Annotated in this window: 46 protein-coding genes and 1 pseudogene; 21 read left to right on the forward strand and 26 right to left on the reverse strand. The window is 45.3% G+C overall.

The features are described 5' to 3' along the window. Positions 1-343: 343 nt before the first annotated feature. The gene (locus QUA03_RS10050) at positions 344-2,584 is read right to left on the reverse strand and encodes a hypothetical protein (RefSeq protein ID WP_333211810.1); all 2,241 of its coding nucleotides are present in this window, start codon (positions 2,582-2,584) and stop codon (positions 344-346) included. Between the two features lie 844 nt (positions 2,585-3,428). Here QUA03_RS10050 and QUA03_RS10055 point away from each other — a divergent pair. Further along, entirely contained in the window at positions 3,429-3,944 is a 516-nt protein-coding gene (locus QUA03_RS10055; protein ID WP_333211718.1) for a phycobiliprotein lyase, read from the forward strand. 25 nt (positions 3,945-3,969) lie between these two features. Here the strand turns inward: QUA03_RS10055 and QUA03_RS10060 are convergent, their stop codons facing one another. The 4 genes from QUA03_RS10060 to QUA03_RS10075 all read right to left on the reverse strand — a co-directional run bounded on the left by QUA03_RS10060 (position 3,970) and on the right by QUA03_RS10075 (position 9,733). After that, positions 3,970-4,641: a hypothetical protein gene (locus QUA03_RS10060; RefSeq protein WP_333211719.1), complete on the reverse strand. Its 672-nt coding sequence runs from the start codon at positions 4,639-4,641 to the stop codon at positions 3,970-3,972. 104 nt (positions 4,642-4,745) lie between these two features. Beyond that, entirely contained in the window at positions 4,746-7,274 is a 2,529-nt protein-coding gene (locus QUA03_RS10065; protein ID WP_333211721.1) for a DUF3769 domain-containing protein, read from the reverse strand. A gap of 299 nt (positions 7,275-7,573) precedes the next feature. Next, positions 7,574-7,690 (reverse strand): photosystem II reaction center protein I, encoded by a 117-nt coding sequence (locus QUA03_RS10070; protein ID WP_106151135.1) that lies wholly within the window; start codon positions 7,688-7,690, stop codon positions 7,574-7,576. 78 nt (positions 7,691-7,768) lie between these two features. Continuing rightward, on the reverse strand, positions 7,769-9,733 hold the full coding sequence (locus QUA03_RS10075; protein WP_333211723.1) for a hypothetical protein: 1,965 nt from the start codon (positions 9,731-9,733) through the stop codon (positions 7,769-7,771). A 182-nt stretch (positions 9,734-9,915) separates the two neighbouring features. Here QUA03_RS10075 and QUA03_RS10080 point away from each other — a divergent pair, with 182 nt between their 5' ends. Further along, positions 9,916-13,620 carry an alpha-mannosidase gene (locus QUA03_RS10080; protein ID WP_333211725.1) on the forward strand — a complete coding sequence of 1,235 codons (3,705 nt, stop codon included), beginning with the start codon at positions 9,916-9,918 and terminating at the stop codon, positions 13,618-13,620. A gap of 119 nt (positions 13,621-13,739) precedes the next feature. Here QUA03_RS10080 and QUA03_RS10085 read toward each other — a convergent pair whose 3' ends face one another. After that, positions 13,740-14,327: a cytochrome b gene (locus QUA03_RS10085; RefSeq protein ID WP_333211727.1), complete on the reverse strand. Its 588-nt coding sequence runs from the start codon at positions 14,325-14,327 to the stop codon at positions 13,740-13,742. Between the two features lie 128 nt (positions 14,328-14,455). Continuing rightward, a complete protein-coding gene (locus QUA03_RS10090) occupies positions 14,456-14,668 on the reverse strand; it encodes a hypothetical protein (RefSeq protein WP_333211729.1) in 213 nt (70 codons plus the stop codon). Between the two features lie 296 nt (positions 14,669-14,964). Between QUA03_RS10090 and QUA03_RS10095 the strand changes: the two genes are divergently transcribed. Both QUA03_RS10095 and QUA03_RS10100 read left to right on the forward strand, forming a co-directional pair. Further along, a complete protein-coding gene (locus tag QUA03_RS10095; RefSeq protein ID WP_333211730.1) occupies positions 14,965-18,918 on the forward strand; it encodes a PAS domain S-box protein in 3,954 nt (1,317 codons plus the stop codon). Positions 18,919-18,941: 23 nt separating this feature from the next. Further along, positions 18,942-19,172, forward strand: a complete 231-nt coding sequence (locus tag QUA03_RS10100) for a hypothetical protein (protein WP_333211732.1) — start codon at positions 18,942-18,944, stop codon at positions 19,170-19,172. 76 nt (positions 19,173-19,248) lie between these two features. Here QUA03_RS10100 and QUA03_RS10105 read toward each other — a convergent pair whose 3' ends face one another. Genes QUA03_RS10105 through QUA03_RS10120 form a run of 4 tightly spaced genes read right to left on the reverse strand, consistent with a single transcriptional unit; the run spans position 19,249 to position 23,705 of the window. Then, positions 19,249-22,524: a tetratricopeptide repeat protein gene (locus tag QUA03_RS10105; protein ID WP_333211734.1), complete on the reverse strand. Its 3,276-nt coding sequence runs from the start codon at positions 22,522-22,524 to the stop codon at positions 19,249-19,251. A 42-nt stretch (positions 22,525-22,566) separates the two neighbouring features. Beyond that, positions 22,567-22,890 carry a hypothetical protein gene (locus QUA03_RS10110; protein ID WP_333211736.1) on the reverse strand — a complete coding sequence of 108 codons (324 nt, stop codon included), beginning with the start codon at positions 22,888-22,890 and terminating at the stop codon, positions 22,567-22,569. 17 nt (positions 22,891-22,907) lie between these two features. Further along, positions 22,908-23,489 carry a hypothetical protein gene (locus QUA03_RS10115; RefSeq protein WP_333211738.1) on the reverse strand — a complete coding sequence of 194 codons (582 nt, stop codon included), beginning with the start codon at positions 23,487-23,489 and terminating at the stop codon, positions 22,908-22,910. After that, complete coding sequence (locus QUA03_RS10120; RefSeq protein WP_333211740.1) at positions 23,490-23,705, reverse strand: hypothetical protein; 216 nt, start codon at positions 23,703-23,705, stop codon at positions 23,490-23,492. It abuts the gene before it with no gap. A 213-nt stretch (positions 23,706-23,918) separates the two neighbouring features. Here QUA03_RS10120 and rpiA point away from each other — a divergent pair, with 213 nt between their 5' ends. The 3 genes from rpiA to QUA03_RS10135 all read left to right on the forward strand — a co-directional run bounded on the left by rpiA (position 23,919) and on the right by QUA03_RS10135 (position 27,129). Beyond that, a complete protein-coding gene (rpiA, locus tag QUA03_RS10125; RefSeq protein WP_333153978.1) occupies positions 23,919-24,635 on the forward strand; it encodes a ribose-5-phosphate isomerase RpiA in 717 nt (238 codons plus the stop codon). A 340-nt stretch (positions 24,636-24,975) separates the two neighbouring features. Further along, positions 24,976-26,160 (forward strand): aldo/keto reductase, encoded by a 1,185-nt coding sequence (locus QUA03_RS10130; protein WP_333211742.1) that lies wholly within the window; start codon positions 24,976-24,978, stop codon positions 26,158-26,160. 213 nt (positions 26,161-26,373) lie between these two features. Beyond that, positions 26,374-27,129 (forward strand): Fe-Mn family superoxide dismutase, encoded by a 756-nt coding sequence (locus QUA03_RS10135; protein WP_333211744.1) that lies wholly within the window; start codon positions 26,374-26,376, stop codon positions 27,127-27,129. Positions 27,130-27,195: 66 nt separating this feature from the next. On the opposite strand, the gene rsmG is transcribed toward QUA03_RS10135, so the two are convergent. After that, positions 27,196-27,939 (reverse strand): 16S rRNA (guanine(527)-N(7))-methyltransferase RsmG, encoded by a 744-nt coding sequence (rsmG, locus tag QUA03_RS10140; RefSeq protein WP_333211746.1) that lies wholly within the window; start codon positions 27,937-27,939, stop codon positions 27,196-27,198. Positions 27,940-28,050: 111 nt separating this feature from the next. Beyond that, positions 28,051-28,722, reverse strand: coding sequence for an energy-coupling factor ABC transporter ATP-binding protein (locus tag QUA03_RS10145; protein WP_333145528.1), 672 nt, complete (start codon positions 28,720-28,722; stop codon positions 28,051-28,053). 423 nt (positions 28,723-29,145) lie between these two features. On the opposite strand from QUA03_RS10145, the gene QUA03_RS10150 reads away from it, so the two are divergent. From QUA03_RS10150 to QUA03_RS10160, 3 genes are all read left to right on the forward strand, one after another. Next, positions 29,146-30,162, forward strand: coding sequence for a Sll0314/Alr1548 family TPR repeat-containing protein (locus QUA03_RS10150; protein ID WP_333211748.1), 1,017 nt, complete (start codon positions 29,146-29,148; stop codon positions 30,160-30,162). Positions 30,163-30,177: 15 nt separating this feature from the next. Further along, entirely contained in the window at positions 30,178-30,630 is a 453-nt protein-coding gene (locus tag QUA03_RS10155) for a DUF3531 family protein (protein WP_333038358.1), read from the forward strand. A 195-nt stretch (positions 30,631-30,825) separates the two neighbouring features. Beyond that, a complete protein-coding gene (locus QUA03_RS10160; RefSeq protein ID WP_333211750.1) occupies positions 30,826-31,260 on the forward strand; it encodes an NUDIX hydrolase in 435 nt (144 codons plus the stop codon). Positions 31,261-31,408: 148 nt separating this feature from the next. On the opposite strand, the gene QUA03_RS10165 is transcribed toward QUA03_RS10160, so the two are convergent. Then, positions 31,409-31,774 (reverse strand): phage holin family protein, encoded by a 366-nt coding sequence (locus QUA03_RS10165; protein WP_333030414.1) that lies wholly within the window; start codon positions 31,772-31,774, stop codon positions 31,409-31,411. 21 nt (positions 31,775-31,795) lie between these two features. Continuing rightward, a complete protein-coding gene (ychF, locus tag QUA03_RS10170) occupies positions 31,796-32,887 on the reverse strand; it encodes a redox-regulated ATPase YchF (RefSeq protein WP_333211752.1) in 1,092 nt (363 codons plus the stop codon). A 121-nt stretch (positions 32,888-33,008) separates the two neighbouring features. Here ychF and QUA03_RS10175 point away from each other — a divergent pair, with 121 nt between their 5' ends. Beyond that, positions 33,009-33,365, forward strand: coding sequence for a hypothetical protein (locus QUA03_RS10175; RefSeq protein ID WP_333211754.1), 357 nt, complete (start codon positions 33,009-33,011; stop codon positions 33,363-33,365). A gap of 133 nt (positions 33,366-33,498) precedes the next feature. Here the strand turns inward: QUA03_RS10175 and QUA03_RS10180 are convergent, their stop codons facing one another. Further along, entirely contained in the window at positions 33,499-33,747 is a 249-nt protein-coding gene (locus QUA03_RS10180; RefSeq protein ID WP_333211756.1) for a gamma-aminobutyric acid A receptor, epsilon-like protein, read from the reverse strand. Positions 33,748-34,274: 527 nt separating this feature from the next. On the opposite strand from QUA03_RS10180, the gene QUA03_RS10185 reads away from it, so the two are divergent. From QUA03_RS10185 to QUA03_RS10195, 3 genes are all read left to right on the forward strand, one after another. After that, the gene (locus QUA03_RS10185; RefSeq protein ID WP_333211758.1) at positions 34,275-35,168 is read left to right on the forward strand and encodes a C39 family peptidase; all 894 of its coding nucleotides are present in this window, start codon (positions 34,275-34,277) and stop codon (positions 35,166-35,168) included. 117 nt (positions 35,169-35,285) lie between these two features. After that, complete coding sequence (locus tag QUA03_RS10190; protein ID WP_333211760.1) at positions 35,286-35,831, forward strand: hypothetical protein; 546 nt, start codon at positions 35,286-35,288, stop codon at positions 35,829-35,831. A gap of 64 nt (positions 35,832-35,895) precedes the next feature. Further along, positions 35,896-36,537: a lysozyme gene (locus QUA03_RS10195; protein ID WP_333211762.1), complete on the forward strand. Its 642-nt coding sequence runs from the start codon at positions 35,896-35,898 to the stop codon at positions 36,535-36,537. Between the two features lie 172 nt (positions 36,538-36,709). On the opposite strand, the gene QUA03_RS10200 is transcribed toward QUA03_RS10195, so the two are convergent. From QUA03_RS10200 to QUA03_RS10220, 5 genes and pseudogenes are all read right to left on the reverse strand, one after another. Next, positions 36,710-37,381, reverse strand: a complete 672-nt coding sequence (locus QUA03_RS10200; RefSeq protein ID WP_333211763.1) for a hypothetical protein — start codon at positions 37,379-37,381, stop codon at positions 36,710-36,712. 27 nt (positions 37,382-37,408) lie between these two features. Further along, entirely contained in the window at positions 37,409-38,215 is an 807-nt protein-coding gene (locus tag QUA03_RS10205) for a mannose-binding lectin (protein WP_333211765.1), read from the reverse strand. Positions 38,216-38,239: 24 nt separating this feature from the next. Next, a complete protein-coding gene (locus QUA03_RS10210; RefSeq protein ID WP_333211766.1) occupies positions 38,240-39,193 on the reverse strand; it encodes a CHAT domain-containing protein in 954 nt (317 codons plus the stop codon). A gap of 62 nt (positions 39,194-39,255) precedes the next feature. Then, complete coding sequence (locus tag QUA03_RS10215) at positions 39,256-41,301, reverse strand: caspase family protein (RefSeq protein ID WP_333211768.1); 2,046 nt, start codon at positions 41,299-41,301, stop codon at positions 39,256-39,258. Between the two features lie 256 nt (positions 41,302-41,557). Further along, a pseudogene (locus QUA03_RS10220) lies at positions 41,558-42,400 on the reverse strand (IS630 family transposase). Positions 42,401-42,884: 484 nt separating this feature from the next. Here QUA03_RS10220 and QUA03_RS10225 point away from each other — a divergent pair. The 3 genes from QUA03_RS10225 (at position 42,885) to QUA03_RS10235 (ending at position 46,416) form a co-directional block, all read left to right on the forward strand. Then, entirely contained in the window at positions 42,885-44,435 is a 1,551-nt protein-coding gene (locus QUA03_RS10225; protein ID WP_333211770.1) for an aminotransferase class I/II-fold pyridoxal phosphate-dependent enzyme, read from the forward strand. 99 nt (positions 44,436-44,534) lie between these two features. After that, a complete protein-coding gene (gene cbiT, locus QUA03_RS10230; RefSeq protein ID WP_333211772.1) occupies positions 44,535-45,128 on the forward strand; it encodes a precorrin-6Y C5,15-methyltransferase subunit CbiT in 594 nt (197 codons plus the stop codon). 370 nt (positions 45,129-45,498) lie between these two features. Further along, the gene (locus QUA03_RS10235) at positions 45,499-46,416 is read left to right on the forward strand and encodes a phosphatidate cytidylyltransferase (protein WP_333211774.1); all 918 of its coding nucleotides are present in this window, start codon (positions 45,499-45,501) and stop codon (positions 46,414-46,416) included. A gap of 142 nt (positions 46,417-46,558) precedes the next feature. Here the strand turns inward: QUA03_RS10235 and QUA03_RS10240 are convergent, their stop codons facing one another. Then, positions 46,559-47,389 (reverse strand): DUF2993 domain-containing protein, encoded by an 831-nt coding sequence (locus QUA03_RS10240; protein WP_333211775.1) that lies wholly within the window; start codon positions 47,387-47,389, stop codon positions 46,559-46,561. A gap of 579 nt (positions 47,390-47,968) precedes the next feature. Between QUA03_RS10240 and QUA03_RS10245 the strand changes: the two genes are divergently transcribed. Together QUA03_RS10245 and QUA03_RS10250 are read left to right on the forward strand one after the other, a co-directional pair. Then, positions 47,969-48,763, forward strand: coding sequence for a pseudouridine synthase (locus QUA03_RS10245; protein WP_333211812.1), 795 nt, complete (start codon positions 47,969-47,971; stop codon positions 48,761-48,763). Next, complete coding sequence (locus QUA03_RS10250; protein WP_333211777.1) at positions 48,760-49,641, forward strand: RodZ domain-containing protein; 882 nt, start codon at positions 48,760-48,762, stop codon at positions 49,639-49,641. The genes QUA03_RS10245 and QUA03_RS10250 overlap by 4 nt, the downstream gene beginning before the upstream one ends. A 134-nt stretch (positions 49,642-49,775) precedes the next feature. Here QUA03_RS10250 and malQ read toward each other — a convergent pair whose 3' ends face one another. The 4 genes from malQ to QUA03_RS10270 form a co-directional block, all read right to left on the reverse strand. Then, entirely contained in the window at positions 49,776-51,284 is a 1,509-nt protein-coding gene (gene malQ, locus QUA03_RS10255) for a 4-alpha-glucanotransferase (RefSeq protein WP_333211778.1), read from the reverse strand. Between the two features lie 462 nt (positions 51,285-51,746). Next, positions 51,747-51,872, reverse strand: coding sequence for a photosystem II protein Y (locus QUA03_RS10260; RefSeq protein WP_333053037.1), 126 nt, complete (start codon positions 51,870-51,872; stop codon positions 51,747-51,749). 175 nt (positions 51,873-52,047) lie between these two features. After that, on the reverse strand, positions 52,048-52,806 hold the full coding sequence (locus tag QUA03_RS10265) for a MinD/ParA family protein (protein WP_333081123.1): 759 nt from the start codon (positions 52,804-52,806) through the stop codon (positions 52,048-52,050). A 74-nt stretch (positions 52,807-52,880) separates the two neighbouring features. Continuing rightward, on the reverse strand, positions 52,881-54,671 hold the full coding sequence (locus QUA03_RS10270) for a CHASE2 domain-containing protein (RefSeq protein WP_333211779.1): 1,791 nt from the start codon (positions 54,669-54,671) through the stop codon (positions 52,881-52,883). 336 nt (positions 54,672-55,007) lie between these two features. On the opposite strand from QUA03_RS10270, the gene QUA03_RS10275 reads away from it, so the two are divergent. Then, positions 55,008-55,748 (forward strand): DUF928 domain-containing protein, encoded by a 741-nt coding sequence (locus tag QUA03_RS10275; protein WP_333211781.1) that lies wholly within the window; start codon positions 55,008-55,010, stop codon positions 55,746-55,748. A 141-nt stretch (positions 55,749-55,889) separates the two neighbouring features. Further along, positions 55,890-56,627 carry a DUF928 domain-containing protein gene (locus QUA03_RS10280; protein WP_333211783.1) on the forward strand — a complete coding sequence of 246 codons (738 nt, stop codon included), beginning with the start codon at positions 55,890-55,892 and terminating at the stop codon, positions 56,625-56,627. The last annotated feature ends 112 nt before the right edge of the window (positions 56,628-56,739 follow it).

The following is a 56,739-nucleotide window of genomic DNA, read 5'->3' on the forward strand; positions in this document are numbered from 1 at the left end:
ATAGAGATAGGTTTTGGCTTGTTGAGCGCAGAGGATTTTTCCGCTGGCTTGGAGTGAGCGAATCCTTTACTCATACCCATAAACTTTTCCTTACCTTGATGACTTAGCTTTGAGGCATTATAGAACCGTTAATGACGAGGGGGATCCCTGTGTATTTTGTTTTTTTTGTCAAGTACAATTTATACCAAATTAGATGAGCTTACCCTGCGGAAAGACTGCGATCGATGGGTATTGACGCGGAATAATTGTAGACTTGATTGGGGCAAAGGGCGATCGCACTTTTAAATTTTAGCAAAAGTGCGATCGGCATAATAACTAATGACTAATGACTAATGACTAATGACTATTTCCCCTCTTCTAACCTCAAAAAATGCACCTGTCCCGAAGCTTCCGCCACTACGATTGTCACCCCATCAGGTGCAATAGCGCAAGCTTTCAAAGCACTATCTCCCCTGAAACTAGCAATTACTTCTCGACTTAACAAATCCCAAACTTTGAGAGTATTATCGTCCGAAACAGAAATTGCCTTTGTTCCCATAGTCGCCACAGATGTTACCGCATCAGCATGACCTACCAAAGTAAAAACTTCTTTTCTACTTGACAAATCCCAAACTTTCAAATTGTGTTCCCGCCCGCCAGAAATCGCCCATTTGCCATCCGCCGTAACTGCCACAGCATTCACAAAACTCTCATGACCTTTGAGAGTGAAAAGTAGATTTTTGACGGCTAAATTCCATAAATTTGCCAAAATATTCTTTTCTTTTCCCAAACTCCAAATTTTCAGAGTTTGGTCGCCGGAAGCCGAAATAACCCGCTTGCTGTCGGGAGTAACTGCCACAGCTTTTATCCCGTCCTCATGACCTGAAAAAGTAAAAAGTTCCTCTCCTGTTTCTAAACTCCAAACTTTAATAGTTTTGTCTCCCGAACCGGAAATCGCCATCGTTCCGTCCGCAGTCACTGCCACAGAATTTACCCAGTCTGTATGACCAGTGAAAGTAAAGATTTCTTTTCCGGTTTCTAGACTCCAAACTTTCACAGTTTTGTCGCCGGAACCCGAAACTATTTGCTTGCTATCCGGTGTTATTGCGATCGCTTTTACCCAATCTTGGTGTCCAGAAATAGTAAAAATTTCCTGTCCGTTTTTGAGATTCCAGACTTTAATGCTGTTGTCTCCTGAACCGGAAATCGCTTTCGTACCGTCCGCCGTCACTGCTACAGCATTTACCCAGTCATCGTGACCTGCAAATGATAAATTTTCTTTGCCTCTTTCTAAGTGCCAAACTTTGAGAGTTTTGTCAGAGGAACCAGAAACTATCCGCTTGCCGTCGGGGGTAACAGCCACAGCATTCACTGGGGCGATGTGATTGGTAAAAGTGAAAAGTTCTTCTTTTGTTTCCAGATTCCAAACTTTCAGCGTTTTATCACCGGAAGCCGAAATGACCCGTTTGCCGTCGGGACTGACTGCCACAGCTTGAACGAAACTGCTGTGTTTTCCTAAAGTGAAAAGTTGCTTTCTTTCTGACAAACTCCAGACTTGAACTGTTCCGTCGTAACTGCCGGAAATTATGAGTTCGCCGTCGGGAGTAACTGCTACACTTTTTACCCAGTCTTCATGACCCGTGAGAGTAAAAACTTCTTTTCCAGTTTCTAGGTTCCAGACTTTCATGCTGTTGTCTCCCGACCCGGAAATCAACCGTTTGCTATCATGAGTTACGGCTACGGACTGGACAAAACTGCTGTGACCTTTGAAGTTAAAAATTACTTCTCTGCTTGTCAAATCCCAAACTTTAATACTGCCATCCCAAGAACCTGAAATTACTCGCTTGCCGTCAGGAGTTACTGCTACTGCTTCTACGGCAAAAGTATCGCCTGCAAAGGTAAATATTTCTGTCCCTGTTTCTAAATCCCAAATTTTAATTGTATTGTCCCAAGAACCGGAAATTACTTTAGTGCCGTCGGGGGTGACAGCTACAGCATTGACGTAGGTAAGATGACCTTTGAGGGTGGCAAGTTCTTCTCCTGTTTCTAAGTGCCAAATTTTGAGATTGTGGTCAGAGGAGGCAGAAATTGCCCGCTTGCCGTCGGCGGTGATTGCTACAGCTTGTACCCAGTCTGTATGTCCGGTGAGGGTACGCAACAATCTCCCGCCAGGAGGGGTAAAGCTGGGCGTTAGCGGTCGCATCCAGGGGGTTGTTTGGTGTTGTGCCTGTGCTAGCATTGCTTGAATTTCTGGACTTTCAAAGCGCATCAAGCGGGCTATTAGTTGGGTGGCTAGTTGGCTTTTATCTGTGGCTAGAATGTGGGCAGACAACCGAATTGCTTCTTGGATTAATTTGAGTTGGTCGGCTTTTTTCTCTGAGATAATATCGGGACTTGTTGCTAAATCGTAATCTTCTATGAGCGCCTGTACTCCCGATGCTGACAGCTTGGCTTTAATAAAGTTGTAATCTGTTAGTAAGCTGTATAATTTTTCGCAGTCTGAATTCGCTGCTAGCTGACTTGGCAGGATTTCCAGGTAGTGCGTCTGTTCTGCGGGCTCCATTTTATCCAGCCCTTGTTTAAACTCGGTCATAAATTTACGGATGTGTTTTTTAAATGTATGCGATCGCTAGCTGTACCCTACCGAAAAGCCGATCGAGAATCTTTTCTCTTGACTTAGCATGACATATTTGAATGCTATGTGCTACGGGCTTGCTGTCCTTGGTTTGGTGATGGTTCGATGAATTGCTTGTTTTTTAGTCGGAGTCTGCTTTGAGAATTTTCAAGCAGTGCGATTACAATAAATCGTCGCTAATATAATTAAACTCAGCAACGCCCAATTTACCGATCAATTGACAAAAGCTCACATATATCGTTGCTTTTCTTAACATAGCTGGTGTTTGGGCGATGATGGTCGATCGATCAGCACTGTCAATCGATTTTAGATTTTAGATTTTAGATTTTAGATTTTAGATTTTAGAGTTGGCCCCACGGATAAATTCGGGGGGCAAGTTTCTCGGAGACAAGTTTTTTATTTCTGGACGGATGAATCCGGGGGCTTGTATCCTGGATGCTTTCGGTCAAAGCTAAAAAATTTCAGGTATCGTAATCCTATTTAAAGTGCGAAAAAGACCTTTTATAACGAAATATGATGGCGGATGCTCTAATTTTCTGTCAAGTCGGCCGCATCAGCGAGGCAGATGTCCCCCCTGGTTGGGTTTCGTACCAGGGCGGCATCTGCAATCTGTTTCACCCAAAGCTCTCAGAAAGCTTTGCAGGTGCGCCCCCTTCCTCTAAAATATAGAAAAGGACTTGCACTCTTAAACCAGGTTTCTAGACAAAATCATTGGTTTGACCGCTAGGTACGTAGGAAGAAACCGGGTTTCTGACTCCATAGCGCGCAAGTCACGATCGCAAATAAAGCAGTATTGACTTTAGAGACAAATTTCATGGATGTTATCGAGTTTTTCGAGTTAAGTGCAGGCAAATGGTTTTCTCAGCGTACCGTACACAATCTCAATTCTGGGGAATTGCAGGCCGGTAAATCCGACCTCAAAATAGAACTACTGACAGCTAGCGATGCAGCAGTCGTCAAACTTTGCCAACAACACTCGATTAACCCGGCTTCAACTGGGCTAACCAGCGTTCGGATTAGTTGGGACGGTATTCCCGATCGCGACAAAGCTAAACAAATCGGTTCTACAATACTAGCGATCGTACCAAATCCCGACAATCCAAGCGAAGGTAAAGTGTTGCAAGACAAGGGTAATAGTCGCTACGTGATGGGCGAGGACGTGCTGACATTGATTACAGAATCAGACACCCTCCATGCCGAAGAAAGGCTGTGGTATCTCATGCCCAATTTGCGGCTACGGACTAGCTTTGTTAAACAAGCTAACGGTACGGAACAAGCTTCTTTTTGTTCGGAAATTCGGATGGGAGTAACTGCCCCAAGCGAAAAGTGAAAAATAACTATCTAGTACGCAAAGTTTACACTCTATTTCTGTTTTCTCCCTTCTTTCTTCGGCCTTCTTTGGCAATCGCTTTTAACTTGGTATGAAAATCAGTGTGTTTGACAACTGGGAATGATTTTGCCACAGGTTTGTCCGCTAATTTTTGCTCGGCTTCGGCTCGATCGGCGAGGGCGGTAACAGCCACATCTTCATATACAACAAATTCTGTATTTTCTTTTGTGCGATCGTCGGCTGCGGGCAATTTTCCTGTTTCCTCTGCCTCTGTGTTTGGGACTTCTGCATGAAGCGCCACATCAAGTTGCGCCTCTGATATCCCAAGCAAATGTAACTCTGCGGCAGTTACTTTGGATTCCGGGTCCGATAAAAGTATATCTTCCTGTGGTAGTTGAGCAGCATTTTCCCCGGTTAAATTTTGAGGAAAATTATTGCATACCAAGCGTTCAAACTCGCGATTGAAATGATAGAGAGGTTGACCTATCCGATGCCACATACTCAATAGCTGTCCCACAGAAACAGCCTTGTAGCGGCCTTGGTAAAGCGCTTCAACCACTGCTAAACGCAGCCAATAGCCGGGATACTTGGTCAGCCATTCACCCGCCAATTTCTCGGCTTTTTTGCCACCTAGGTCAAAACCGTAGTGAACCAGCAGAGCCGCTGCTTGTGCAGATATTGCGGTCACTTCTGTCATTTGTTGACTGTTATCTGTTGACTGTTATCTGTTGACTGTTATCTGTTGACTGTTGACTGTTGGTTCCAAATTCCCAATGACCAATGCCCAATTAGCAAATTGAATTAATCGGATAAACGCACCCCTCCTTCTACAGTTCGCGCGTCCCCGGAAAAAGGTTCGGGAGTCCCATTCCAGTTGAAGTCGCTAACTCTAAAAGTCAGGCTGCCGACTTGACGCTCAGGATTAAAACGCAAAATGATTGCGTAGCTGCGGCGACTGTATTCTAAAGTGTAATTCGTACTGATTGTTTCCCCGCTTTCTAAATTAATAGCACTTTGAAATCCAACTCGAAAGCCTCCGTAAACTTGCTGGACAAGTCCAAAAGACAGGACTCTCAAATCTACTAAGCGATCGAATAAAAACGGCGATATACCGTCCCGTCCCACCTGGGTATAAGTCACGTTAAACCCAGTGTAATCGAGGAAAGGGCGGGAGAAATGGCCGAACTGCCCTTGAATGCCGACGCTGCCGGCGAGCGAATTTTGTCTGTCGCCACTGCTGTAATAAGTTCCAACCCCCCGGAGTCCCAAGGCCAGTTGCAAGAAAGGAACCACCGGCGTCCGCGTATACCTCAAACCCTGGGTAGGAGTGCGGGGTAGCGGTTCGCCCTCCCACAGGTTGAAACCGCGACTCAAGGCAAAGCTGAGCTGGGAACGCCCCAGATCGACGCGGTTGTTTTCCCGCACTGGTTCGAGCAAGTCTGCTCGATCGGTGTCAGCATTGATAAATTGATACCCAGCTTGGTAGCTGAGATTGATGCCCGTGCCTCCGAGTGGGATGACTGGGGAAGTCAGGACTGCGCCGAGACTGCTCTGCACGGTTTGATAGCCCAGAGAACCGTTAAACAGTCGATCGCGATAACTGTATTCTGCTGCCAGAGTGTGAGTGCCGATCAACTGCCGCAGGCGCAAATTCCCCCGAAAGCTGTCTTCCGGCAAATTGGGGAAATCTTCAAAACTCAGAAATATTGCCGATCCGTCCAGGCTGGTGCGCGGGCCGAGACTAGCGCGTAACCTCGCTTTCAGCCCGTAGCTGTCGGGAGAAAATGGATTACCGCCGTTCTCTGCCACGAGCCGCTGGAGGTAAATTTGGGGCGTCAGGGTCAGCCGCACCGGCCCGTTTTGCAACACCTCAAAACCGCACTCGGCATACAAACCGCCTCTGTCCCCCCCGTCGTAGCCAAAGGTCAAACACGGGCCGTTTTGCTGCCGGCTGTCAAACACTTGCCTGCGGGGATACACGGGTATTTTCACGCGGTTGTCGAACACCAAGCGGGGTTTAGTTGTGACTAATTCCTCTGCCGTGGGCGAAATCCTTCTAATCGTCGCCGTCCGGGCCCTGTATTCAAATTCCGGCGGGGAAAACGGGTCGTTAGTAAGCCGAATGTTGGTTGCTACCCTCGCGCCGTCTGGCAGGAGTTCGATGCGTTCTGCTTCAAAGCGGATGCGGTTGACGGCACCGACCACTTGGGGGGCTGCTAGCTGTCCGCCTCCGCCGATAGTCACTGTAGCAGCGCCGGGGGATTTGACTCCGCGCAGGGGCTGCTGGCTGGTAATTCGATCACTCAGAGGCTGTTCAAGAATCGTCCCGGCACTGATATCTGTCGGCAGTGTGGGAGTCAATTCGCTACCTGCTGCGGGCAGGAATATTTCGCCCCTGGCTTGTTCGACTGCGCCGCTGTTGAGGCCGAGATTGAACTCCATCCGCTGACCGCGCACTACTTGTTGGCCGCGGGTATAGGCGACATTGCCGGATGCTACCACTTGGCGGGTGACTAAGTTGATGATCGCCCGATCGGCATCAATCACAGTTTGCCGGAATCGCACAACGACATTACCAACCGCCGTGACAATTTGCTGCTGGTCGTCGAATTCTTGGCTGTCGGCCTTAACTTCGATAGTATCGGCCGGAGTGACCGGAAAAGGAACCGTCCGCTGAGAAGGCGCGGTGCGGACTCCCGGCGCGGCTGGTTTAGGTTTCGGTGTCGGCGCAGGGGGTGTTCTGGGTGCGGGGGCAGTTCCTGGTGTGGGAATGTCGAACTGCTGTTGCCCGCTTGGTGCTGGTTCTAGCGCGGGTTCTGGAACGGGAATTTCAGCAGGTTCGGGAGAGTTATCTTCTAACTGCCGGCCTTGGGCCTGATACCAACTTTCCTGCTTTCGGACAACATTCCCCTCCTGTTGTTTCTGGGCCTCTGCGGTTCGTTTTCGATTGCGAATGGCAACGGCATTTTCTACCGAACCCAATGGGTAAGCCGTAAACGAGGAATCTTTCGGAGTTTCCGCAGTTTCGGGTTCTCTCACAGGGGCCTGACGCTGAAATCCCACCACTGCCTCGCCGCTTTCCACTGCAGCTAAGGGGTCGGCGATTTCTGGAAGCTGGTCGGTGGCTGGGGTGGTGCCCCGGAGTGGGGCTGCGGGTTCTTCTGGGGCCGGTGTGGGTTCTGGCTGAACGATATCTGGGCTTGGTTCCGGTATTTCTGTGGGGTTGCGGAGGGTGTCTCCATCGCCGGCCGCGACAGTGAGGGCGACTTTTTTTGGTTTTGCGATGTAGATGATGCCAGGGGGTTCTGGCGGCGGTACCGGATAGGGCATAGTTACAACAGGTAAGTCATCCGATTTTAGATTTTAGATTTTAGATTTTAGATTTTATAGGGTGCAAATTATTGAAAATTTTGCATCTAGAAGGCAACTGTTTAAACATTAATCTGATATCTAAAATTCCCCGTGGCTTTGGCGCGCCGGAATAGGGCTGCTTTCAGAAGTTGCTTTCGCCACAAGATAACCTCGCTGGCGGTGCGAGGTCAAGTTTTGTCCGACTAATTTTCGCGGGTTTGTCGGCTGTTGCAGGGGCTGCGGTGGCGCGCCCCTACTCTGCGGGCGAGATAACTTGTTTATTCCATGTCTCTGCGGTTGGGGTTCCGGGCTGGGTCATTGGACAAAAATCCAAATACAAACAGGGAAACAAAAAATAGGACAACTACATTAACTACGATTTTGAGGGTTAGCACTGTGGGAGTCTCCAAAGATGGCATAATACTGAGCTGATTTGCTGCTGTTGCGGCAACTTTTTTATCATAAGCTAAAGATTAGTCAATTTTATCTTTGCTTTTGAGGATTTTGGGCAAGTTGATTTTTGCCCAATTCCATAGTTGCTCGGCGATGTTTTCTAGCCGCAGCATAACTCGATCGAGCCATTCGAGCACTTGTTCTAGGGGGTGCTTAATGTATCCCATCGATTCTGCTTTTGTTTCTAAGTAGTCGTCTTCTGCTGGGACGCCTGCGCTGGGATTTTTGGCTTCTGCTGTGGCGGGGGTTGCGGCGGTGTATCTGCTAGTTTGGGCGGTGATTGCTGGAGAGTGGTTGTTTTGTCGGGTGTTCGGGTTTGTGTTTTTTGGCACTTGGGTTTCCTGTGCACGCCCTGGGGTTGATTCTGCTGCGAGTGCAGAGCTATTTTTTTGAGTAACTGCTAAATCAGATAAATCAGATGCTGTTTGGGGTTGACTTGTTGGGCTTTTTGTCAGCAAGCTCTGTTTTAGCTGCCCCAGCAGGCGGTGAAGTGCTTCGGGGTACGGGGATATTGAGACTGCGGTCGATCGACCTTCTGACAATTCTCCTAATTCTGCAATTTTTTGCTTGACTTTTGGACTGCTTTGTGATATTAGGGGCGCAGAACTTTCCTCTATTAAATGCTGCGGTGCTGGTTCCCCAAATAAGTCTTGCCAATTCAGCCACGGTCGATCGACCTCTGGGCTTATTTGCGTGTTTTCTTGTTCTTGTCGCTGTTTCAAATAATACTGAATGGCGACGGATTTCTCCGTATTATCACTCGCTGCCGTTTCTTTGCCCAGGAGGTGGTCTACTGACGACCAAATCACTTGTTCGATGTTTCGAGCGTATTTTTCGAGGATGTCGCGGGCGGACAAATCTAAATTAGTTTCGTTGCCCGATGTGCCAATTTTGACTCCGGGGTTTTCTGTGGGTGCGGGGGTTGTTTTTACCGAGGGGGGGAGGGTAAATTCTTCGAGGTTGACGGCGGCGCGATCGAGTAATGTAACAAAGGAGAGAGGAGTAGGGGGTCGATCGAACTTGCTGTTAAAATTAGTTTCTAGTTTTGGGGTATTGTGGTCGATCGAATTCGATGCCGCAATTGACTGCTGTACGGTTTTTGCTTCAATCTGCGCGCGGGCTTTTTGGACTAGGATGGCATTGCGGTCGATCGATTTTTTAACTGCGAGGATTGATTCTCCAAACTGATTTCTTTTCAGAGCAACCGGACTCGTCTGAAGCCATGCTATCAATTCCCAAAAACGACGCATCGGCGGCAACTGCGCTTTTTTGGCAGCCGACTCCAAACCAAGATTAAATTTTAATTCTTTTTGGGTAATTTCCCGTTGTTCGGGCCCGCAGTTTGCTACTTCCCAAGTTATGCGACCTTCGAGCATTTCCTGCTGTTCGGGCGTCAAAATATCTAATATCTGATTTTCTTTTCCGACCAATACTAAAGTGCGGGCTGGGATAAAACTGGCAATTCCTTCAACTTTCGGTTGCGGTTTTAATTGAGTTTTAGCAAGGGGGTGTTCTAAGACGGAAGTGGTTTGATAATTGGCGGTTTGTCCGCTAAAATTGATGGCCGGAGGTAAATCGTTAACAGCATTTCCCTGATTTATTAACAGCGGGAAGCTGGCTAAAGTTTTCGCAGTTTGCGACGAGTTTAGTAAATTTTCGGCTAGGTGTAAAATTTCGGCGATCGAACTTTCGTCGGAAGTTTCCCCCTGATACCAATTTTGTCGCAAATCGGGGTTTTCGTCGCCGCCAAATTCTTGCAGTTCCGGTAAATCTACTTTTTGACTTGATTCCCGCAACTGTCGGCCCAGCAATCGGGAACTTTGCACCAGCAAATAAGCTGGATAAAGCAGAATTTGGGTGGCGGTGAGAGTTGTTTCTTTAATTTGACGCCAAGTTCGATCACAATTGTCAGCGACTTGGCGGGACTGTTTCGATATAAAATTTAATAGTCGGCTTTGGTAGGGGCCGTAGTAACCGTTGGACATAAGTTTTATTCTTGAATTCAGATTTTTGATTCGCGCCGGAATTGCTGAATATTGCTGTAAAATCAAAGCGAGATCTTAATCGCAGCTTCAAACCCTCTGAAACCTTTATTTCTTCGCGTCCTTTGCGTCGGGGCGGTTCAATCCGATTTTTGATTAATACACAATTCCTATTTTAGCGAAATATGAGCGCTTCTGTGTCACCTGCTAGCAACAATATTTCTGCCACTGTCGAGAAGTTGCGCCTCCTCAGCCAAGTGGAGGTTCAGTCTGGTTGGAGGTACTGCGATTCGGACTCTGCTGTCTCTTCAGTAAATATTTGTAACAAGCCGATTGCCGAACTTAACGGCAAAGGACATATTGCTTGGCCGTCGGGGAAGCAAGTTTTGTATTTGGGTCAGCAATTTGTAATTCCTGACAATTTGCACGGCTATCCTGTGCTTGGTTTGCGATTGCTACTGGGCTTGACTTGGTGGGCGGAAGATGCTCAAATTTTTGTCAACGGCGAGTTAGTCGGAGAGGGAGATTTATTTGATTTTGCCGATCGAGTTTTGTTGAGTGCGTCGGCCAATCCCGGAGATGAGTTTTTAGTTATTTTGCGGTTGGTAAGTCCGGGTCACGATAACGGTGCTTTAGTGCGATCGATTTGTCTGTACGAAGCTGCGGACTCTTCTTGTTTTGATCCGGGTTTTGTGGCTGCCGAATTAGAGATTTTGCAAAATTCGCTAAGTCGAAATTTAGAAAATGTAAATTCCCAATACCTCTCCACTGAAACAATAGCAAATCGCCCTATGTTTGTCAAGGGGGAAACGCTGAAATCAGAGATTGATTTGGCGCTTGGTTTGATTGATTGGTCGGCTGTGGGCGATCGCGAAAAGTTCGATCGATCGCTGTCGGTTTTGCGGCACAATTTATTGGGATATCTGCAGGCTTTTTTGGGGGATTTAGATGAGGGAACCGCAGAGGGCGCAGAGGGCGCAGAGGGAAGAAGGGATGAGGTTTTTGAGGTTGGAGAAAATAGCAATGCTACATCTATATATATAGGAGAAAGTGGTGCTCTGACATCTTTTTCTGGGGATTTAGATGAGGGAACCGCAGAGGCCGCAGAGACCACAGAGGGAGGAAGAAGAGAGGAAGTTTCGGAGGTTGGAGAAAATAGCAATGCTACATCTATATATATAGGAGAAATTGGTGAACTGACATCTATATATACAGGTAAAATCTATTTGGTCGGTCACGCTCATTTAGACTTAGCTTGGCTGTGGCCTGTCTCGGAAACTTGGGAAGCGGCAAAGCGAACTTTTGAGTCGGTATTGAAATTGCAATCGGAGTTTCCCGATTTGATTTTCTCTCATTCTACTCCGGCACTTTATGCTTGGATGGAAGAGCATCAGCCGGACTTATTTGCTGCGATTAAAAAACAGGTGGCGGCGGGTTGCTGGGAAGTTGTCGGGGGGATGTGGGTAGAACCGGATTTAAACTTGATTTCCGCTGAATCAATGGTGAGGCAAGTTTTTTACGGACAGCTTTATGCAAAAGAAAAATTTGGGGAATTGATGCGGGTAGCTTGGCTACCGGATACTTTCGGTTTTGGGTGGCAATTACCTCAGATTTTGCGGCAAGGTGGAGTTGATTATTTTGTGACGCAAAAGTTGCGGTGGAACGATACAACGGAATTTCCCCACGGTGCGTTTTGGTGGGAAGGGTTGGACGGTACTAAAATATTTAGTATGATGTCTCCTCCAATTGGTGAAGGCATAGAATCTGTGAAAATGGCAAGTTATGCTTTTGACTGGCAAGCTAAAACTAATTTGCAAGATGCTCTTTGGTTGCCTGGGGTTGGCGACCACGGCGGTGGCCCGACTCGTGATATGTTGGAGGTGGCGAAACGCTGGAAAATGTCGCCTTTTTTTCCGAGGTTGGAGTTTGCGAAAGCGGTTGATTATTTGTCTTTGATTGAGAGTCAGTTTTTGCCTGAAGTTACGACAACTAGGGCAGAAAGTGATGTTCCAGAATCAGACAATCAGGAGAATTTGCAGGCGCGAGAATTGTCTAACTTGTCGGCAATGAAGGATGGAAATCCTTTCATCTCACAACTCAAAACTCTTCCCGTTTGGAAAGACGAACTTTATTTAGAATTCCACCGGGGTTGCTACACGACTCGCGCAGACCAAAAACGCCAAAACCGCCGCTGCGAAGAATTGCTCTACCAAGCGGAGTTGTTGTCTTCGCTGGCCACTATTTGTACTGGTGCGGTTTATCCGAAATCTGAGTTAGAATCAGCTTGGAAACAAATTTTGTTTAACCAATTTCACGATATTTTGCCCGGTTCTGCGATCGCCCAAGTCTATGCGGATGCTAATCTAGCCTTTGCTGAGGTCGATCGCACTTGTCGCGAAATCCTGTTAAAATCTTTGGATGCAATCTCGGCTCAAATTTCTCTCCCCTCCCCTCCGCAGCCCGACGCTCAACCGATTTTAATTTTCAATACTCTCAATTGGGATCGCTCTGAGGTTGTCGCCGTACCGCTTCCCGATTCCGCTGATTCAGCTTGGCAAATTTACGATTTTTCCCGACGGCGATTGGTGTCGCAGATTGTCAGGGGCGATCGACCGCAATCGCACTCTACACTGTTATTTTGGGCAAATAATATCCCCGCCGTTGGCTACCAGGTGTTTTGGCTGTGTCGCGAAGACGCTCCAACTGTGGATAATGCGTCCGCGAGTCCAGAAACCGAAAAAAAGACAGAGTTATCAAAACTTACATACGGTATAGCACAAAAAAACACAGTTAGTCAAGAAACGCCTTTTGCAGCCGCACAAATGGTATTAGAAAATGAATTTATTCAGGCAACAGTAGATGACAAAACTGGGGATTTATCCAGCATTTGGGATAAAGTAAATAACCGAGAAGTCTTGAATGCAGCAGGCGGCAATCAACTGCAAGCATTTCAAGACAGCGGTCAATATTGGGATGCTTGGAACATCGACCCAAATTATCAAAAACATCAATTACCCGCGCCGACACTCAAAGAGATTGCTTGGGTAGAGCAGGGAGAAATAAGGCAGAGTTTGCGCGTAGTCCGACAAATTGGTAAATCGGAGTTTTGCCAAGATTATATAGTAGAAGTAGGTTCGCCGCTGTTGAAAATCAAGACAGTGGTAGATTGGCAAGAAACTCACGTTTTAGTAAAAACAGCCTTTGGGTTAAATGTAGAAGCAGATTTTGCCACTTGCGAAATTCCCGCAGGTGCGATCGATCGCACAACCAAGCCGCAAACACCCGCCGAAAAAGCTAAATGGGAAGTGCCGATTTTGCGCTGGACTGATATCAGCAATGACGGTTTCGGAGTGAGTTTGCTCAATGATTGCAAATACGGTTGCGACCTTCAACCAAATCAAATTCGACTGACATTGCTTCGGGGTTCGACTTGGCCGGATGAACAAGCAGATGTAGGAGTTTCCGAATTTACTTATGCCGTCTATCCCCACAGCGGAAATTGGCAAGATGCAGGTACTGTTCGACAGGGGTACGAGTTAAATTTACCACTGCTAGTAAAGGTGTTGCCCAAGTCGGGAGAAAATCGAAACAAGAGTTTACCCGCAGTGAGGAAGTTCTTGGATTGGTCCGCCGAAAATTTAGTGTTGATGGCTTTCAAACAATCGGAAGATGATTCTAATGTTTGGATTTTGCGGTGTTACGAGTGTCACGGTAAAGAGGCGAAGTTGGAATTAAAGAGCGATTTGGGTTTGGCGATTAGTCAGCCTGTCGATTTATTAGAACAACCCATAAATTTGTCCCAGAATTCAGACGATGGGACAAGTTTCAGAATATCACCGTGGAAAATAGCCAGTTTTGCAGTAAATTTATCATTACCAATTCAGATATAGCGGTTCTCAAAAAAAAGTGCGGTATGCCCTATGCCCTATGCCCTATGCCCTATGCCCTATGCCCTATGCCCATGAGTACCTCATCTTTCTGAGAAAGGCTATAGTACCCCATCGCAAATTTATCCCACATTTTGAGACTTTGGGAACTTAGTGCTAACAAAATTTGTCAACCTACGCCAATTAGCTCTCACAACTTTCTTCTGATCTAAAATATGCAAAATTACGCAGGCTAAAAACGTGTACCCAAGCCAAAAATGCAAACTCCTTCCTACCTCAACCAGTGCGGAATTCTGCGGAAACATATCCGGCAAAAGAATTCCGAAAAATTTCACATTGTTACTTTTGTAAGAGTTAGAAAGTAAGAAACCCGCAACCGGAACTAGCCACATAAAAACGTACAAAGTTGCGTGCAGAGCAAAATTTTTGTACCATTCCTTAGTAAACTTTGGCAGGCGTTTCGTATATTTTTTCCACCATACGCGCAGCAGAGTTAAAATCCGCCAAGTCAGCAAAGCCATTGTCAGCACTCCTACGGATTTGTGAAAATCGTAAAGGGGGCCTCGAATAAACAATTCTCCCGGCAATCGAGCCATAGACGTACCGGTAATAAACAACACTAAATAGCAAGCTGACATCACCCAGTGTAAGGACATCAGTTGTTTGAACGCAGAATTAAGTCTGGGTTTCGCAGCGGGTTGGGTAGTCACTCTTCCTTACCTCCTTAGCGTTTGCTGGACAAGATTAAGTATAAACTATAGGACTAAAGCTCGTGGTCGATTGTGCATTATAAGATTTACTTAACTTAAGTATTATAAATATTTATTAAACAGTCTAATTAATTAGATTCACGATCGTCATTCCCAACACAAAACATCGTACTTGGGTCGATCGCCTCCCAAGCAGTTTTCAGGTCGAGTATCCCCAAACCCACCGCAAAAGCTGACCCGATAATTGCCACCGCCGCCCGGTTCATCCGCAGCCTCGGCAAATATCCCCAACCGAATCCGAAGTAGGTCAGTCTCACTACTAGGTATTTGAGTGTTATCATATATACTTAAAACTATTGATTGCCGATTTTTTTTATTGTCTAGGATGCTAAAAGTACAGCCTGGGTAATTGCAGCTAAACCTGCTGGCATTGCAACTATCGGGAAATATCGTCTGCAGACCGTGTACCAGCTACAAACAAACACAGTGGTTGCATTGGGAAGCGAAAATCAGGGTGCTGGACAAGTCGTATTTTTGTTACAAGTTGTAACTTTTTTCAAACAACAGGTTTAATTTAGTTTCACAAAAAAGTTAAATTCCAGAAAGTAAAATTAATTACAGTCGAGTTAAGCTAAAAGTGTTTGCTAAAAAAAGTCATTCAAGCAGCCCCGAAACCAACTATTCTCACTTGATCGACACCGACGGCGACTTCGCGACAGCAAAACTTTCGTGCAGCCAACAAGTCGAACAAGATTGGTATGGAACTCTCTACGAGAATTTTCCGGGCATTTACTTCGTTCTAGATGCTTTGGGAAGAGTTTTTTCGCTCAATCAATTCGGTGCGTCTCGCCTCGCCTACAAATCGCAGGAATTAATTTGTCATTCAATTTTTAACATATTTTACTGCCCAGAGCAAGGCAAAATGCAGGCAGAATTTGCCGGATTGGCCCAGTCGGAAAACGGTACGTCAACTCCAAAAGTTGCCTGTTGGGAAGGCTGCTTGACTTGCAAAGATGGCAGGATTATTAGGGTAAAAGCTACCGCGCGCGCAATGCCGGCGTTAGATTGGAAAATAGAGGAAAATACTAATGGTCGTTCAATTGCCAATTTCCAACGACCGGCTGTACTGTTAGTTTGCGAAGAAATTAAGGCCGCTTCGCAGTCACCCATGCCGCCCAACCAGAGAGGAAATTGGCGCAGTCCAACTTTGGCGATCGCAAAATTAGCCAAAAGTCAACTTAAAGAACGCAATAATATAGAAGACTTCATCCGCGAAGTAACAGAAACCGCTGTCAGTATTGTCAACTGCGATCGAGCCAGTATTTGGCTGTATGGCGAAGACAAAACGCAGCTTCACTGCATCGACCTTTACCAACAAAATACTAAACTCCATTCCGTACAAATCATCCTCACTGCAGCCGACTGTCCGGCTTATTTTCAAGCTTTAAAATCGGCAAGTGTGATCGCAACTGTGGCCGCAGAAAATGACCCCAGAACGCGAGAACTTGTCGGTCTTTATTTCGTCGATAAGAGCACGACTTCCCTGTTAAACGTACCGATTGTGCTAGCAGGTCAAAGGTTGGGAATAGTCAGCGCCGAACGCCAGGGTTCCGACGGTGATTGGACGGAAGAAGAACACGAATTTACCCAAATATTAGCAGATTTTGTGTCCTCAAGTTTGTCAGCTAGCGAAAAGTTAAAATTAGAAGCAATGCGGCACGAACAGCAGCAAAACTTGCTGACCCAATACTACGATCAACTAGAAGAAAGAGTAGAAAGACGCACTGCTGAACTCAAAAAAGCTAATCACAAACTGCAAAAAGAAATAATTAAAAGAAAACAAGCAGAAGCCGAACTACGCCTGCAGCAACAAGAACAGCAAATTATTTTTGATTCCGTGCCGGCGATGATTTGGCTCAAAGATACCGAAAGTCGTCTGCTGCGAATTAATCAAGCCGCCGCTGCATCGAGAGGTTTGCCTGCTGCTCAATTAGAAGGTAAATCTTTTTATGAAATCTATCCAGACGAAGCAGAGCAATATTATTTAGAAGATTTAGAAGTAATCAAGTCGGGCGTTCCCAAACAGGGGCAAGTCGAACTGCTACCAACAGTTTCGGGTCAAAAATGCTGGGTGCGGACAGATAAAATACCTTACCGGGATGAAACAGGTAAAGTCGCTGGTGTAATCGTGTTTGCCGTTGATATTACTGATTTAATTAGAGTCGAAAAAGAACTGCGAGAATATCGCGATCGCCTCGCACAAAAAGTCGAAAAACGTACTGCTATGTACAGGCAAGCCATGACCGCTTTGTACTCGGCAAATACGCAATTGCAACAGTTAATTAACAACAGCTATTCTGCCGCAGAAAATGGCAGCAGCCACTCAGCAGCGCGCTTGCTCGAATGCGAAGCTTATTTTGAAGCAGTTGCCGTGGCTGACCGCGACACAATTTTGAGCGTCAGCAGCAATTTTGCCGAACTTTTCGGTTACGAACCGGCGGAAATGGTGGGAATGAGCTTGCTGGAACTACTGTCGCCTAAATCATACAAACAGGCGCCGCAAATGATTTCTGCAGCTAGCAATACAGTCTGTGAAACTATTTTTCTCAAGCGAGATGGAACTGCTTTTCCTGCTGACGTTCGCAGCAAATTTGTATTTTGGGAAGGTCGTTTAGTACAGGTGAAAGCAGTCCGAGACCTCACGGAACGAAAATTGACCGCAGCAGAATTAGAGCGATCGCGCTCTCTGCTGCACGCTACCTTAGAAGCAACCGCCGACGGCATTCTCGCCGTTACTACGGCCGGAGAAATGATTAGCTATAACGAAAAATTAGTTCAAATGTGGGGAATTTATGAAGAAGTTAGAAATTCAATGGATAGAACGCTGCGGCTGGCATTTCTCACTAAGCAAGTGAAAGATCCGAGAGCTTTTTTGCAGAGAGTTAAAGAATTTTATAGCGATGCGGAGTCGGAAGGTTGCGATATTCTAGAATTTAAAGACGGCCGCACTTTTGAGCGCTACACGCAGCCGATTCGAGTCGGACAAAATATTATTGGCAGGGTGTGGCGCTTCCGCGATATTACCTCTCGCGAAAAGGTGACGGCAATGTTGGGAGATTCTCAAAGGCGGTTTCGGGCAATTTTTGATTCTTCTTTCCAATTTGTGAGCTTATTGAAACCGGACGGTACTCTGCTGGAAGCTAATCAAACTTCTCTAGATTTTGCCGGAATTAAGCTACGGGATGTGGCCAATAAACCGTTTTGGCTATTGCCCTGGTGGGGAGATTCTGAGGAAGTTCAGGAACAGTTGCAAGAGGCGATTTCTCGATCGGCACAAGGTGAATTTGTCCGCTATGAAGTGGAAGTTCAAGGTGTAAATCGGACGGCAATTGTTGATTTTTCTCTCAAACCTGTCGCGGATGAAACTGGGAAAATAGTATTGTTGCTGCCGGAAGGTCGGGACATAACTAAAAGTAAGCAAGCCCAAGTCGCGCTGCGGCAACAAATAGAACGGGAACGCTTGATCGCACAGATTCAATCACGCATCCGTTCTTCTCTGGATCTTCAAGATATTCTCAACACTACAGTAGCGGAAGTGCGGGAGTTTTTGGTAACCGATCGCGTGCTGATTTTCCGCTTCCGACCAGACTGGAACGGAGATGTGGTGGTGGAGTCGGTTGCAGAAGGATGGATGCCACTCAAGGGGATGGGAATTGACGATTGCTGTTTTGCCAATACTTACATCGGACAGTATTTAAAGGGCCGCATTCGCGCCATAGAGGATATTCATGCTTCTAATTTGAGCGAGTGTCACCTTAAATTTTTGGAGACTTGTCAGGTGAAGGCAAATTTGGTGGTGCCGATTGTCCAGCAGGGCATAGAACCTAGGGAAGGTAACGGTTCTTGTCAAGTGCCGAAGTTGTGGGGTTTGCTGATTGCCCACCACTGTTCGGCCCCCCGCCAGTGGCAGCAGTTTGATGTGGATTTGCTGAGTCAGTTGGGTACTCAAGTGGCGATCGCGATCGAACAATCTTTACTTTACCAGCAGCTAGCTGCGGCCAACCAGCGGTTGGACGGGTTGGCGAATTTGGACAGTCTGACTCAACTAGCTAACCGCCGCCGTTTTGACGAGGTGATCAACCGAGAATGGGAGCAGTCGAGCTCTTCGGAACCGCTATCTTTGATTCTGTGCGACATTGACTGTTTTAAACTTTACAACGACAATTACGGCCATCAAGCCGGGGATGCTTGTTTGCAGCAAGTGGCGCGGGCGATCGGAGATGCTTGCACAAATGCACCCCCAGAACGCCTCTATTTGGCTGCTAGGTACGGCGGCGAGGAATTTGGGGTAATTTTGCCAAATACGGATGTCGTCGCTGCACAGGCGGTTGCGGAGGCAATCCGCAGCCGCGTCAAAGCATTGGCCATTCCCCACATCAAGTCTGTTGTCAGTGATTCTGTGACTCTCAGCTTGGGAGTTGCGGCAGTTTCGCCAAGTCAAAATTCCCCGAAAATGTTGATTGAAGCGGCGGATAAGGCACTGTATCGAGCTAAGTCTGGCGGGCGCGATCGAGTGGCTATTAATCAGTAGTCAGGTTATTTGAGATTTGAGATTTGAGATTTGAGATTTGGGAATTACTGATGAAGCTGCTGGTTTGGGGCTTGTCTACAGTTCCATTCTTGTTTGAAACTGGTATTACTAAAAAAACGATCGCCCTAACTGGCATAAAGTTAGTGCGATCGCGGTACTATGAATCAGCTATTTATCTATCAGACTCAGCGCGGAATTTTTACGCATTTCCACGAAGATTGTTACAAGACTTCACAGAAAGAGGGGAAGCGTGAGAGATGCGGAAATTTTTCCTTATAATGACAACTGATAACAGTCAACAGTCAACAGTCAACAGTTAACCGTCAACAGTCAACCGTCAACTGACAAAAGTTTTTGAAACACCTTATACATATCCTCAGCCAACTTTTTAGGATTCCACAAAGGTGCGAGATGTTCTGGCTGCTTAGATTTTACTAAATGCTGTTTCACCGCATTTCTGAAACCAGCATCGCGGCCAAACTTAACTCCCCACTGCGTGTATTCCTCCCAACTCCATGCTGCACCAACATCAAGATTTGCACTTTTCAGAAAAGCGTAACCCATGCGCGAAAGATATTGGTCTCCCGATCGAGTTACCACTGGCAAATTCGCCCACAAAGCCTCTAAATTGTGAGTCCCGCCGTTGTAAGGATAGGAATCTAAAAGCACGTCGGCTACATAATAAATAGCCCGGTGTTCTTCTTCACTTCTGGTTTGCCCTATAAACTTAATCCGAGCAAAATCTACTCCCTGAATTTCGCATTCTTCGCGGTAAGTGCTGTGAATAACATCGGGGTCGCCTTGACCTTTGCGGATTAACACACTATCTGGTACTTCCTTCAGAATTGTAACTTGAGCTCGTACCATTTCTGGATTGGTTTTTCTCCCTGGGGCAACGCACAGATAAGTCATTTGATCTAAGCCAATTCCGAGAGCATTTCTAATCGCCTCTCGATTCACAGGAATGCTTTGCAGTGCGCCAATTGCTACCGAACCTGCAGGCAGTCTTACTAACTTTTCTAAGTAATTTTTTTCAACACCAGGGGGGTGAGTGTGTTCGTCGCACAGAAAGTAGTGATTATCTGAAATGTAAGGTGCGTCGAATCCCAGCCAAGAAACGCAAATCCGCGCAGGATATTGATACAGCACTTCCACATTTGTGGGTACTGTCATCGAGTCTAAGTCTATCAATACATCCAAGTTGTCTTGCGCTACTTCGGCGAAGATTTCGCCGCCGTCAGCAAAGCCGTTTGGATATTTTTTAGGCCAGTAAAACTTGCCCGCCATGTCTTCAAACCGCTGCGTAACCTCATCTCGGTGGAGTTTCCCGGTGACGTAAAGGTGAACGTGGGGGGTGATGTGGCTTAATTCGCGAATTAAAGCTTCGCTGCACCAGCCTACTGAGTGGCGGCGGAAGTGTTTGGAAAGGAAGCCTATTTTTAAAGGACGCTGTTCTTTTGTTTGGTAATTTGCTAGGTTGCTTCTGTTAATTTCCTGGCGTTTAGGAACGGCTTTTTGGTAGTATTCTTTGGCAATGAGTCTGTAAAAACTGGCATTCTTTTCGCGGTTGTCTCGCAGGTGAGAAACTGCAAACAGGAAGATTTCGTAGAGTAGTTTTAGTTCGATCACGCTAAAGGTTTCGACCTTTTCGTAGCATAGTTTCTCGATTTCCTCGAGTTTCTGAATTGCCTGTTTGCTGACACCTGATTGCAGGTAGGAAAAGACGTAGGCTGTAGCTGACATGACTGGGGCATTTTCGCCGCAGTTTTCGCAGTATTTGTCGGCTACGCTACGGGCTCCAGCGAGGTTGGTGGAATGGCTTAGCAAGTCGCACAGTTGTTGGTAGGCTTCGCTAAATTTGGGGTTGCATTGGATCGCTTTTTCAAAATTGGCGATCGCCTCCAAAGGCTTATCTTGTTTCTGAATGTGTCCCATCCGGCAGTAAACCTCTGCCCAACTCGGTTTTAATGCCAAAGCTTGCTGATAGCTGGCTAGAGCTTCTTCGAGCCGCCCCTGCATGGAAAAACAACTGCCGAGGTTAGCGTGAACTTCCGGCCAGTCGGGCTTAATTTTCAGAGTATTTCGGTAATTAGTAATTGCTTCGTCGTACTTGTTTTGCTGTAAAAAAGAATTGGCTATATTGAAGTGCAAAACTTCTAAATGTGGCTTTAAAGCTACAGCTTTCTGATAATAAGCGATGGCGGCGTCGAGATTGCCTTGTTGCGATCGCGCGCTGCCGATGTTACCGTAAGCTTCTGCCCAATCCGGTTTAATGGCGATCGCCTTTTCGTAGCATTCGATGGCTTCGTCGCGCTTTCCTTGGCCCAAAAGTCGATTACCTAAGTTAAAGTGGAAGTCTGCACCGACTAGCTGCGGGTTGAGTTCGGAGGTTCTTTTAAAACAGGCGATCGCTGCTTCGATGTTGCCGTGTTGGTGATATACTTTCCCTAAATTCCAGTGAGCTCCCGCTAAATCGGGACTCAGGGCGATGGCTTGCTGGTAATGGGCGATCGCTTCTTCCAAACGCCCCATTTTGAAATACATACTGCCGATATTGGCGCGCACTTCCGCAAAATTTGGCTGCAATTCTAGGGCTTGAGAATACGATCGAATTGCAGCTTCAGTTTTGCCTCCTGCTTGCAAAGCATTGCCTAAAGTGACGTAAGCGTAGATGAAATCCGGTCGAATTTTTAGCGCTTGCTGACAAGCTGCGATCGCCTCTTTAATTTTACCTTGAACTAAAAAGTCTTCGGCGAGTTTATTGTACGGTTCTACTTCTTGAAAATTGGCAACTTGTCCGCTATCTGGAACATTAATCGAGGTAACTTGTTCGGAAAGTTCGGCGGGGTTTGTAAACGGAGTATTTAAAGTCTCAGTGGTGGGCGCTGCCGGCAAATTGATACTCGAAGGCTGCAAGCCGTAGCCTTCATCTTTGTTGACAGATACTGGTTGCGATTCCCCTGATTCTGTTTCTAATTCGATAAAGTTGCTGTCAGTAGCGACCAGCTCTTTTTGTGCGATTAAACTCGATAATTTCTCAGCAGCGCTGGCATCTCCCGGTTGCTGTTGCAGCACTTTTTGATAGCAAGTAATGGCTGCCTCTAACTTTCCTTGCTGCTGCCAAACACTGCCCAGCATCATATTGACAGAAGACAATTGAGGATTAATTACCAGAGCTTTTTGGTAATAATTGGCTGCCTGTTCCAATTGCCCTAACTTGTAATACATACTACCGAGATTCGCGCTGGCTTCAGCAAATTCTGGCTGAATTTCTAAAGCTTGCAAGTAAGCTTCTATTGCCATCTCCAGCTTTCCTTGACTGTGCAAGGCATTGCCCATTGTCAAGTAAGCGGCAGCAAAATTAGGTTGGAATTTAAGAGCGAGATTGCAAGATGCGATCGCCTTTTCAAATTCTCCTTGCAAAACATAAACTTCCGCCAACTTTTTATGAACTTCTGCATCTCCTGGATTAAACTCTAAAGCTTTCTGATAGTTCTCGATTGCGCCACCGAGATCACCTCGCTCTTTCAGCCAATTTCCCTTTTGAAAATAATCTCTCACTGCCTCTAAACCTACTAAAGAATTCCCGATCATTTGCTCTGCCACTCTTACAGGTTTTACACTAATACTATTCAGCCATTCTACCCACTATCGGGATCGCACAGACCAAGTACACCCTCGATTTATATATTCTACCTGCTGTCTCAGATGATTTTCAGCAGTTGCGCCACCCGCACCGCTCGCCTCATTTAAAACTCCGACTATCGCCTCTAAAAACCGCCTTGTATATCCCTCCCAATCTGCGTTGCCCGCCCGCTTCCAATTAGTTATCGATGCAAAATTTTTCACCCCTGACATTGAAACTAGACGGGCAAATCCAGCAGTTGTTTCCGGCAAAGCTGCCAATTCACTCGTCACAATCCGGCAACCGCAGGCCATCGCCTCTATCACGGCAATAGATGAGGTTTCCAAATAGGTATTTGGGTAAGCTAAAACCGCGACTGAACGCAGTTGCCGGACGAGTTCGGGTTGCGGTAAGGAACCGACTTACTCGACGCCTTCTGTTTCCTGACACTGGTAGTAAAGTTGACCGAAAAAAAGCTGTTATCATTGTCGTCTATTTGGTGTACTTTAATGCTTGAAGATACTTTTAATCTGGTTCCGGGGACAGCTTGACGAATTTCGGGAAAGACTTTTAACAAAATATCAAGTCCGCGAAATGGAGTGCTGGTGTAAGCTAGAATGGGCGGTCGAGATTTTTGAGAGAGGATAAAAATATTATCAACAAAAATATTAGCAAAACCAGGTAGGATCGCATTTATTAAAACACAAATGCGATTGGAGTCAATCAGGAAACGGCAATGAAATTGCTCACGCTGCCAGTCGCCGACAAATACAAAAGCATCGCAAGCATTGATTTCTCGCTCATTCTTAAAATCTTGGAGGAATACAAAGCCCGGTTCGTTATGAATCCACAAAATTAATTGAGTGCGATCGCCCAAAAGCGGCTTAACTTCCAGCGCTTTGCCGACTGTATTGACTATAACTAAAAAATCGAGCGATCGCAGCAATTATAAATTTGATTTGTCTCCCACCCTGCGCCTGCAATCAACACCGTGCGACATCCCCGACTCGGAGGTATTGTTGAGCAAAAATACCTCGTTTCCCTGTGCAGCCAACGCCTCAGCTAAGTAACAAATAGCCGACTGAGTGCCGCCCAAAGGTTTGCAGTAAGGAGTTTCAATATTGTAATCCCAGGTGTAGGTATCGAGAAAGCCGATTTTCATTGTGGCAATTATCCACCGATTTGTGAACTAGATTTTTTTATTTAACCGCAGAGGACGCAGAGGGACCAGAGAAAAAAGAGAGAAGTTCCCACTTGAAATAATTTGCGATTTCCCTCTCTTCTTCTTCTTCCTCTCTGCGTTCTATGCGCTCTATGCGGTTAAATAAATCCATAATAAATGGTATAATCTTAAAACTATTAAGGAGTACCGAACATGACCACAGAACAAGATCCCGTAAAATTGATGAAACAGCAAGTCGGCTTTGCTGCTGCCGATCGCGTAAAATCTGGTATGATTGTCGGACTCGGCACCGGGTCAACTACAGCTTATACTATTCAAGCATTGGGCGATCGCATAAAATCAGGTGAACTCAAAGATATCAAAGGAGTGCCGACATCTTTTCAATCAGAAGTGTTAGCCAAACAGTACGGAGTACCGCTGACAACACTAGATGAAATTGACAGAATTGATGTGGCTATTGACGGCGCTGATGAAGTCGATCCCCACCTCAACTTAATTAAAGGTGGCGGCGCAGCCCACACCCGCGAAAAAGTAGTCGATTACCTCGCCACTCAATTTATTGTAGTAGTTGACAGTTCTAAAATTGTAGATAAATTGGGTTCGACTTTTCGCGTACCCATCGAAGTTATACCGATGGCATTAACACCAGTGATGCGCGCCATTGAAAAATTGGGCGGCAAACCCGAACTCCGCATGGGCGTGAAAAAAGCAGGCCCGGTAATTACCGATCAAGGTAATATGGTAATTGATGTCAAATTTGATGACATTGCCAACCCCGGAGAAATGGAAAAAAGCTTGAATAACATTCCCGGTGTGTTAGAAAATGGTTTGTTTGTAGACTGTACAGATTTGGTTTTAGTCGGCGAAATACAAGACGGAAAACCCGTAGTCCGGGAGATTTCTAAATAGTCAAAACTGCCACACGGGCGGTCAAAAACTCTTGGTGGAACAGGCACTTTGCCTGTTCAGGAGAATGCTGCAATATGCGAGTTAAGCTGTTGGGCATCTAAATTGTATTTTTAGGGCGGGCTTTCGGGCCCAACCCCTACTCCACACAAGACTTTTCTTAAATTTGACTATACAATTTAAATGCACTTGGGCTTACCTTGACTTTGATTGTCAAAATTCAGGGGTTTAAACTCCTGTATGGCGGAGGAATATTTTTAGGGTGGTTTATAAATCTCCATCCTAAAAACCAGGCGATTCATCTGTCAACTGTCAACTGTCAACTGTCAACTGTCAACTTTTTATGATGCAATATCGCAGATTCGGTCGCACAGAATTATCCATGCCCGTCTTTTCCTGCGGTGGCATGAGATATCAGTATAAATGGCAAGACGTGCCAGCCAATGAAATCCCCCCAGACAATCAACAAAATCTAGAAGCGACGATTAGCTACTCGATTGAATGCGGCATAAATCACATAGAAACTGCTCGCGGTTACGGCACTTCCGAAATGCAATTGGGGTGGATTTTCCCGAAGTTTTCCCGCGAAAAGTTGATAGTGCAAACGAAAGTTAGCCCCAAACCAAACTCCCAAGAGTTCCGCGAAGACTTTGATAAATCCTTAGCTTATTTGCAACTAGAATACGTCGATTTGCTGTCGCTACACGGCATTAATACGTGGGAATTGCTAGAGGAGTCTATCCGTCCGGGCGGCTGCATGGATGTGGCGAGAAAGTTACAAGCAGAAGGGAAAGTTAGGTTTATTGGTTTCTCAACTCACGGCCCGACGGATGTGATTGTCAAAACAATTGAAACCAATCAATTTGATTATCTTAACTTGCACTGGTACTACATCAATCAAAGTAATTGGTCGGCTATAGAAGCTGCTAAACGTCACGATATGGGCGTTTTTATTATCAGTCCTTCCGACAAAGGAGGTCAACTTTACAGCCCGCCGCAAAAATTGGTAGATTTGTGCTATCCGCTGAGTCCAATGGTGTTTAATGATTTGTTTTGTTTGTCGCATCCGCAAGTACATACTTTAAGTTTGGGGGCCGCCAAACCTGAAGATTTTAACGAGCATCTTAAAGCTGTAGAATTGTTAGATAGAGCCGATGAAATTTTGCCACCATTGTTAGAAAAGTTAGAAAAAGCAGCCATTGATAAATTAGGAAAAGATTGGTTTAAGACTTGGCACGTCGGTTTACCAACTATCGAAAATACTCCCGGAGGTATTAATATTTATGTGATTCTGTGGCTGTGGAATTTGGCGCAGGCTTACGATACGATCGACTATTGCAAGATGCGCTACAACCTCTTAGGTAATGCCAGTCACTGGTTCCCGGGCCAAAAAGCCGATCGCCTCAATGAATTAGACTTGCGCCGCTGCCTAGCCCACAGTCCTCACGCTGCTAAAATTCCCGGTATTCTCCAAGCAGCCGATCGGCTTTTTGGGGGCGAAGCCATCCAGCGCTTGTCCCAAGAATAATCAAAAAAAACCCGGTTTCGAGACAGAAACCGGATTAGTGAACCGGAGCACGTGAGTTAGTTACGCGCACACAATTAGCCTATACTTGAGAAACTATCACAACCATCGCCCATCCGTCTCATCCATTCGGGCGATACCACTTTTTTTCTCAACTCACTCCCATTTTGCTTTAATCTGAGATAAAACAGTTAATAATGCACTTAGGTACTTTTTATGACTCTCAAACGCCGAGATTTCTTGTATTTAGTGACAGCCACCGTCGGAGCTATTACCGCAGGTGCTTGCCAAGCGTCAGGAAATAATGTATCGCAAGCAAGTCCAATTGCAGAAAGTCCCAAAATAGCCCAAACCCCCGGGCCTTTTACACTGCCACCTCTGCCCTACGAATACAATGCTTTAGAACCGCACATCGATGCGCGGACAATGCAATTTCACCACGACAAACACCACGCCGCTTACGTTAAAAACCTCAACGATGCTGTCAGTAAATACCCGCAACTCAAAAATATCTCTGCGGAAGATATGCTGCGAGATTTGAGCAAAGTGCCGGAAGATATTCGCACAACCGTGCGTAACAATGGTGGCGGGCACCTAAATCACAGTATGTTTTGGGAAATCATGGGTCCCAACGGCGGCGGCGAACCTACAGGGGCACTTGCAACAGCAATTCAGCAAAATTTCGGCAGTGTTGACGATTTTAAAACAAAATTTAACGATGCCGGCGCCAAGCGTTTTGGCAGCGGTTGGGTTTGGCTAGTCCGCAATAAAGCTGGCAAACTTGAGATTACAACTACGGCAAATCAAGACACTCCTTTCATGGAAGGCAACTATCCAATTATGGGTAACGATGTTTGGGAACACGCTTATTATCTCAAATACCAAAATTTGCGTGCCGACTACTTAAAAGCTTGGTGGAATGTGGTTAATTGGGCGGAAATTAACAAGCGCTACGAACAGGCGATCGGGTAGTTTTCAATTAGATGAAATACAGGACACGGCCGATGAAATACAGGACACGGCAGTGCCGTGTCCCTACTAGCGCACGGGACGCTCGAACTGCTGTACAACTTTCCGCAAGTAAACGCAGTGCCGTGCCCCCTGACTCGTCGGCGTTGTGAATGCTTCGACTGACTCAATGGTGCCGCCCAAATGCTCGATCGCCCTTTGCAACTCGGTTTCTTCCTCCACCGTCCAATTCCCTCGGTAAAGTACAGCTAAACCGCCATTTTTCAGCAGAGGCAGTGCGGATTTAGCGCAGAGAGGAGCGGCTCCCACTGCTCGGAGAACTGCTAAATCGTAAGCTTGTTTGTGCTGTGGCTGTCGGGCAATTTCATCGGCTCTGCCCAACAAAGTCGCCGCATTTTCTATCCCTAAAGACGGCACAACTGTTTCCAAAAAAGTAATTTTTTTGCGAGTAGAATCGAGCAAAGTAACTGATAAATGCGGCAGGGCGATCGCGATCGGCAACCCCGGAAAACCCCCACCAGTGCCAATATCAATAACTTTATGCACCGAATCTAGGGGCAATTCGCTATTTTTTTCTGCACTGTTATTAGCTGGCAGCAGTCTCCCAATTCCCCGCAGAGAATCCCACAAATGTTTTTCCCAAAACTCCATCGGCTCAGTAATTCGAGTTAAATTCAAGGAGCGATTTCCCTCGACAATTAACTCATAAAGCCGCTGAAATTTTTGTTGCTGCGACTCATCCGGCTGCCAATTCAGCGTTTTTTGCCACAACTCGTTCATCTGGGGCAACACAGGCATTGTAATCTGATTCATCTTTTATTCCCACTCTTTTGTAAGCTCTGCAAATTATCTGCACTTAAAAATGCTTCATAATGCGATAGACCCGCCCGCACTAACTAATGACTAATGACTACTGACTACTGACTAATGACTCACAAAACTCGTTTCCTTAGCTTCTAATTTAGCCCGATCGACCTCCTGCAAATCCCCGTGATCTAAAGTCCAAAATCGGTCAGCAACGCTCAGCAAATCGCTAGCATCGTGAGTGACAATCAACAAAGTCCAGTGACTTTTCAACTTACTCAACAAGCTTACCAACTGCCGGCGCATCGACCAATCCAAACCCGCCGTCGGTTCGTCCAAAAGTAGCAAATGCGGCTGCCGAATTAGCTGCACTGCCAGGGCTACCCTGCGCTGTTGCCCGCCACTCAAAGCGTGGGGGGAAGCGCGCAGCGGCAAATGTCCGAGTCCCACTTCTGCCATTGCTTTGTTGATTTGTTCTTGTCCCAATTCAGGATGCCCCAGTCGCAATTCTTCTAAAATTGTGCCTCCGCAAAAATGCCTTTCTGGAAACTGGAATACTAACCCTCCTAATTGTTGCAAGTGTTCCGGTGTTAATTCTTGTTCCCGCCAGCGGATGTCGCCGCTAGTTTTTTCCGCTAAACCTGCTAATATTTCTAATAGGGTACTTTTGCCTGAACCGCTGCGGCCCACAATCAGCCCCATTTGCTGCGAGGGAAGTTCTAAGTTAATATTTTTCAGAATAGGATTCGGACAGGCGGTAGGATGATATACTAAGTTTTTTAGATAAAGCATTAACGGCAGTTTTTAGTTGGCAGTTGGCAGTTGGCAGTTGGCAGTTGTTAACAGTCAACAGTAAACACTCAACAATCAGAAAAATATTTATTGTTGGAGCGGGGAAATTCGGGTTGTGCTATTGATAGTTAAGGATGTTTTTGGCTGGGGTCGATCGCAGAGAATTATTTTACATAAATCTTGACAAAATTTTTCTTTATTTTTCAGGATTGGCATTTGATTTTTCTGTTTTTTCATGGTATATTTTGATAATGGGAATCTGTGCTTCAATATATTACAAGTCACAATTCCATTATTAAAATATACCTCAACAACCATCAAAAATCAAGCAAATTTTACTCTTTTTTTGGTCGCGGTCCGAAAGTCTAAAAATTTTACTCTCTTGTTTCTAGTTTACAGTATATTACATTGAGAGAATTGACGATGACGAAAACCCCTTTAGCATCGCTGGGCAAGCAAATGTTAAGTTCTAAACAGACAGTGCGGGCGATCGCCAGTGCAGCAGCGATCGCCCTCAGTATCTGCATTAACTCCGCAGTAGCGGGCGATCCCTTTCGCAGCAGCAACCCGCAGGCGATCGGGTCCAACACCGAAACCGCTTTCAAAACAATGTTTCAGCAAGGAAACTACAAACAAGCAAAAACTCAAATTAAACAAGCACTATCAACCGAACCAAACGAGCCGCTAGCCTATGCAATGGCAGCCTCCCTATCCTACATCGAGCAAGACTTAAACTCGATGAATTCCTACGCACAAAAAACCCGCGAAGTCGGCGAAAAATTGACTAAAACTAATCCATTGCGCGGCAATATTTACACAGCAGCAGGTTACTTTCTAGAAGGGGCGAACATTATAGCCAAAGAAGGAACAGCCAAAGGCGCGCCCCAAGCGTTGAGTAAATTGCGAGTAGTATTTCAATACCTAGATGCCGCCGACAAAATAGCGCCCAACGACCCAGAATTAAACCTAATCAAAGGCTACATGGACTTAATGCTAGCCACAAACCTACCCTTTTCCAATCCCAACGAAGCAATTCAAAGACTCGAACAAAAAGCCTCTCCCCGCTACTTAGCTTATCGCGGCATGGCAGTAGGATATCGAGACTTAAAAAAGTACGATCGCGCTTTAGAATTTGCCAACAAATCGCTAGCTGAAACGCCAAATAATCCCGAAGTTCTCTATCTAAAAGCACAAATATTGTTTTCCCAATCCCAGGGAAAAGACAGCAACAAAACCTTACTTGAGGAAGCCAGAAAAAACTTCGACGCAGCCTTAGCAAAACCCGACCAACTGCCACGCAGTTTAGTAGCAGAAATTTTCTTTCAGCAGTGCAGAACCCGTAACCGTCTCGACAGCCAATCTCGCGCCTGCGACCCGATGCGCGATAAAATTAGAGATGCAGATGGAGTCTGGGGGCCGGCGGCCTTACCACCACTATAAAAACACAAAAAAACTATGCAAGTAGAGTTTCGCGAGTTTAACCCCTTTGACCTCTGGATTTGGCTGAAGTTCAGCAACGTGCCTTCAAACGGTGAAAAACAGTATGTTGAAGAAGTGTTTGACTCTTGGTTTTTCTTGGGAAAACTGGGAGGATTTAATGCAGAAAATTTGCAAGTTCAAGATGAAGGCTTAGATATCAGTCAGATGAATTACGATGTTAATCTAGCCGACCAAAGCATGATGGCTTTGATGCACAATATGGGAGAAATGGAGTATCAAGGTTCTTGGGCTCGCTGCTGGTTTGATTTGGGTACTAGCGATGCAATTGGCCTCGATGTCTTGATTAATGTTTTCCAGCAACTCAGCAAAGAATTCGTAACCATTGAAAAACTCATTATTGGCGGGGAAAATAGAAACTGGCCCGTTGACACCAGTCGCCGTCGAGAGACTTTTGCCGCTGATAATTAGTGATTAGTGATTACTCATTAGGGGCGGATTCTACTCGTTACTACGCTCTGCCTGGTCACACATATCCGGAGGCTCTGCCTCCTATTTTGCTGCTCCGAAAGCGAGGCAGAGCCTCTGGACATTGATTCCTAGACATAGCCTAGGAACCAGTTAACTGATAACTAATGACTGATGACTAATGACTGATAACTAATTATGCAAAAAGGTAAAGTTCGCGTAATTGTTTTAGGATTAATTCAATCGGGCGATCGCATTTTCGTGTCAGAATGCGAAGATCCCGTCAAACAAGACACATTTTACCGCGCTTTGGGTGGTGGCATAGAATTCGGAGAACACAGCATCGACGCTTTGCAAAGAGAGTTTCAAGAAGAAATTCAAGCCGAGTTGACAAACATCAAATATTTGACTTGTTTGGAAAACTTCTTTGTTTATAATGGCCAAGCCGGACATGAATTAATACAATTATACCAGTGCGATTTTGTCGATGGCAAATTTTATGAATTGGAGAGTCTAGCCTTTGCAGACGGAGAGTGGGTATTTAACGCACTTTGGATACCGATCGAGCGCTTTCGATCGGGCGAATTGCGCCTCGTTCCAGAGCAATTTATCCACTACTGCGAAAGCAAATAACTCAACCAATACCAAAAAACAAATACCTGATATGGGGGAATTAAACCTAAAATATTTGCCGAAGAGGCGGGTTTCACCTGAAATATTTGCGATAACTAACAGGATGAATAAACCCGCCCTTTCCTTCCGCCCCCCGCATTACCCGGATCTACCTTACACTAGGCAGAGTCCGCAACAGCTCATAGAGCAAAGAGTTGATAAAACCGAGGGCGATAGCCCCCAGCAAAGCACTCCAAATTCCCCAGCGCAAGCGAAATCCATCCACTAGCCAAGCCGCCAATCCAAAGATAATCGCGTTGATAACAATTATCCACAAACCAAAAGTTACCAACACCAAAGGAAAACCCAAAACCACAAAAAGTGGCCGCACCAAAGCATTCAGCAATCCAAAAACCGCAGCCGAAATCATCGCTTTTCCAAAAGTGTCAATATCCACCCCGATGGGCAATTTGGAAATGATAAAAAAGCTCACCGAAGTTACCAGCCAAGCAATTGCCAGCGAAACGATATCCATGTGCCAATCTCCTTAAAAAAGCTAAACATTAAATCGGAACAACAGCACATCCCCCTCTTGTACAACATACTCTTTCCCTTCACTGCGAACTAAGCCTTTTTCCTTAGCTGCATTCATCGCGCCCGTAGCAACCAAATCTTCATATGCTACAGTTTCGGCCCGGATGAAACCCCGTTCAAAATCCGAGTGAATTACCCCCGCAGCTTGCGGTGCTAACATTCCGGCGATAATCGTCCAAGCGCGAGTTTCCTTCGGGCCGCTAGTAAAATAAGTCCGCAAACCCAATAATTCGTAAGTAGCTCGAATCAGAGATTTCAAACCCCCTTCTTTTACCCCCAGAGATTCTAGGAAATCCGTTCGTTCTTCCTCTGACAACTCCACCAATTCTGACTCAACTTGCGCCGAAACTATGACAACCTTAGCATTTTCTTTAGCTGCTACTTCCCGCACTTGTTCGACATAGCTATTTCCAGTTGCTAAATCGTCATCAGACACGTTAGCAGCATAGATAATTGGTTTATTGGTCAGTAATTCCAAACCTTTAACTAATTCAGATTCTTCATCTGTGAAACTGTACTGCCGCGCAGGTTTCCCCGCATTCAAAACCGCGACCAACTTTTCGAGTACATCCACTTCAGCCTGGGCTTCCTTGTTGTTGCGGGCTTGTTTGCGAGTGCGATCGAGCCGGCGTTCAATTTGAGCTAAATCTGCTAGAATTAATTCGAGATTGATAATGTCAATATCTCGGATCGGATCGACAGAACCCGCAACGTGAATGATATCATCATTCTCAAAACAGCGGACAACGTGGACGATCGCATCTACGGCCCGAATGTGAGATAAAAACTGATTTCCCAGTCCTTCCCCCTGACTCGCCCCCTTCACCAAACCCGCAATATCCACAAACTCCATCCGCGTCGGCACAGTTTGCGCGGAATTGGAAATATTGCTCAGCACCTTCAACCGTTCGTCTGGCACTGCCACGATACCCGTATTTGGCTCGATCGTACAGAAAGGAAAATTAGCAGCAGTCGCCTTGGCATTAGCAACCAGAGCATTAAACAAAGTAGATTTGCCAACATTAGGCAGTCCGACAATTCCGGCAGTAAGCATAGCTATTTAGAAACATATCACTGTTTCAAAATATCATAAGCAATAGCAATATATCTGACTTGTCCCTTCTAACTTCTACAGCTAAGCTTGAATAAATATCTAACTTGAGGTAGATGGCTCAATGGTTAACAAGTGGTTAAGCAAAGTAACGATCGCTGCGGCGCTGTCGCTGCCCCTGTTAGGGCTGGCAGCAGCTAGCGTTTTCGCTGAGGTGGTCAAAATTTCGGTGATTAACAACAGCGGCAAGACGATGACAGCCGTTTATATGTCTCCTCCCGATAAGGATACTTGGGGAGAAAACGAGCTAGAGGCCCCCATTACCGATCGGGAAAAGGCAGATTTTGAGTGGGATCAAGCTGACTACGGCGGCTCGGATGCGGGCTGTATTTTCGATGTCAGGGCCGAATACGATGACGGCAAATGGACTGCTTTGGGTGCTGTTGACCTTTGTAAAGAGACTGCGCTCAACTTCAAGTAATCGATAATCTACGCAAAAACCGAGTTTTTTCAAGTCTGATATTCAACAAAATGATTGGGGACTTGGGAGAAAGCCGGTTTTTGCGATCGACCTTACAAACAATCTTAAATTTCGCGATCGACCAAAACATAATTTAAACAGGTTCAGGGATTGTCTGAGGAATTGGCCCCGGCACTGTTTGAGGAATTGGAGAGGGTACAGTTTCCGGCACCGGTTCGGGAATGGGCTGCGGAATTGGCGCAGGTACCGGTTCGGGTACAATGCCGGGAATCGGTTCGGGAACGGGGCCCGGCACTGGTGGCGATGCGGGTATAGTCGGGAACCCCGGTTCGGTACTGGGAATCTGCGGGCCGGGAAATGGACTAGGGTTGGGAAAAATCACGGCAATTCTATTAATAACTCGATACGATCATGGTAGATAAAAAACTAGAAATACGACATCTATCTAAATAGTGAAAATTTATTAAAATTGATATTTTGTACCATTTTAAATCAGCTTTTTGGAGTAGACGAAAGCAACCGGGTTTATTTGTATTTAATTTTTTAGGCTGACCGAAAGCAATTTGGTCACAGCCCCCCGGTACAGGCCGTGAACCCTTGAAAAAAGCGTAGCGTACTCATCACGTGCGATCGCTACAGCCCGTGGGAGCAATTCTAAAATCTAAAATCTAAAATCTAAAATCTAAAATCTAAAATCTAAAATCGCGCAATCGAGCGCCCTCCCAAAAGCCTTGCCCGCCTGTTGTTGGGCACGACACCTAGCCAAAAGTACAGGTTATGTCCCGTACTTTTGGCCAGTTGGGAGCTGGCCTTTTGGCTAATTTAAAACTCAACTAAAAGCTAGGAATTTTTTGGGGATTATTCTCTTACGATTGAACCTAACATCATTACCAGTCCACGAGGTAAAGAATGAATACCCTAGAATATACATTGCGTTTTAAAGACAATTCGCTGCTGAAAGCTCGCCCACTCGACACATCACTATTATCTCCCGATCAAATCCTCAATTACAAAGCCGGAGACGAAATTTTTATCAGTGCGTACACCCCTAATTTGCAAGGTAAGTATATTCGGGTTTATCTCGCTGAATTCGACAGTTCCTCAGTAGAAACAGCCCCAAAACAATATTACTGTTTTGGCGATGATGTTGAAATCTCCTTAACTGCTGTTTCGCGAGGCGAGTCAGTAGCTCAACAATACCCGCCAGTATTGCCTCCCAAAGTCAATTTAAAAGTCACTTACCATTCTCAACTTAATAATTTAGAAAATCCTTATGGGGCTTGCAATGTAACTTCCCTAGCAATGGTGCTCAAGTTTTACGGGGTAGATTATCGCACGAAAGAAGATATTAACAACGACGTACAGCTTGAAGACATACTTTACCAAAGAACTTTAGATTGGGATGCCGAATATGGGTTTAGCGGTGCTAATTGTAGCCGCCATCAGCCACAATTCTTGATGCGACTGCTCCGAGAATCTGGTCAAAAATATGGTGACGGCAAGCTTCAAAATTCTTACTTTAAGAACGTGACTTCAGAGCAGGAAATCAAACAGCATTTGGCGAAAGAAAACCCAGTCATCGTTCACGGTTATTTCACGAATTCCGGTCATATCATTGTCATCAAAGGTTATGACGATGCAGAGGGGGTTTGGATCTGCAACGATCCCTATGGCAAATGGCTAGGTTATCAGGGTGGATATGACAATAACGCTAGCGGTGGAGATGTTCGCTACACTTATTCCGACCTTCGAGCTGTTTGGGATGTGGATGGCGAGAGTTGGTGTCATTTTCCCGTTCCCTAAGTAAGCATTGATATTTGTAGGGTCGGGTCTCCTAGATTGATAGCATCACCACGATCGCTCTTCTCAACCCGCCCTCTCTTTCACCTTGTAGTCTGTCACAACAACTTCCCTAAAGTTATGACGCAAATTGATAAAGTAGCGCAAAAATTGTTAGACCTTGATGAAGATACTCTTAAGGCACAGCTTGGGATTCGGATTCAAGAAATAGGGCAAGATACAACCGCACGTTCTGCTTCTATTGAGAGTCTTGAAGAGGCTCTAAACGCAACTCCCAGAGGTTTTAGTTCAGATAGTCTTGCTTTGAATTTTGGCGACCAATTCTTCAAGAAATTCAATATCAAATCCTATGAGTTGATGTGCGGCGAACTGTTAGATCCAGAACTGATAGCTAAAATTCAGGCAAGCTACAAAGAAAACTCTGAGAAAGCAGCGGCATTTTTAGCCCCGGCTTTAGCAACTCAACTCAATTTACCTTTTTCGATCGCAATGATTGTTGCGGTATTGATTATCAAAACACTGGTTTCAGCAACTTCTACAGTTGCCGAAACCACATCGGAAACGGTCTGCGAAATTTGGAAAGAAAATCTGCCTGAAGAGACAGATACATTTAACGGCAAAGAATCGCCAACAGCAAACAGTGTTGCACAACAGCCAGTGAATTAATTATAGAGCTTATGCTTCACGGTTGAATTGAAACAGAAAATCCAAAAAGTAAGGAGAAATTACGATGGAACGGGTGCTCGAAATCTTCCCTGATGGGAGTCTTTATGAAATGGAAGGCGAGGTGGCGGTAAAGGCGATCGCCACGGAAGGGCAAGTGAAATTGCTCTCAAAAGCTTTGCGATTCACATTAGCGAAAACATTTACCATTGCACCTCCCGATAAAATTCCTCCTCAAGTTATGGAAATAGGAGTGCGGGGAGGGATGACAATCAATCAAGACGGGGTGAATTTGATTAAATCCTTTGAGGGAATGGAGTTAGAAGCCTATCTTGATGCTGTTGGCGTTTGGACAATTGGATACGGACATACCCAAGGCGTATATGAGGGTATGACAATTACGGAAGCACAGGCGGAAGAATTGCTGAGAAAAGATTTAGCGGAATTTGAAGCGTATGTGTCTGAGGCTGTGCAAGTTTCTATCAATGAAAATCAATTCTCAGCTTTAGTGTCTTTTACGTTTAATCTGGGGCCGGAAAATCTTTTTGATTCAACTCTTTTAAAGCTTTTAAACCAAGGAGACTTTCAGGGAGCGGGTGATCAATTCCCGCGATGGAATAAGGCAGGGAGTCAAGAATTAGAAGGATTGACACGGAGGCGGAAGGCTGAAAGAGCTTTGTTTTTAGGGGAAGATTGGACAGTTTTTTAGGCTACCAAGATACCACAGTTGGATTGCTGCCACTGTTCTTACCCTTTAATAGAGCGGTCTGTATTTTAAGAATTATATAGACCGCTTTTTATAAAATGACTCTCGATAAAGACTAAAATTATATCGTTTTTTGTAAATCAACTAAAATAAAAAATGCTCTTTAATTTTAGATTTATTTAGTATAATAACACTGCCCCTCAGCGACGCCAAATTTCCTATCTGGCGGCTCACTAGGTGCTACTTTTCGACATCTAACATTGTATTCCTGTGAACACCATGAAGTTGCAGCGTCAGTGTTAACCCCCTTGGTGTGACCAAAATAAATCCTATCAGGGTTATTGCGGTCTAAGCGTTCGTTACAATCATCACTTTTTAGTAGAGGATAATTACTAGGAGCAGGGGTGGGAGTAGTATTGATATCCTTTCCTATTCCTCCGAAAATAAATAATAATACTACTCCTCCTACACCTCCAATCACTAAAAGTTTATTAAGTGTTGGAGGAGAGGCGTTATTAACAGGAAAATAATTTGTTTTAGATTTTTTTTTAGGACAATTAAGTTGTCGTTTAATTTCTTCTAACTGTTTCTTCTGATTTGAACCAAATTTTTCTTCTTCTAAAACTTCGCAAAGTCTACAAAGTCCTTCTTGATTATCTTGGTCGATTAATCGCTGAATCAAATTTGTAGAAAAATCATCAGCAGATCCATCCATTGGTAAATTCTTATGGTCAACATCTATTTTTGAGCATAATGATGTTCTCGCATCTGGCTTGACTGGGTATGGGGTGCGCTTTAGTAAGTCTATTAATGTGATTTTTTCGGCGTGTGATAATTGTTGCACCATACAAATCCGTTAAAAATCAAACATTTTTTAATATTGCAAACTTCCCGAGGTATTTTCAATTCCTTCAAGTTTAATGCTTGTTGAGTTTAAACTACCGTCGCGTTTTCGGCATTGGGCTGAAAGTACATCCCGATTAATAGAGATATTGTTACAAGTGTTTTGATAGGTGCTAGCTTTGCCCAATCCGTGAAATTCAAGAATTCCATTTATATTTTCAATTCCTTCAAGTTTAATGCTTGTTGAGTTTAAACTACCGTCGATTTTTCGGCATTGGGCTGAAAGTACATCCTCATTAATAGAGATATTTTCACAAGTCTTTGGATAGGTACTTCCTTGAGAGGTGCTGTGAGCGGGAATAGCTATCGGATCGTGTTTCGAGTGTTCCCCTGCCCATTTGATTCCAACTATTAAACTTGATGAGATAATAGCAGCAGTGGATATCAGTATCATTTTGGGTAATTTTTCCTTTGGTTTAGCTAGAGATTCTTGCCCTGATTTAAATGGAGTTCCCTGAAATTGATATTCAGAATTACAACAACAATCAATCTTTGAGATAATTGTGGCTAATCTATCAGCTTCTCTGCTTTTACGAAAAATAGGTAATAGTTCTTTACAACAAAGATTACAGATAGCTTCTTGATTGCCAATGTCATCTAAATAACCAATTAACTGTGTTAGAAAATCATCATCTGAACCCTCTCTTAAAAAGTGAAGCTGCTCGGTTTTAATTCCAATCTTCCTACATAGTGCTTCTCGTGCTTTTGCTCGTTGACTACGACGTAATAAATCTACCAATATATCTACTTCAGATGGCTCTAAAAAATTTGAAGACATAAAATTATACCCCGGTTTTCAACACTATTGACAATTTAATTTTTGTTGAAGATTTTCCAAACAAGGCGCATACTTGCCTCTTTTAAAGAAAGGTTCAAGTTCCTTGCATAGTTTAAAAAGAGTTAGTCTATCATCTCGACTATGCAAATCGGTAATGAGCTCTAAAGCAAAATTAGCATCCGTTGATTGCCTTAAAAAGCCAAGTTCATTAGGATCAATTCCAATTTTTATACATAAGGGTCGTCTTGCTGAATGTTCTGCACGTCCACTACGGATCAAAATATCTGTAAATATTTCAATGTCATCTTGAGTGAGTTCTTTATTATTAGAATTATGTGAAATAGAACTTGGACGAAATTTGATAATAGGAACTAAATCTTGAGGAATGTTATGCAATGCAATATTATTTTTGCCAATTTCAAAAGCAACTTCATAGTTATAGCCAGCACTAATCGCATCATAAAACCCTTTAGAAAATTTAATCGCTGCATTATCTCGGATAGAAAATTGCATTCCAATTACAGAATCAATGTGCTTAAAAATCGCTTCTGCTTGTTCTTCGGAATAACAAGCATTGAGCAGGACACACTCAATCTTCGCTTTACATAAAGAGAATAACTTTGCTAGTGCATCTGTACGGACTGGTTGGGCATTTCCTGAGTCATCTTGCAAAACTATACCCCCAGGTTGCCCTTGCAATATTACAGCATCTCTTTGAGGCTGCATATCTCCCAAGTTATTATCTACATGAAGACCTTTATTCTTTATACCATGTCCCGAAAAATGTACAATTTGTGGCTTTTCATACAATAAAGCATTCCGCAAGTCATCAATGCTTACTGCCCATTCCGTAATTAATTGAAAATCATCTCCCATTTTATGCCCTCCTAATGCTTTTTTTATTTCCTTCGCTTCCTGATCTAATTCCAAGTGGTCTGTCTTTACAGGATTAGCTGCTAAAAACAAAATCTTTTTCATGGTTTTTACCTCAAAGCTAAACAATCAGCTAAATCAGTTAACCCAATTCGAGTTAAACTTTACTAGGACTTGCGTTGTAGAAAAAAAGAACGTTCTACTGTTGTCCAATCCTCATCCGGTGGAACGGTAACAGGTCGGCCATCCCGATCGCCTTTACCTGTCAATGCCGTAGCTAATAAATCTTCTAAAAGGCTGTCTCCGGTTCGCACGCCTCCCTGTACCAGAGTACCAAAATCCGTTGGGTAAGTTGTCGCAAAAACCTTGAAAATTTCAGTGCCACCCGCTATTGAATCCTGCTCATAAAATGACACAAAGGGAAAATTATCAGGTAAGTAAAGTTGTATCTGTTCACCTTGACGTAAACCAATATCCACCCTTTTACTCGGTTCAAATTGTTGATTTGCCCCTGTAACAGGATAAAGAGGATTCACTCCATAGGTTAAACCAAAGTCGAGAATGCTGATAAAAACGGGGTGTTGATAATGGTTAACAATCTCAAACTTTAAGATATCGCCCTCTCGAAAGACAATTTGACCTCTATCATCTTCTGGTTTAGCTTCTCTCCAATTTCCATCAGATGTCTTTCGCTTGAGGATAAACTCTATTTTATCCTTCAGGCAGCTTTCAGGATTGGGATTTTTCAGCGCTAATGCAAATCGATAACGGGCAATTTTTTCTAAGTTTTCTCTGAGTATCACTGTCGCCTCAGCTTCAGTCAAAGCGCGAGTTGGCATCAGGAGTTGACCATCTTGCCCCACCACTGCCCAAATTGGCTGCTCAATCATTTGCAGTTGAGGTACTGAATCGTCGGGAGTCACCTTTTGTCGGGGAGCGATTATATAAATTCGGGCATCAGCAACTTCACCATTTTGAGTCTGGCGTAACAAGGGTGACTGAGAAATCAAATCAACTGTCTCATTAACAGCTTCTTGATAGTCAGTTTCGGCTTTAAATTCAACTTTGAGACGCATTTCCCCATAGAAATGAGCTTCTTCTATAGCGCGACTTCCTGGGATAATTATATTAGTCTGACTTTCTTTAATAATCTTGGCATCAGAAGTTAATGCTCGAACAGAGGTAATTTTCACCTGACCCAGTTTGGGAGTTTTGTGAGCGATATGATGAATTCCAGAAGGATAAATAGCCCATTGAGAGCCTACAGTTAAGCCGAGAGCCGCACCTGCTGCCAAAGTAACTTGGTTGTTTTTACGCTGCTTAACCGATACAAAACGCATCGGTTGGATTTCCTGAATGTTGAATAACTCCCTATCCCGCGCTCCTTCCATCTGCGGATGCTGTCGAGCCTCATATACTGTGACTGCGGTACTAGCACGTTCAAAAACATCGCGATAGGTCATTCCTGACTGAGCAAAGCGTAATTCTTTGCATAAAAAATACGTTAAAGCACCGTGAGTAACGGAAGTATTCTGTTGCCGCTCTAAGTATTCATAAGAGCTTTCCTTAGCATTACAACCCGCTATCAGGACATATCGCTGACTCATCGGCAACCAGCCACTAGCACCAATCTCGCGCGTTGTTCCTCTAACCTGATTTGCAGCAATAGGCGATGGAGGAAGGTCTTTAATAGAGCGAGTGTCAGGTTCTACTGAACGCACAGCCGCACCAAAGGTATCACGAACAATACCGCCTGAGTGACAGGAATCAAAAATTAGGGTGATGTACGGAGTTTTTTCACTCAGTTGAAGCAACCAAGCATAGAGTTCATCATCTGTAATGTCCCGATTTTTATGAGGGGTGCGTCCACTATCGTAAGGTACGATCGTTTCATCCATACCATCTGGTTTATCTCCCTCACGGTCAGTGATCGAAGAACCATGTCCGCTATAGTGAATTACCACAATGTCGTTGTGGCTGACTTGATTAACTAGAGTCTCTAAAGCAGTTAAAATCCCATCGCGTGTCGCTTGTTCGTCTAACAATTGACTAATTTGTTTTTCGGGAAAACTAAAGTTTGTTTGCAGAATTTCTTTCATAAGCTCGACATCATTTAGGCAACCAGAAAGTTGTTTATTTTGTGGGTAGTTTGGGTACTTGTTGATGCCAATTAGCAATGCCCACTTATTTTTTTTTGTTGATCTATTAGTCATAATTAATCGTTATCTTATTTTACTCTTCACTCTGTTCACTGAGAACTTGTGGCCTATCCAAATGCCACATAGCTCCTCGCATAACTCACTGAATTGAGATTAACAAACTACAAGAACAAGGGTTCTAGCTTTTAGTTTAGTTTTATACCTAGCCCAAAGTACAGGTGGTCACCCCGACTGAGGGTCAGTCGCAAGCTGACCCTTTGGCTAATTCAAAACTCAACTATAGTCATTTCAAATAAGTATGAGACATTTTTTATGCACAATAAGCACGAATAACTTCATCAAGAGATGTGCCAGGAGACGCATACATTTTAGCTCTCTTTAATGCACTAAAATCATGCTCAATATCATTTAAGTCGGGAGAGTATTTTGGTAAAAATATTATCTGATGACCTGCCGACTCAACCAATAGTCTAATGACCGTCTTACGATGAATGGGTGCATTATCCATAATCAATATAGATGGACTTGTTAAATCTGGTAACAAATATAAAGATAACCATCCTTCAAATCCTTCTGCATTCAAACTACCCATAAAGAGCATTGGTGCAATTAAGTCCTTCTTTCCTTTTCTTCTTCCTGCTACTAAATTTTCTCTTTTCCCCCGTTTTCCTGGTCTTTCGCCATAGACTTTCTTTCCTCTTTTTGCCCAGGCATAGACAGAACCTTCAAATTCCTCAAATCCTGACTCATCAATGAATACAAGACTTTTGCTGCCATAAATTTTAATTAATTCTCTGAGATTTCTATAATATTTTATTCTTTATTCTCGATTTCTTTCTTTATAGCGAACTTGTTTTTTTTTTGGTAATTTTCAGTTTTTTTAAGGCATAGCAGATGGCACTCGGTCTGACCCCGAAAGTTCTTGCTCTTTCTACTAATCTTGCTTCCGGATTTTTTTCAACATCTTTTTTGAGTGCTTCCCAATCTAGCTTTCGTTGACGGTGAGTGACCTGAGTTGGTCGAAGGTCTTCCCAACGAGCGATCTATAAATTGTTGCTCTTCCTAACTTAAATATGGCGGCAGCTTTCGTTATACTCCCTCCATTTTCCACATAATTGACTACTTTTTGTCTGAGGTCTAGACTGTAAGCCATTTTTTTCTAATTAACTATTTTTATCGATTTTATCATGATCTTGCCTCTGTCTCACATTTATTTGAAATGACTATAAAAATTAGAAAATTTTTAGTTGACTTATTACTATTAAAATATTTTTTCCCCAATAACAATAAAAAATAATTCAAGCCTCTGCATTTCCTGTTTTGCTCGTACTGTATTTATCCATCTTCCCGCAGCAGACAAATACTTAAAGAGCAAGTACCTTTGCTACCACTGGCACGGATATTTCAATCAATGGCGCTCAATTATCTGCAAGTTCTAACAAAATAAATCGTTTCTGGTTGTATTCAGACATGATATAGAGGACACGGCAGTGCCGTTTCCCTACCCGGATTAATTGTAGGGACACTCTTGCACTCGCAGTGTCCTGGCTGTCGGTAATATTAATTCCGATGGTACGGGATGTGATATGAAACCTCGGCGGTTGCTATAATTCCAAATAATCAAATCAGGATTAAGCGTGTCAGCAGCAAACTATCAACAACAAACGCCTCTATTAGATGCCTTGCGCGATCGCACAAATCACCCACACGCCCCATTTTATGCCCCCGGACACAAAGGCGGACAAGGAATCTCTCAACCCCTAATTGACTTATTCGGTGCGACAGTATTTCGATCGGATTTGCCGGAATTGCCGGAATTAGATAATCTCTTTAACCCAGAAGGTGCAATTGCCGAAGCTCAAGACTTAGCCGCCGCAGCATTTGGAGCCCAATCAACTCGGTTTTTGGCTAACGGTTCGACTTGCGGAATAATCGCCGCCATCTTAGCGACTTGCGGCCCTGGCGATAAAATTATCCTACCTCGAAATATCCACTCCTCGGCAATTTCTGGTTTAATTTTATCCGGTGCAATTCCAATTTTTGTCAATCCAGAGTACAACTCGGATTGGGATATTGCCAACAGCATCACCCCAGAAGCCACAGCCGCAGCATTAGAACAACATCCCGACGCGAAAGCAGTAATGATAGTTTACCCAACCTATCACGGCGTCTGCGGAGATTTGCGGGCGATCGCCCAAATTACCCATCAATACAACATACCGTTATTAGTAGACGAAGCCCACGGCGCCCACTTTAACTTTCATCCAAACTTGCCAGAACCAGCACTATCAGTCGGCGCCGATTTAACAGTACAATCAATCCACAAAACCCTCGGTGCAATGACACAAGCATCGATGCTGCACGTCAAGGGATCTCGCATAGATATCCAAAAATTAAATAGAGCATTGCAGTTAGTACAATCTACCAGTCCGAGTTATATACTATTAGCATCATTAGACGCAGCCCGCCAACAAATCGCACTCCACGGCAAAGAATTAATGGCGGAAACTTTACAGCTAGCAGAAAAAGCGCGATCGCGCATCAGTCTTATTCCCGGCTTATCAGTTTTAGCACCGTTAAATACAGCGGGTTTTGCAGCATTAGACCGCACCAGGCTAACAGTAAAAGTATCAGATTTAGGAATCACAGGATTTATAGCCGATGAAATTATGCACTCTCAACTCGGCGTCACCGCAGAACTTCCCATGCCTCGACATTTAACATTTATTATCAGCTTGGGAAATACAGAATTAGATATTGACAATTTAGTTAAAGCTTGTACTTTTTTAGAAGGAAGAAGGAAGACGGAAGCAGGAAGTTTGGTAACGGATGTAACGGATGTCAGGAAGAAGGAAGAAGTCCGAAAGAAGAAGTCCGAGAGAAGAAGTCCGATGTCCGATGGAAGATTTGCCCAATCTCCCAATCTCCCACTCTCCCCCTCTCCCCCTCTCCTCTCCCCCCGCGAGGCATTCTTTTCCTCAACCGAAACCGTACCTGCAGACAAAGCAGTCGATCGCCTGTGCGCCGAACTCATATGTCCCTACCCCCCAGGAATACCCGTCCTGATGCCCGGTGAAATCATTACCCCAGCAGCCGTTGACTACCTGCAACAAATCCTTGCCGCCGGCGGAAAAATCACAGGTTGTAGCGATAGAAACCTCCAAACTCTCAAGGTTGTGCGACAGTAAATATTAAGGCTTGGGGGAAATTGGGAGAATTTCTACTTCTTCCGCGAGTTCCAACTTCGGTCTTGCTTCACTCAAAAATCAAAAATCAAAAATATAACTATGCTTTGGCCCTACGTCACTCCAGGCATCCCGGATGACTTATTTGAACGTTTACCGGGAATTCCCATGAGTAAGCGAGAAGTCCGACTGCTGTTAATCTCCCACCTGCGGCTGCAAGCAGATTCAGTGGTGTGGGACATCGGTGCAGGTACTGGTACGATCGCCGTAGAAACAGGTTTGCTGTGTCCCAAAGGTCGGATTATTGCCGTCGAAAGGGACGAAGAAGTAGCAAGCTTGATTCGCAGAAACTGCGATCGATTCGAGCTCGACAACGTAGAAGTCATAGAAGGCAGTGCCCCGGAGTGCCTGGAAAACCTGCCCCAACCCCCCCACCGAGTCTGCATCGAAGGAGGTCGCCCCATTAAAGCGATTCTCCAAGAAGTGTGGCGCTACTTGCCACCCCACGGTAGAGTTGTCGCCACAGCATCCAATTTAGAAAATCTTTACGCCCTTTCCGAAGGGTTCGCCGAGTTACAAGTCCGCAACATCGAGGTAGTCCAGTCCGCCGTCAACCGCTTGGAGACTCGCGGCCTCAGTCAAACCTTTGCCGCCGTCAATCCCATATTTATTCTCAGCGGCGAAAAGCTGGATTAGAAGTTAGTTGACAGTTGGCAGTTGACAGTTGACAGTTGACAGTTGACAGTTAACTTTAACCTGGTTCCTCGGCAGATGCTGGGAATACATACCCAATGCCCCATGCCCTATGCCCTATGCCCATTCCTAAATGTAATTCTTAATCTTTTTTAAGTTCACTTAACCTTCATACTTAAGAATAGGGGCCACCATAGCTGGATTGACCACCTGACTTGAGATATTGGATGACCGATGGGGGATGGGGGTTAGTTGTGCAAGGGATCAACTCGTGCTCTAGAAAAATCCAAAATCTCCAATCCAAAATCCAAAATCTAAAATCTAAAATCTAAAATCGAGTGATCCACCGCCGTCTGCAAGAGAAATTCATTTTATGCCTTGGTCTCGTATCCTGAGTGGAATAGTTGCGATCGCCCTTGCTTTGGGAATGATTATTATGGGCGGATGGTACTTCACCGTCGGCTTTGGAGTCATAGTCTACCTAGGCCAATTGGAATATTTTCAATTAGCCAGGGCTAAAGGCATTGCACCCGCTGCCAAAACTACCTTAGCAGTCAGTCAAGGGCTATTAATTACGGCAGCCCTAGCACCGGAACTCGTAGATGCCATGTTCCCCTTAGCGGGAACCTTAATTTGTTTCTACCTGTTATTCCAGCCTAAATTATCGACGATCGCCGATATTGCCTCCTCAGTTTTAGGATTGTTCTACGGCGGTTATTTGCCCAGCTATTGGGTACGGCTGCGAGTCGGCCTCGACCCAGGGAATCTTGCTACAACCCAACTTTCGCAAGCAGTAGCAAGCAATTTGCCGGTTAACATTTACCCGTCCCCGTCTTGGACAAATTCCAGCCACATATCTTTAGGATTGACTTCGCTGCTGCTGGCTTTCTTCTGCATCTGGGCCGCTGACATTGGGGCTTATTTTGTCGGCAAATTCTTCGGGCGCACTAGCCTATCCCACATCAGCCCCAAAAAAACCGTTGAAGGTGCCGTATTTGGAGTTTGCGGCAGCATCGCCGTGGCAGCCGCTGGGTCTTGGTATTTACACTGGCCGGGGTGGCTGTATACTGGGGCTGCTTTTGGTCTGTTGATTGGGGTTGCTAGCCTGTTGGGAGATTTAACTGAGTCGATGATGAAGCGAGACGCCGGCGTTAAGGATTCGGGACAGTTGATCCCCGGTCACGGTGGCATTCTCGATCGCACTGACAGTTATGTTTTTACCGCGCCCTTAGTCTACTATTTTGTGACTTTATTTTTGCCCGCGATCGACTCTTTTTTAATTAATTGGTAATTGGGAATTGGGGATTGGGAATTGGTAATTGGGAATTGGTAATTGGGAATTGGGCATGGGGAATTGGGCATGGGGTATGTATTCCCAGCCTCTACCGAGGAACCAGGTTAAAGTCAACTGTCAACTGTCAACTGTTAACGAACTAAGGCAAAACTGTAATTCCTCCCCGACAAACAATCTCCCCCTGACTCAAAATCAATTCTTCAATCTCAACTTCCGGCCCAAAATCAATTTTAAAACCATTGAAATCACTGCTCTTTAATTCTCCATCCATTTCGATTTCTGGTGATTCAAACATCAATTCGCGACCGCTGGCTATCCGCAGACCCGTCCGCAATACCAAAGGAATTTGCCTACCGCCAGCGCGCAAAATTGCAGCCGAAAGCGTCAACAAACCCGCCTCAATTGCAATCTGCGAATTTTGCAACTTCAGCGACTGTTCCCTATCTGTCAGTAGCAGCATTGGCAGCAAAAATTCGCTTAAAGCATCAGCCAGCAAAGGCGCTTTCAGCGACGCATTCAAATCCGCTTGGCTAAGCCTCAAAACGCCTGCCACGGGAACAGATTCCAGAAGGCGTAGGGGTTGGCCTTTGAGAGCTTGACCGAGGTTGATGCGAATGCCACAGCCCTCTATGGCAACTTCAGTTAGGTGTAGTCCTTTATACACAGCACCGCGAGCGACAGCCGTGACTTTGGGGATCGCACCGCTGAAGATTTGTCGATCGCTCCCCTCAATTTTCACCTTCAACTCGTCCACCTGCTGAACTTGCGATCGCAGCCACAACTGCACAGCCGGAGACAGCACTGCGCTCGCGATCCGGCTGCCTGGACTCGCCGAAGGTCTCCTGGGTTCCTCGCCGAGATTAACAGTCCCACCACAGCCACCAGCGGTATCTGTATTGTCAAATTGAAGAGAGTTTCGATCGACAGTCATAAACAATTTCAGAATATAAACCTTAATATTCAAGCACATAAATTTAACTAGAACTTGCACATCCAGCCTCAAAAACCCGGTTTTTACACAAATATACGGCTATCAACCTCTGATTTTCGTGAGAAACCGGGTTGATGAACACAAGTCCGATTAACTCCAAAATCAAGCATCAATCTGGCATCAGCAACGCCAGAAGCAGAAAAATTCTCAGCTTTCTCCCCTTGGGATATTGGGGTAATTCACGAGTTGTGCGATCCCGATGAAAAATTCGCGATCGAGCGTATAAATTTAACCAGGAGTACGGGATTTATGGTAGTGTTGGTTTATGGTCGGGTCAGACCCACACCTTTCAAACCAGCCGCAAACCAACGGTGCAAACCTGTGCCTGCCGCGAGTCTTTTCGTCGTAGTTTTTGCACAGCATTCAGGGTAATGCCATCAGGACAATCTGCACCGGGCACAAGGACAATCTGCACTCTTGCCGGGCGTCCTGTAATAATTGGTCAGCATTATAATTTATTCCCAACCAGGAATTGAGCATTGCTAGTACGGTTAATCAATTAACCGTGTCGTGTTTCCTCCCCACCGTTCGCTCGTTGGGGATTTCCACACTCCCGTCATGTCTGATGAAAGGCTGCAAAAAATCCTCGCCCAGTGGGGCATTGCCTCTCGCCGTCTTGCAGAACAGATGATTGTAGCTGGACGAGTCCGAGTTAATGGCAATATTGTTCGCTTAGGAGAAAAAGCGAATCCCGATCGCGATCTCATCCAAGTCGATGGAGTTCCGGTGAAACCAACGGATCGACCCGCAAAGGTCTATCTGTTGCTCAACAAACCGGCAGGCGTAGTTTCTACTTGCAGCGATCCAAGAGCCCGATCGAAAGTTCTCGACTTGCTGCCACCCCAACTGCGCTCCGGTCAAGGCATCCACCCCGTAGGACGCTTAGATGCAGATTCCACCGGCGCCCTCTTGCTCACCAATGATGGTAAGCTGACATTTTGTTTGACCCATCCGCGTCACTTGATCGCCAAAACTTATCAGGTTTGGGTGAGCGGCGATCCCCCGGAACCCATACTACAAACGTGGCGTCAGGGCATCATCTTGTCCGGCAGAAAAACTTTGCCCGCGAAAGTTAAAGTTCTCGATCGCGCGCGAGACCAAACTCTGTTAGAAGTCATTCTATCAGAAGGCAGAAACCGACAGATTCGGCGAACGGCCGAACAGTTGGGATATCCCGTGGTGCGCCTGCACCGCACAGCCATCGGCCCGATTCAATTGCAGCGGCCCGGTTCGCCAATATTGCCACCCGGCTGCTGCCGACCCCTAGAAGATGCGGAAATTATTTATTTATGGAATCTAGTCAACCTAACATCAATAAGCGTGCCAGTAAATTCCCAGGAGCACAGCATATGACAAAGAATTTATTGTTTTTATTCTTCAAAACCACTAAGCAGAAACTGCACTCCCAAGAGCCAGAAACAGCTCAGAAGAAGCTAGCGGAAATAGGAACTCAACTCCGCCAGTACCGCGAACAGCAGTCGATTTGTTTGGACAAAGTAGCCGTGGTAACAATGATTCGGCGGAATCTGCTGCAAGCCATCGAGGACGGTCAACTCGACCAACTTCCCGAACCCGTCTACACTCAGGGTTTGATCAAGCGCTACGCTGAAGCAATGGGTTTGGACGGAACTCAGTTTGCCGACTTTTTCCCGATCGAACCGCCACCCCGATCGAGAACCAAGCTATCCTGGCAAGATGGGCCTCAGTTGCGGCCGATGCACCTCTACCTCTTTTACACATTTCTAATTATCTGTTCGGTCAATGTCTTATCTCAGTTGATGAGTGGTTCTGTTACCGCAAAAAACGGTGCGGGAGCCGAAGAACTAGCGCTTGGGCAGCAAGAACAAGCCCGTTTAGCTGGTGGGGCATCGAGTTCCTCACAAAATCAGAAACCGGATAGTTACGAGGCTCTAGAAGCAGTAAGAACCGGTCAAAATTTAAATAAACCTGGCAATAAACCAGTGATGGTTAACGTCACTTTTAAAGCAGAATCATGGATGCAGGTTGAAGTCGATGGTAAAACAGAGTTTGAGGGAACTTTGCCGACCGGGACTGTTCGCACCTGGGGGGCTCAAAAGCAATTGGTAGTGGTAGCAGGTAACGCCGGCGGGGTAATGGTTGCCGTTAATAACGGACAAGCCGAACCACTCGGAGATCCTGGAGTCGCCAAAGAAGTTGTTTTTAAAGCAAACGAACTCAAGCCTTCAGCACCGCCCAAGAATGAAGGTTGAGTGTTAATTGGTAATTGTTAATGGGTAATCAATAGGTAATAGCGGGCAGTCCACAGATTTTAATGAGAATGTCGGTCTTTATTGACTTCTTACCCATTACCAACTACCCATTACCAACTACCCCTTCTATATTTTCAATGTTTATTAGGAGCGCGCCCGGAGATGTAAGTCATAGTTTTGAGCCGATCGCGCACTTCCCAATTCAAAGCTTCGGGTCGATACCTCCAGCCCCAATTTCCCTCTGGTTTACCCGGAAAATTCATCCGCGCGTCAGTATCTAAACCCAACAAATCTTGAAACGGCACAATTGCCATATTAGCAATAGAAATCCAGCCCATGCGGATTAAAGACCAGTGAATTCCTTGGGGATCGATGCAGCCCAAATAACGCAAAACCTCGTCTCTTTCGTAGTTTTGCAGTTGATTGAACCAGCCGACAGTCGTGTCGTTGTCGTGGGTACCGGTGTAAACTACGCAGTTGCGATCGTAGTTGAAAGGCAAAAAAGGATCGCCAGGGCCCGCGCCAAAAGCAAACTGCAAAATCTTCATTCCTGGAAACTCGTATCGATCGCGCAAAGCTTCCACTTCTGGAGTAATTACCCCTAAATCTTCAGCGATAATCGGCAAGTTGCCAAACTTCTCGTTAATTAGATCCAACAAAGCTGTTCCCGGCGCTTTAATCCACTCTCCCTCGATCGCAGTTTCTTGTCCGCGCTTCACCGCCCAGTAAGCGTCAAATCCTCGAAAGTGGTCGATCCGAGTCACGTCTACATAAGAGAAAATCGCTTCAAAACGCTGCACCCACCAGTCGAAATTAGTTGCTTGCAACTTCTCCCAATTGTATACGGGGTTGCCCCACAATTGACCTGTATTGCTGAAGTAATCTGGGGGAACTCCTGCCATTAAAGCTGGTTCTCCGCTGGCTTCATCCAAGCAAAATATTTCTGGATGAGACCATACATCGGCGCTATCGTGAGCTACATAAATCGGAATATCGCCAATAATTTTAATGTCCCGCATATTAGCATAGCGTTTCAACTCCGTCCACTGGCGAAAAAACTCAAACTGAACGTATTTGTAGTAATAAATCTCAGCATTTAGCTGCTGACGCCACTTCTCTACTGACTCTGGTTTTCGACGGGCAATTTCTGGTTCCCAATTGTTCCAGCTAACACCGCCAAAGTGATCTTTTAGTGCCATAAATAAGGCGTAATCTTCCAGCCAATTCTCTTTGCTTTGGCAAAAACCTGAGAATTCTTTTTGCTGGATCGGGGATGCTTTGGCTTTGAAGTTTTCGCAAGCTTTTTTGAGCAAAGGCACTTTCAGCGCGATCGCTCGATCGAAGTCTACATAATCCAGCGGAAATTCGGGCAAATTAGCGAAGTCTTCATCTCCGAGCAATTGCTGGTCCCGCAGCAGTTCTGGGTTGATCAGCAGCGGGTTTCCCGCCATTGCTGAATAGCACGAATAAGGAGAATTGCCGTATCCTGTCGGCCCCAGCGGCAATACCTGCCAGTATTGCTGGTCGCTCTCTACTAAAAAGTCAATAAAGCGATATGCTTCTATTCCCATGTCTCCAATGCCAAATCGACTGGGAAAGGACGTGGGGTGGAGTAAAAGGCCACTCGATCGGGGAAAAAGCATAATCTATCTAAAGATATAGGAATTTAACATTGACAATTTGACCTATCTTCCCTACTAATTAAACTTCGTAGTCTTGAGGGAGATTCTCAGGGCAAATTCTTTTGTGATTGTCTCATATTTTCTGCGATAACGTGCTTACCAAATATTTTTATAACACTCTACTCACAAGTCCTGAGTAGAAAGGAAAACATCACAATCTGAAGTTATGCGATCGCCCTGCTTTCACAGCTAGGTTTTTTTACCCAGACTCGTTTGCTGCAACAAAGTATTTTGCTTGAGCGTACCCGGTTTCTGCTTAATCTTTAAATATACTTTTCTTTTGTTTTCGCCCCCTCTCTCTGCAGTCGTAAATTGCCCGCCAACAATCAGCCATCACTTAAGCAGAGCCAATGCACAAATTAGCCGGCTGTTTTGTATCTCAAAAAACAGCCGGCTGCGAAATTACTGGTGATAATGCTTAGTTCACGCTTGCTTGTTCAACAATTTCTGCACTTGTTTGAGAGCTATAGCGCCGACGTTGTAAGCAGCCCAGCCGCCCGCCAACAATACGGGCATCAATACTATTAGTATGCGGAAGTCAAAATCCATGAGTTCTCCTCCTAAAGTTTTTTAACAAATTCTCATAATCTATTTGTATCTCATTTTGTCGCCATTCTCCTGACTCTTTAACCAAATATTCGGGATACACAGGAGGACATCGCTCCGCAAGAATTGAGAGCGAAAGCGAAACTCCTAGGCGGGCGATCGGTCTTCGCTGTACCAATTATCCCACAATCTGTTTAGCAATCCCTTCCACCACCTTAGTTAGAGGGTCGTTAGGGAAGTGCAGCGCAAACACCCCCTTGCTGGCGAGCAGCATCATCTTGTCGCTGTGGGGCAGTACCCCTGCCACTGGGATTTTGTAAATACTCTCTACTTGCTGCTTCAAATCCTCGAAATCCAGCGATTCTGGGGCTTTATTAATCGTCATCAAAATCTTGGGAACTTCTAATTTGCGGGCCACATCTACTGTGACAGCCGTTCCCTGAAAATCTTGCTGATCCGGACGCAGAATCAGCAGCAGGATGTCGGAAATGGTGATGCTGAGGAGGGTTTCTTCGTTGAGTCCCGGGTGCGTGTCTATAAATAGGTAGTCTAAGTTCAAAACCTCGATCAGTTCTTGAAAGCCGTCGGTAAGCAGTCCCACATCGTAGCCTTCCCGCAAAACTCGCGCTATCTCCCCTGCTTTAATGCTCGAAGGAATCAGGTAGAGGCTGCCGTTACTGGCTAATTTTGGCAGTAGCGAACTCACATTGTAGGCCGTATCCGCGATCGGACACCGGCCCCACAGGTAATCGTTCAGGCAGCGATCCATGTTGCTCTCGCTGAAACCGAACAGCACGTGAATCCCCGGTGATTGAATGTCTGTGTCCACAATGGCGACCCGATTTCCGCTGCGAGCGATAATAGATGCCAGGTTTGCTGTCGTGTTCGATTTGCCAGTTCCGCCCCGGTAAGAGTGGACAGAGATGATTTTGGACATGATCTGCGTATTAGGGTAAGAAACGGGGAGAACCCATTATGATGCAATTCTCGATGATGCAGTCGAGTTGTCTGTCATTCTTCCTTGCCCCCCAAATCCTCCTTATCTGTTAAACTATCAATTTTTTCATCTTTTATCATCTTTTGGGCGCCCCTGCGCTGCCGCATCTGTTTGGCTTTGGTTTGCAAATCGCTGAACTCGTCATCATGTTTAGTTTCGGCTGAACTAGCACCACAACGGGTATCGTTCGGGACACCCGTTGGAGAACCGCTTTCCGATTCAGTCACGGCGGCGCGCTGCTTCTGCTGTTTGGCTTTTTCCTGCAACTGAGCTAGGTATTCGTCTGTTTGACTTTCGACCTTGGGAAGCTCTGGGGTAATGGCAATTATTTCTTGGGGTTCGGAAGGTGCTTTTTCAGAGGTTTCTTGTTTGCTAATCCTCAGTTTATCTTTCTTTTGCTGCAATTCTTTAAAGAAATCAGATTCTGTGATTTCTGCGACTTGCTGTTCTTTTTTGGCTTGGTCTATTTCGATTTTGAAGACTTGTTTAACTCGATCGCTAATTGCTTTCCCGTATCCGGCTTTATTAAATCTTTCTGCTGATACAATGCTACCGCCAGTTAAGATTAATGCTAAGGCTGGCGCTGCTACAGGTACCCACCCTCCTAAGAGAAAAATCCCAAAACTAATCGCGCAGCACCCGGACAGCAGTGCTGCGAATGTCACTGTCAACTTCGCTGGGTGAGCCATCCGCGATGCCAACGTTCCTCCGACAATTGACCATGCCGAAATCCACAGGATTTCTGCCCATTCCGGCCAAAACCACAACATCGGTCTGTTGTCTAAAACGGCACTCAAAATTTGGCTGACTACTTGTGCGTGTGCCACGATACCAGGCATGAATTGGTTGCTTTGCTGTCGCCCACTGTAAGGAGTATAAAAGAAATCTTTAACGGTTTCTGTGGTGTAACCGATGAGCACTATTTTATCTTTAACTAAATTCGGGTCAACTTTCCCTTCTAAAACATCGGTGATTCTGACTTGGTTTGCGACTTGCTGCTTGGAACGATAGTTAATTAATATTTGATATCCCCTGACATCGGCATTTTTGTATCCTCCGTCATTGCTTGCTAGTTGTTTTAATTGGGTTTTTCCCAGCCATAAAGATTGATCGGGGGCGAGTTTGGGAGAGATTTTTTGCCCTTGCAGGTAGCGGAGTGCTAGCTGGAGGTTGAAGGAATATAAAACTTGAGAATCGTCATTGCAAAGATGTTTTTGGGCCGAGGAGTTGCCCTCAATGGTCGGCGGTTTCATAAATAATAAAGCCCTGCGGAGTATGCCACCCGGATCGACTCCGAAATCTGCAAATCCGACCCGGTTTTCTGGCAGCCCCGGCGCAGGTGGAGAACCTGGATTGTCGGGGTTCCCGTCGGTGACTAAACATACCCCGATAATGCGACCGCTTTTTTGTAAAATTTTAGTTAATTCCTGGCGCCCGTCTCCTAATGGTACGTCTCGCAGTACATCTAAACCGATGACTGCCGGCTGCATTTTGTCGAGTTTTTGTAAGATTTCAGCTATTTTGCGATCGGATATTGGCCACTCTTTCAGTTTCTGAATGTCTGCTTCGGTAATCCCCACAACTAGCAAACGCGAGTCTGGCTGTTCATCGGGACGCCACCTCACCATTTGGTCGTAAACGCTTAATTCTACTGGTTCGAGTATTCCTAGCTGTCTGGCCCCCATCAAGGATAATGTTACTGCCGCGCTGGCAAGTAATACAGACTTAGCCAATGCTAGTGATGGTTTATACATTTGACTCAATTGAGCCACTGTCGATCGAATGTTGTTAGATATTTTACTCATTATCCCAGCATAAAAGTTTGACTCGTTTCTGGAACAGCAGTTGTTTCACATTTTCCGCCTGCTGGAGGCTTCCTCCATCTTAGAACACTCGGAAACTGCGGCCACTTTGTTACAAAAATTTACAGTACATCGCAAGCAACTGTATCCAATTATACTTGTGGCATAGGCAACCTGATTTTTCCGACAGAGAATCCCCTTGCCGCTCGAATTAATAAATGTTATTGATGATATGTCAAGGTATAAATTGTGTATCTGCGCCCTCGACTAGCAGCTCAAAAATATTTGTCGCCATCAGCCAATGCCTGTGTTTGAAATTATAGTGAAAGGTACAACAAAATGAAACGTTTTCTACATCGGGCTACACTTGCGGTCGGCGTATCTGCGATCGCAGCTACCGTACCCAGTTCACTTACACCGATGCGCGCACAATCTCAGCCGCTTTTACTGAGTCAAAATGTTAATTTCAAGCCTCCCGACGTAACAGCCCCGGCCGGCCGACAGGGAGGGACACATCGTGGCAACAAGCTTTGTCCAGCGGGTTTATCTATTACTCCTTTAGTGCCTCCAACTAATATCGGTTTAACCCTAACAGATTCTCCCACAATTTTTGTCTATATTCCTAACACCTCGCCCGAAATAGAGTTTACTTTGCTCAACGAAAAGGAGGACAAAGTGGTCTACGAAAAAACCTTTAAACTAGACAAATCCGGGATTGTTGGAGTTAGTATTCCGGCTACCGTGGACAACAACAAATCCCTTGAAGTTGGTAAGCGATACGTATGGTCATTTTCGCTAGTTTGCGACCCCGAAGACCGAGCTGCAGATTTAGTTGTTAAAGGGTTCGTGCAGCGAATTGAACCGCAGGCAACTCTCAAGAGCGAGTTGGCAAATCCCGACCCGATGACTAGGCTCAACGTTTATGCTCAAAATGGGATTTGGTACGAAACTATCGCTACTTTAGCCCAAATGCGGCGTCAAACACCGGGGGATGTGAAGCTGACAGCTAAGTGGACGCAATTATTGCAGTCCCAAGGACTGGAATCTGTTGCAGCTCAACCACTGGTTGCGCCTCTTTAAATCTCGCTATTTCGGGAAATTTTATCGGTCTGTCGATGGCGATGTGAAAATCGACCCATTTACTCGATCGCGCCCGGAGCTAAAACTCCGGGTTAACATTAGAGATACGCTCTATAAATATTTCTACAAGTTGGTGGAAAAATGAAACGTTTTATAAATTTTACTGCACTGGCGATGACTGTATTGGCGATCGCCGTTACTCTCCCCAGTTTGCTGACACCGATGCAGGCTGTGCCTGCACCCATGCTGCTGAGTCAGAATGTTAATTTCAAACCCCCAGATGTAACAGCCCCCGACAACAGGCAAGGGGGGACGCATCGAGGCTGTAAGTTACGGGATGGTTTATTCATTACTCCCTTAATACCTGAAAGCAATATTGGCTTAACGCTAACAGATTCGCCCACATTTTTTGTATATGTTTCTCAACCGGCGGCTCAAGTAGAGTTTATTTTGCTAAATGCAGATGAATCCGAAGTAGTCTACGAAACTACTTTAAAAAATGACAAAGCCGGAATTGTTGGAGTTAGCCTTTCTGAGAAAGACAAGACAAAAAATATTGAGGTTGGTAAACGATATGTGTGGTCGTTTGCACTAGCCTGCGATCCTCTGGAGCGTTCGGGAGATTATATTGTTAAAGGATGGATGCAGCGAATTGAACCCCAGGCAAATCTCAAGAACGATTTGGCAAATCCCGATCCCATGGCTAAGGTGATTGCTTATGCTAAAAATGGGATTTGGTACGAGACTCTTGCGACTCTAGCCGAAATGCGGCGCCGCGCACCCGATGATTCGCGACTGACGACCGAGTGGACGCAATTGTTGCAGTCCCAAGGACTAGAATCGATTGCCACTCAGCCGGTAGTTCAGTCTTTTGAATAACGACTCTTGACCAATCACTGCTGAGTGTTTGCATAGTCAATTCTTCAATGATTCAATCCAGTGACCGAAAGCAGCCAGGGTACAAGCCCCCGTCTTTATCCTGGCATCACCA

Source organism: Microcoleus sp. S36b_A4, assembly GCF_036700645.1.
In the GTDB taxonomy this organism is placed as follows: domain Bacteria; phylum Cyanobacteriota; class Cyanobacteriia; order Cyanobacteriales; family Microcoleaceae; genus Microcoleus.

Excerpts from the sequence above, each read along its gene's own strand:
- QUA03_RS10055 (WP_333211718.1), top strand. The coding sequence starts at position 3,429 with ATGGATGTTATCGAGTTTTTCGAGTTAAGTGCAGGCAAATGGTTTTCT.
- QUA03_RS10060 (WP_333211719.1), bottom strand. The coding sequence starts at position 4,641 with ATGACAGAAGTGACCGCAATATCTGCACAAGCAGCGGCTCTGCTGGTT.
- QUA03_RS10065 (WP_333211721.1), bottom strand. The coding sequence starts at position 7,274 with ATGCCCTATCCGGTACCGCCGCCAGAACCCCCTGGCATCATCTACATC.
- QUA03_RS10075 (WP_333211723.1), bottom strand. The coding sequence starts at position 9,733 with ATGTCCAACGGTTACTACGGCCCCTACCAAAGCCGACTATTAAATTTT.
- QUA03_RS10080 (WP_333211725.1), top strand. The coding sequence starts at position 9,916 with ATGAGCGCTTCTGTGTCACCTGCTAGCAACAATATTTCTGCCACTGTC.
- QUA03_RS10090 (WP_333211729.1), bottom strand. The coding sequence starts at position 14,668 with ATGATAACACTCAAATACCTAGTAGTGAGACTGACCTACTTCGGATTC.
- QUA03_RS10120 (WP_333211740.1), bottom strand. The coding sequence starts at position 23,705 with ATGAAAATCGGCTTTCTCGATACCTACACCTGGGATTACAATATTGAA.
- rpiA (WP_333153978.1), top strand. The coding sequence starts at position 23,919 with ATGACCACAGAACAAGATCCCGTAAAATTGATGAAACAGCAAGTCGGC.
- QUA03_RS10130 (WP_333211742.1), top strand. The coding sequence starts at position 24,976 with ATGATGCAATATCGCAGATTCGGTCGCACAGAATTATCCATGCCCGTC.
- QUA03_RS10135 (WP_333211744.1), top strand. The coding sequence starts at position 26,374 with ATGACTCTCAAACGCCGAGATTTCTTGTATTTAGTGACAGCCACCGTC.
- rsmG (WP_333211746.1), bottom strand. The coding sequence starts at position 27,939 with ATGAATCAGATTACAATGCCTGTGTTGCCCCAGATGAACGAGTTGTGG.
- QUA03_RS10145 (WP_333145528.1), bottom strand. The coding sequence starts at position 28,722 with ATGCTTTATCTAAAAAACTTAGTATATCATCCTACCGCCTGTCCGAAT.
- QUA03_RS10150 (WP_333211748.1), top strand. The coding sequence starts at position 29,146 with ATGACGAAAACCCCTTTAGCATCGCTGGGCAAGCAAATGTTAAGTTCT.
- QUA03_RS10155 (WP_333038358.1), top strand. The coding sequence starts at position 30,178 with ATGCAAGTAGAGTTTCGCGAGTTTAACCCCTTTGACCTCTGGATTTGG.
- QUA03_RS10160 (WP_333211750.1), top strand. The coding sequence starts at position 30,826 with ATGCAAAAAGGTAAAGTTCGCGTAATTGTTTTAGGATTAATTCAATCG.
- QUA03_RS10165 (WP_333030414.1), bottom strand. The coding sequence starts at position 31,774 with ATGGATATCGTTTCGCTGGCAATTGCTTGGCTGGTAACTTCGGTGAGC.
- ychF (WP_333211752.1), bottom strand. The coding sequence starts at position 32,887 with ATGCTTACTGCCGGAATTGTCGGACTGCCTAATGTTGGCAAATCTACT.
- QUA03_RS10175 (WP_333211754.1), top strand. The coding sequence starts at position 33,009 with ATGGTTAACAAGTGGTTAAGCAAAGTAACGATCGCTGCGGCGCTGTCG.
- QUA03_RS10185 (WP_333211758.1), top strand. The coding sequence starts at position 34,275 with ATGAATACCCTAGAATATACATTGCGTTTTAAAGACAATTCGCTGCTG.
- QUA03_RS10190 (WP_333211760.1), top strand. The coding sequence starts at position 35,286 with ATGACGCAAATTGATAAAGTAGCGCAAAAATTGTTAGACCTTGATGAA.
- QUA03_RS10195 (WP_333211762.1), top strand. The coding sequence starts at position 35,896 with ATGGAACGGGTGCTCGAAATCTTCCCTGATGGGAGTCTTTATGAAATG.
- QUA03_RS10200 (WP_333211763.1), bottom strand. The coding sequence starts at position 37,381 with ATGGTGCAACAATTATCACACGCCGAAAAAATCACATTAATAGACTTA.
- QUA03_RS10205 (WP_333211765.1), bottom strand. The coding sequence starts at position 38,215 with ATGTCTTCAAATTTTTTAGAGCCATCTGAAGTAGATATATTGGTAGAT.
- QUA03_RS10210 (WP_333211766.1), bottom strand. The coding sequence starts at position 39,193 with ATGAAAAAGATTTTGTTTTTAGCAGCTAATCCTGTAAAGACAGACCAC.
- QUA03_RS10215 (WP_333211768.1), bottom strand. The coding sequence starts at position 41,301 with ATGACTAATAGATCAACAAAAAAAAATAAGTGGGCATTGCTAATTGGC.
- cbiT (WP_333211772.1), top strand. The coding sequence starts at position 44,535 with ATGCTTTGGCCCTACGTCACTCCAGGCATCCCGGATGACTTATTTGAA.
- QUA03_RS10235 (WP_333211774.1), top strand. The coding sequence starts at position 45,499 with ATGCCTTGGTCTCGTATCCTGAGTGGAATAGTTGCGATCGCCCTTGCT.
- QUA03_RS10240 (WP_333211775.1), bottom strand. The coding sequence starts at position 47,389 with ATGTGCTTGAATATTAAGGTTTATATTCTGAAATTGTTTATGACTGTC.
- QUA03_RS10245 (WP_333211812.1), top strand. The coding sequence starts at position 47,969 with ATGTCTGATGAAAGGCTGCAAAAAATCCTCGCCCAGTGGGGCATTGCC.
- QUA03_RS10250 (WP_333211777.1), top strand. The coding sequence starts at position 48,760 with ATGACAAAGAATTTATTGTTTTTATTCTTCAAAACCACTAAGCAGAAA.
- malQ (WP_333211778.1), bottom strand. The coding sequence starts at position 51,284 with ATGCTTTTTCCCCGATCGAGTGGCCTTTTACTCCACCCCACGTCCTTT.
- QUA03_RS10260 (WP_333053037.1), bottom strand. The coding sequence starts at position 51,872 with ATGGATTTTGACTTCCGCATACTAATAGTATTGATGCCCGTATTGTTG.
- QUA03_RS10265 (WP_333081123.1), bottom strand. The coding sequence starts at position 52,806 with ATGTCCAAAATCATCTCTGTCCACTCTTACCGGGGCGGAACTGGCAAA.
- QUA03_RS10270 (WP_333211779.1), bottom strand. The coding sequence starts at position 54,671 with ATGAGTAAAATATCTAACAACATTCGATCGACAGTGGCTCAATTGAGT.
- QUA03_RS10275 (WP_333211781.1), top strand. The coding sequence starts at position 55,008 with ATGAAACGTTTTCTACATCGGGCTACACTTGCGGTCGGCGTATCTGCG.
- QUA03_RS10280 (WP_333211783.1), top strand. The coding sequence starts at position 55,890 with ATGAAACGTTTTATAAATTTTACTGCACTGGCGATGACTGTATTGGCG.